The organism is Streptomyces sp. NPDC028314 (assembly GCF_055565795.1).
Genome location: NZ_JBVHTP010000015.1, coordinates 1 through 54,885 on the forward strand (window position 1 = coordinate 1; position 54,885 = coordinate 54,885).

The window sequence follows — 54,885 nt, forward strand, 5'->3', positions numbered from 1 at the left end:
GGAACCTCATCCACCGGAGTGGACGGGGTATCAACTTCTGGCGTTGATTTTTGGCACGCTGTTGAGTTCTCAAGGAACGGACGCTTCCTTTGTACCGACCCTCTCGGGCTTTCCTCCGGGCTTCGTTCTTCGTTTCCAACTCTACCAGATCATTTCCGCGCCCTGCTTCTCGAAAGTCGCAGTCGGCTTGGATTTGAATTCAGTGACCGTTGGGGGTCTGTGCCTTTCGGCGCTCCACCACGTTAGCGCTTTTCCCTTGGGGCTCATAATCGGGCCGTCGGATTCGAATTCGGGCACGCCGAATTCGACCCCGCCAGGGGTAAATCGTAGGTGATGGTTTGGCCGCTCTGGGGGTCTGCTAAGGCAGCGCCCCGTTCAAGCGGCTCGGGCTACGTTAGGCGTCCGCCAGGGGCGAGTCAAGTTGAGCGGCGGCGTGGCGCGTGGGCCCGGTACGGGCTGACCGTCGGGTCGTCGGTGATCCAGTAGCGGTACGGGTGGGCCGCGCCGGCGCCGCCCACTCCCGTGCGGGGGCCGTTGCCCACCAGGTCGGGCGAGGTGGGGGTGCCCGTGAGGAGGGACAGGGGGGTATCGGGGCCTCCGCACAGGTCGGTGCCGTCAAGGGAGCGGTCCACCGCCATGGCCGTGGCCAGGCGGGCCGGGCCTTTGGCCAGTTCTCGGTCGCTTCTGGCCGAAAGCCGACGTTTGCGGGCCAGCTCGGCGCCCACCGTCACCTCGCCGGCGCGCAGCAGGACCCCGCTCGCGTGGCCGGGCGGGCCGCACACCACGTTGAGGCTGAACCACATCCCGTAGATGAAGTAGACGTACGCGTGTCCGGGCGGCCCGAACATCGACGCGTTGCGCGCGGTGCGGCCGCGGTAGGCGTGAGAGCCCGGGTCCGCCTCCCCCTCGTACGCCTCCACCTCGGTGATGCGCAGCTCCAGGGGGCCGTCCGGTGTACTGCGGACCAGGGTGCGGCCCAGCAGGTCGGGGGCCACGGTGAGGACCGGGCGGTCGAAGAAGGACCGGGCCAGGGGCGTACGGTCGGGGCGCGCGCTCATCCGGTTGAGCGTAGTGGAACACGTACACCTGCAACCGGGGCCTAAGGTTCCGCGTTTGTAGAGGTAATCGCTAGAGCCTTCAAGGGGAGTCAGAGCATGGGGTTCAGGAAGCTGTTCGCGAGCCTGGGTGCAGGTGGCGCTTCGGTCGACACGGTCATCACGGAGCCGAACGTCGTTCCGGGCGGCATCGTCCAGGGTGAGGTCCGGATCCAGGGCGGGTCCGTGGAGCAGCAGATCGAGGGGCTGTCCGTCGGTCTCCAGGCGCGGGTGGAGGTGGAGGGCGGCGACCAGGAGTACAAGCAGGACGTCGTCTTCACCAAGCAGCGCCTGGGCGGTGCCTTCCAGGTGGCGGCCGGCGCGCTGCACGTGGTGCCGTTCGGGCTGGAGATCCCGGCGGAGACGCCGATCACCCACTTCGGGGGCCAGCACCTGCACGGGATGAACATCGGGGTCAGCACGGAGCTGGAGATCGCGCGCGCGGTGGACGCGGGCGATCTGGACCCGATCAACGTGCACCCGGTGCCGGCGCAGCAGGCGATTCTGGATGCCTTCCGGCAGCTCGGCTTCACGTTCCGCTCGGCGGACATGGAGCGCGGGCACATCCGGGGGACGCGGCAGACGCTGCCCTTCTACCAGGAGATCGAGTTCCTGCCGCCGTCGCAGTACCGGGGGCTGAACCAGGTCGAGCTGACCTTCGTCTCGGACGGCCGTGAGATGGACGTCGTCCTGGAGATGGACAAGAAGCCGGGCCTGTTCTCCGAGGGCAGCGACACCTACCGCTGCTTCCAGGTGGGGCTCCAGTCGTACCAGGGGACCGACTGGGCGGCGTACCTGAACCAGTGGATCGCCTCCGTCGGTTCGCAGCGCAACTGGTTCTAGGGTCCGCCTAGGCTCGGGACCGGTACTCGTTTCGCGATCAGGAGGTTCAGCAGTGGCCGAGCAGAGCAGGGCACCTCTTCCGCACGATTTCCACCCGGAGGTGCGTTCCTTCTCCGTGGTGAGTGCGGATCTGGCGCCCGGGGCGGATCTGGGTGACGCGCAGGTCCTGTCGGGCGGAAACGTCTCCCCGCAGCTGCGGTGGGAGGGGTTCCCCGAGGGGACGAAGAGCTTCGCCGTGACGTGCTTCGACCCGGACGCGCCGACGGGCAGCGGGTTCTGGCACTGGGTGCTGTTCGATCTGCCGGTATCGGTCACCGAGCTGCCGGCGGGTGCGGGCAGCGGCGGGTTCGAGGGGCTGCCCGCCGGGGCCGTGCACGTACGGAACGACTACGGCACGCAGGACTTCGGCGGTGCGGCTCCGCCGGCCGGGGAGCGGCACCGGTACGTGTTCACCGTGTACGCGGTGGACCAGGAGAAGCTCGGACCGGGTGCGGACGCCTCGCCGGCGGCCGTCGGGTTCAACCTGCGTTTCCACACGCTGGGCCGCGCGCAGCTGATCGGTGAGTACGAGGCTCCTGTCGGCTGATCGTTATCCCGCTGTTTGCCCGGTCCTGGTCTAAAGACGGCCAGGACCGGGCATTTTTATTGCGTTGTCCCGCGTGGCGTGCGCGGCCAGAGTGGTTGCGGGCCTTGCCGCCGGTGTGGTCGCGGGCCTGCACACGGGAGGTGGGCGAGATGCGGGACACGCTGGTGCTGAATGCGAGCTTCGAGCCGCTGTCGACGGTGACGTTGAACCGGGCTGTGGTCCTGGTGCTCCAGGACAAGGCCGTCGTCGAACAGTCGCATCCCGAGCTGCGTGTGCGCGCGGCCACGATGGAGCTTCCGATGCCCCGGGTGATCAGGCTCTGCAGGTACGTACGGGTGCCCTTCCGAAGACATGCTCCCTGGTCGCGGAGGGGGGTGCTGGCCCGGGACCAGCACCGGTGCGCGTACTGCGGGAAGCGCGCGACGACCGTGGACCACGTCCTGCCGCGGGCTCAGGGGGGCGGGGACACCTGGCTGAACACGGTGGCCTCCTGCGCCGAGGACAACCACCGCAAGGCGGCCCGGACTCCGGAGGAGGCGGGGATGCCGCTCCTCCGGAAGCCCTTCGTGCCCTCGCCGGCGGACGCGATGCTGCTGGCGCTGGGGGCGGGCAGCCGGTCGGCGCTGCCCGAGTGGCTGGAGCGCTCGGCCTAGTACCTGTTGCTGTCCGGCCGCGCTGGGCGACGTATCTCCGGTACGTCGCTCAGCGGAGCAGCAGCTGGACGATCGCGAGGATGCCGACCACCACGATGAGCGCGCGCAGGACGGTCGGCGGCAGGCGGCGGCCGACCTTGGCGCCGATCTGGCCGCCGATGGTGGAGCCGACGGCGATGAGGACCACGGCCGTCCAGTCGAACTCGGCGACGAAGAGGAAGAACACGGCGGCGATGCCGTTGACGAGGGCGGCGATGACGTTCTTGACGGCGTTGATCCGTTGCAGGTCCTCGCGGAGCAGCAGGCCCATGAGGCCGAGGTAGAGCACGCCCTGGGCGGCGCCGAAGTAGCCTCCGTACGCGCTGGAGAGCAGCATTCCGCAGAGCAGGGCGGGGCCGCCGTCGGGGTGGGCGGTGTCGCCGCCGGCGGCCTCCTGGCGCTTGCGGAGGGCGGCGGCGAGCCGGGGCTGGAGGACGACGAGCACGAGGGCCAGTCCGATCAGGACGGGCACGATCGTGTCGAAGGAGTCGGACGGCAGGGTGAGGAGCAGGATCGCGCCCGCCAGCCCGCCGACGAGGGAGACGGCGCCGAGCCGCATGATGCGGGCGCGCTGGCCCTGGAGCTCCTTGCGGTAGCCGATGGCGCCGCTGATGGAACCGGGCACCAGGCCGAGGGTGTTGGACACGTTGGCGGTGACGGGCGGCAGGCCGGTGGCGAGCAGCACCGGGAAGGTGATGAGGGTGCCGGACCCGACGATGGTGTTGATGGTGCCGGCGCCGATACCGGCCGCGAAGACCGCGAGGGATTCCCAGGGGGACATCGAGAGCAGAGACATGGACTGAGCCATCCCCTTTACATGAGTGAGTCGCCTCCCCGCCGTGAAGGTCGAGGGGCCTCACTGATCATGCAGGAGGGGGCCGGAGGGTCAGTCGATGGGGGGCTGTTCGCGGCGGTCCGCGGCCGCCTTGTCGCCCGGGTTCCCGCCGTCCTTGCCGGAGTTCTGCGGGTTGAAGCCCGAACCGCCGCCCATGGGGCCGAAGTTGCCCATGGCTCCGGAGAGGCCCTTGAGGGCGTCGCCGATCTCGCTGGGCACGATCCAGAGCTTGTTGGCGTCGCCTTCGGCGATCTTCGGGAGCATCTGGAGGTACTGGTAGGCGAGGAGCTTCTGGTCGGCGTCGCCGGCGTGGATGGACTCGAAGACCGTACGGATGGCCTGTGCTTCACCCTCGGCGCGCAGGGCGGCGGCCTTGGCGTCACCTTCGGCGCGCAGGATCGAGGACTGCTTCTCGCCCTCGGCGCGCAGGATCTCTGACTGCCGGACACCTTCGGCCTGGAGGATCGCGGCGCGCTTGTCGCGGTCGGCGCGCATCTGCTTCTCCATCGAGTCCTGGATGGAGGTCGGCGGCTCGATGGCCTTGAGCTCGACGCGGTTGACGCGGATGCCCCACTTGCCGGTGGCCTCGTCGAGGACCCCGCGCAGCGCGGCGTTGATCTCCTCGCGGGAGGTGAGGGTCCGCTCCAGGTCCATGCCGCCGATGATGTTGCGGAGGGTGGTGACGGTGAGCTGCTCGATGGCCTGGATGTAGCTGGCCACTTCGTACGTCGCGGCCCGGGCGTCGGTCACCTGGTAGTAGATGACGGTGTCGATGTTGACGACCAGGTTGTCCTGGGTGATGACCGGCTGCGGCGGGAAGGGGACGACCTGTTCGCGGAGGTCGATCCGGTTGCGGATCGAGTCGATGAACGGGACGACGATGTTCAGACCCGCGTTGAGGGTGCGGGTGTAGCGGCCGAATCGCTCGACGATGGCTGCGCTGGCCTGCGGGATCACCTGGATCGTCTTGACCAGTGCGATGAAGACCAGAACCACCAGAATGATCAGAACGATGATGATCGGTTGCATGCGGCTCCCCGTGCCCTTCCGGCTGTCTGTGCTGCCCCGTTGATCGGAGTCTCGCAGACCCGGGGGCCGCGAGTCGGCTGCTTGCTCACATGACGACCGCGGTAGCCCCGTCGATGTCCACGACGTCGACGGACTGGCCGGGTTCGAAACTGCTGTCCGAGTCGAGGGTACGGGCGGACCAGATCTCGCCTGCGAGCTTGATGCGGCCGCCACTGCCGTCGACGCGTTCGAGAACGACGGCGGTTCTGCCCTTCAACGCCTCGATGCCGCTGCGGTGTTGGGGCCGCTGGTCGCGGTGCCGGTTGGCGATCGGCCGGACCACGGCGATGAGCGCGACGGACACGATCACGAAGACCAGGACCTGCGCCACCACTCCCCCGCCGATGGCCGCCGTGCCGGCGGCCGCGACCGCTCCGACGGCGAACATGCCGAACTCGGGCATCGCGGTCAGGACGAGGGGGATGCCCAGTCCGACCGCGCCGATGAGCCACCACACCCATGCGTCGATGTTGGTCACATGGTCATGGTAGGTCTGCGGGGCGCGGTCGGGACAGGGTGCGGGGGCCGCCCGCTAGCGCAGCGGCAGGCCCTGGGCGGTCCAGCGGTCGTTCTCGTTGCGCTCGACGACCAGCGGGAGGCCGAAGCAGAGCGAGAGGTTGCGCGAGGTGAGCTCCAGGTCGATGGGGCCCGCGGTGACGACCTTGCCCTGGCGGATCATCAGGACGTGCGTGAAGCCGGGGGCGATCTCCTCGACGTGGTGCGTGACCATGATCATGGAGGGTGCGAGCGGGTCGCGGGCGAGCCGGCCGAGGCGGCGTACGAGGTCCTCGCGGCCACCGAGGTCGAGACCGGCGGCGGGCTCGTCGAGCAGCAGCAGCTCGGGGTCGGTCATCAGGGCGCGGGCGATCAGGGTGCGCTTGCGCTCGCCCTCGGAGAGGGTGCCGAACTTCCGGTCGAGGTAGTCCGTCATGCCGAGGCGGTCGAGGAACGCGCGGGCGCGCTGCTCGTCGACGTCCTCGTACTCCTCCTGCCAGGTGGCGGTCATGCCGTAGGCGGCGGTGAGGACGGTCTCCAGGACGGTCTGCCGCTTGGGCAGCTTGTCGGCCATCGCGATGCCGGCGACGCCGATGCGGGGGCGCAGGTCGAAGACGTTCACCTTGCCGAGGGTGCTGCCGAGGATGGTGGCCTCGCCCTTGGTGGGGAAGAGGTAGCTGGAGGCGACATTGAGCAGGGTGGTCTTCCCGGCGCCGTTGGGGCCGAGGATCACCCAGCGCTCCCCCTCCTTCACCGACCAGGAGACCTGGTCCACCAGCGCCCGGCCCTCGCGGACCACGGATACGTCCACCAGCTCCAGAACATCGCTCATGAGCGTGTTGTCACCCCTTGCAGTCTTCGGATCGTCTGTGCACCGGTAGGCGCAGCCCCAAGGGGAAAACCTACGCCACTGGGGACGGGGTCCGGGCGCCAGGCCGGTCCCCCGGCCCGATCCGTAAAGTAGGGGGATGCTTTTCGAACCACGTTCAGGGCGGCTGGCCGCCTGGGGGAACGCACTGCTGGCCGGTCTGGTCTCGCCCGACGAGGCCGTGTTGTCGATCGTGGGCGAGGACGCCGTGCACCGGGTGGCGGGCCTGCCGGGGGAAGCGGGCCCGGTGGGGCTCACGCTCGCTCTCGGGCGGATGCGCGCGATGGGGGTGTCCGGGCTGCGGATCGCGCTGCCGGCGCCGGGGCATCCGCTGGGGCTGAGCGGGCCGCCGGAGTTCAACGCGCGGGCGCTGGAGGCGGAGGAGGCCGTCATCGCGGTCGGGGCCGCGCTGGGGCTGGTGCCGGAGGTGACCGAGGCCGGGCCCGCGGGGGACGTCCACGTGGAGGTGGTGTGGCACGTGCTGCCGGTACGGGAGGCCCCGCCGGCGGACGTGCCGTCGCTCGGCGAGGCGGAGCGGGAGCTGGCCGAGGCGCTGCGCGAGGCCACGACGGTGCTGACCCGGCTGGACGTGGCGGGGTCGGGGCCGGTGGCGGAGGCCGCGCTGTCGGCGTACCGGGCCCGGTCGGAGGCGGGGCGGGACGCGCTGGCTCCGGGGTATCCGGCGCGGGCGGTGCGGGTGCTGGCGCTGGCGCAGCGGGTGGACCTGATGGTGTCGCTGGCGTACGAGAACGGGCACGGGGGTGCGGTGGCCGCCTCGGAGATGGCGGCGCGGGGCGAGGCCCTGCGGCCGGTGGAGCGGGTGGCCCGCCGTGCGCTGGTCGCGGCGTACAACGCGGCCGTCGAGGAGCGGGAGCGGGACTGACCCGGGCCTCGGGTACCGGCGGGCGGGGCCGGGGCCGGGCGGGGAGTGCTCGCGGGCGGCTGTGACCCGCCCGGGCGGGCCGGGACGTGGAGCGGCCCCGCTTCCCGGGGAGAGGTGGGGAAGCGGGGCCGGGGCTCGGAGGCCGGGCGGGGTGCGTCAGGCGTTGACGCCCGTGTTGCCGAAGGCGCTGTTCAGCAGGCCGATCACGGAGACGGAGTTGCCGACCGCGTTCACCGGGACGTGCACGGGCACCTGGAGCAGGTTCCCCGAGGCCACGCCGGGCGAGTTCTGGGCCTCGCCCTCCGCGGACGCACCGCCGTGCGCCGAGGAGACACCCGCGCCGGCGGCGAGGAGGCCGCCCGCGATCATGGTGACGGCTGCGGCCTTCTTGATGTTCTTCACGTTCTTCGTCCTCCAGTACGTCTGCCGCGGCCAGCCGCCGCGGCACGTCATGGAGAACGGCCGCCGGGCGATCGGGATACGCCATGTGGGCTACATACACCCGACCGTATGAATCTCGGATCAGCTGCCGATGTCCACGATTCCGTGCCTGACCGCCCACAACGCCGCCTGGGTGCGGTCGGACAGGTCCAGTTTCATCAGGATGTTCGACACGTGCGTCTTGACGGTCTTCTCGGACAGGACCAGCGCGCGGGCGATCTCGCGGTTGGACCGGCCGTCCGCGATGTAGGAGAGGACCTCCCGTTCGCGGTCGGTCAGCGCGCCGGGCCGGCCCGCCGACGGGCCCTGGTCCTCCTGGGCGAGCAGGGCGCGGGCCACCTCCGGCTGGAGGAGGACGTGGCCCGCGTGGACGGAGCGGATGGCTCCGGCCAGGGCGTCGGGGTCGATGTCCTTGTAGACGTATCCGGCCGCGCCGGCCCGCAGCGCGGGGACCACGGTCCGCTGTTCGGTGAAGCTGGTGACGATCAGCACGCGCGCCGGGTTCGCCAGCTCGCGCAGCCGCCGCAGGGCCTCGATGCCGTCGGTGCCCGGCATCTTGACGTCCATCAGGATCACGTCGGGCCGCAGCTCCTCGGCGCGGGCGGTGCCCTCGTCGCCGTCCGAGGCCTCACCGACCACCTCGATGTCCTCCTGGACCTCGAGGAAGGTGCGCAGGCCGCGCCGGACCACCTGGTGGTCGTCGACCAGCAGTACGCGGATCCGGCCGGGTGTGTCAGCCACCTGGGACCTCCATCTCGATCGTGGTGCCCCTGCCCGGCCGCGAGCGCACTTCGAGCCGGCCTCCGACGCCGCTCGCCCGGTCCCGCATGGAGACCAGGCCGAGGTGGCGCCCCGCCAGGCGGACGGTGGGAGGGGAGAAGCCCTTGCCGTCGTCCCGTACGGACAGCAGCGCGCCGGTGCCGCGGCGGGCCAGGGTGACCTCGACCGTGTCCGCGCCCGAGTGGCGCAGGGCGTTGTGGAGGGCCTCCTGGGCGACCCGGAGGAGGGCTTCCTCCTGGGTCGCGGGGAGGGCCCGTACGCCGTCACAGGTGAAGGTGACCTGCGCGGTGTGGGCGCGGTCCAGTACGCGGACGTGGTTGCGCAGGGTCGCCACCAGGCCGTCCTCGTCCAGGGCGGCCGGGCGGAGCTCGGTCACGGCCGCGCGCAGCTCGTCGGCGGCTTCGGCGGCGAGGGCGGCGACCTGCTGGAGCTCGCCCTTGGCCCGGGCCGGGTCGCGGTCGACGAGCGCGGTGGCGGCCTGGGCGGTGAGGCGGAGCGAGAACAGCTTCTGGCTGACGGCGTCGTGCAGCTCGTGGGCCAGGCGGGAGCGCTCCTCGGCGATGGTCAGCTCGCGGCTGCGCTCGTAGAGGCGGGCGTTGGTCAGCGCGATCGCCGCGTGCTGGGCGAGGAGGGACAGGAGCTCCTCGTCCTCGTCGGTGAAGGCCTGCCGGCCGCCCGGGGTGCTGCGCTTGTTGGCGAGGAAGAGGGCGCCCAGGGTCTCCTCGCCGTCCCTGATGGGCATGCCGAGGAAGTCGGACATCTCGGGGTGGGCCGCGGGCCAGCCGCCGAAGCGCGGGTCCTGGCGTACGTCGGCCAGCCGCTCGGGGCCGTCCTGGTGGAGCATCGCGGCGAGGATGCCGTGCTGGCGGGGCAGGGGGCCGATGCGGCGCCACTGCTCCTCGGTGATGCCGTCGACGACGAACTGGGCGAAGCCCCCGTGGTCGTCCGGGACGCCCAGGGCCGCGTACTCGGCGTCCAGGAGCTCGCGGGCCGAGGCGACGATCGTGCGCAGGACGTCGTGGACCTCCAGGCGGCGGCTCATGGCCAGCAGCGCGGTGCTGACGGCGGCCAGTCCCGTACAGGGTCCGTTGTGCATGGCCTCACCGTACCGGCGGCTCTGACCTGCGGGATCGGTCCTTGGGCGTAGGACCGGGGGTCCGGGGCATACGGCTGAGGGAGGGGGCCGGCGGGCGGGGGCTCTGCCTTCTGGATGACGGCCGGGGAGGGGTTTGTGGTCCTCAAGGCGGAGAAACGTCACACATTGCATTGCTGATGCAACTCTGGGTGAGACTGTTACGTGGCCGATGTGAGCCCGCACATAGGACCCAGATCACTTACGAAGTTCCCTAGTGGACAGATAAAGACGCTGTCAGCGCTGCTGCGCGTAGAGCCGCGGCCCCAGATCGAGTCCGGGCCGGGGGTGCTGATCCACTAAGCAGCATCGTACGTCACACCTTTGCCAGGCGTTTTTGCCACCGCTAAGAATGACGACGTCGCACAGCGCCGCAGATCCCGGATCATCGCGGCGCTTTCCTGCGGCTCCCGCTATTCGAAGAGGTTGCACACGCATGACCGAGACCAGCACCCCCGGCCACAGTCGTCGTCTGACCAAGGCCCAGAAGCTCTCCTTCGCCGGCATCGCCAGCTTCGGCGCCGCCGCACTCGTCTTCTCTCTCGTCCCGGCCAACGCCGCCGAGCAGAGCGAGACGACCATCTCCGCCGCCCCCGTGGCGTGGACGAAGGTCGTGAACGGCGCCCAGACGAAGACGGTGCAGGCGCACCTCGGCACGCAGCAGGTCATCGCCGTCAAGAAGGCCAAGGACGCCGCGGCCGACGAGAAGGCCAAGGCCGCCAAGGCCAAGGCCGAGGCCGAGGCCAAGAAGGCGCGCGAGGCGAAGGCGGCGGCGAGCCGCTCCGCGACCCGCGCCCCGGTCTTCGCGAACAACCTCGACGGCTGGATCAAGGAAGCCCTCTTCATCATGAAGCGCGAGGGCATCCCCGGCACCTACGCCGGCATCCACCGCAACATCATGCGTGAGTCGAGCGGCAACCCGCTGGCGATCAACAACTGGGACATCAACGCCCAGAACGGCATCCCCAGCAAGGGCCTGCTCCAGGTCATCGCCCCGACCTTCAAGACGTACCACGTCAAGGGCACCAAGTTCGACCAGTACGACCCGGTCGCAAACATCGTCGCCGCCTGCAACTACGCGGCCGACCGCTACGGCTCGATGGACAACGTCAACAGCGCCTACTAGGCCACTGACGCACCAGACCCCCCATGCGCCTCAGGGCGGCCCCCGGACTTCCGGGTGCCGCCCTGAGGCGTTTCGTGCGTACGGCGGTCGGCCCGGCTACTTGCCGGCGCGCATGACCTCCGGCTCGTGGCGGCGCAGCAGGCGCTGTACCAGGAAGCCGCAGGCGATGCCGATCAGCAGCAGGATGGTGATGTCCAGGGTCCACTGGCCGACGGTCGACTCCCAGAGGGGGTCGGTGTTCGTCGGGTTGTCGCGGTCCCACGGCGGCATCAGCTTGCCGAGGTTCAGCGTGGTGCCGGCGGCGGCGATGGCCCAGCGGGACGGCATCAGCCAGGCGACCTGCTCCAGGCCGAGGGAGTCGTAGACCTTGAACAGGATGCCGGTGAAGACGACCTGGACGATCGCGAACATGACCAGCAGCGGCATGGTCTTCTCGGCGGTCTTCACCAGCGAGGAGATCACGAGGCCGAACATCATCGAGGTGAAGCCGAGCGCGATGACCGACAGGCAGAGCTCGACGGCCGGCGGCATCAGCAGGCCCTCGGCGGGCAGGTCGCGCGGGAAGAAGCCGATCGCGCAGATGACCACGCCCTGGATGGCCGTGATGACGCCGAGGACGATGATCTTGGACATGAGGTACGCCGACCGGGACAGGCCGGTGGCGCGCTCGCGCTCGTAGATGACGCGTTCCTTGATCAGCTCTCGGACCGAGTTCGCCGCGCCCGAGAAGCACATGCCGACCGCGAGGATCAGCATGATCGTGCCCGCGTCGCCGTTGAAGTTCGACGGGGGCTTCGGGGGCGCGAGGCCGAAGGTCGCGGGGATCACCGTGGAGACCACGCCCAGGACCGCCGGCAGGATGAGCATCAGACCGATGAAGCCCTTGTCGGACGCGATCACCGACACGTAGCGGCGGATGAGGGTCCACAGCTGCGAGCCCCAGCCCTGCGGCTTCGGCGGGTTCATCTGCTGCGGCGACGGCATCGCGACGGACTGCGGGGCGACCGCGTCGATGTCCGCGGCGTACAGCTGGTAGTGCTGCGAGCCCTTCCAGCGGCCGGCCCAGTCGTAGTCGCGGTAGTTCTCGAAGGCGGAGAACACGTCGGCCCAGGTGGTGTAGCCGAAGAAGTTCAGCGCCTCGTCCGGCGGGCCGAAGTAGGCGACCGAACCGCCCGGGGCCATGACCAGCAGCTTGTCGCAGATGGCCAGCTCGGCCACCGAGTGGGTGACGACGAGGACCGTGCGGCCGTCGTCGGCGAGGCCGCGCAGCAGCTGCATGACGTCGCGGTCCATGCCCGGGTCGAGGCCGGAGGTCGGCTCGTCCAGGAAGATCAGCGAGGGCTTGGTGAGCAGCTCCAGGGCCACGGACACGCGCTTGCGCTGACCACCCGAGAGCGAGGTGATCTTCTTGTCCTTGTGGATGTCGAGCTTGAGCTCGCGCAGCACCTCGTCGATGCGGGCAGCGCGCTCGGACTCGGCGGTGTCGCCCGGGAAGCGGAGCTTGGCCGCGTACTTGAGCGCGGTGCTGACCTTCAGCTCCTTGTGCAGGATGTCGTCCTGCGGGACCAGGCCGATGCGCTGGCGGAGCTCCGCGAACTGCTTGTACAGGTTGCGGTTGTCGTAGAGCACGTCGCCCTGGTCGGCGGGCCGGTAGCCGGTCAGCGCCTTGAGCAGGGTGGACTTGCCGGAGCCGGAGGGGCCGATGACACCGATCAGCGACTTCTCCGGGACGCCGAAGGTGACGTCCTTGAGGATCTGCTTGCCGCCGTCGACCGTGACCGTGAGGTGGCGGGCCGAGAAAGAGACGTCACCGGTGTCGACGAACTCCTCGAGGCGGTCGCCGACGATCCGGAACGTCGAGTGGCCGACGCCCACGATGTCGTTCGGGCCGAGCAGCGTGGTGCCGGACTTGGGCAGCGGCTGACCGTTGACGTAGGTGCCGTTGTGGCTGCCGAGGTCGTGGATCTCGAAGCGGCCGCCGGTGGAGCGGAACTCCGCGTGGTGCCGCGAGACCTGGAGGTCCGAGACGACGAGCTCGTTCTCCAGGGCACGGCCGATGCGCATGACGCGGCCGACCGCGATCTGGTGGAAGGTCGTCGGGCTGCGGTCGCCGTAGGCCGGGGCCGCGCCCTGCGCGGGGCCGCCGCCCACACCTCCGCCCTGCTGCTGCGGGAAGTGCGGCTGGGGCTGCTGGGCCTGCTGCGGCTGCTGAACCTGGTGAGGCTGCTGCTGCCAGGCCTGCTGCTGCGGCTGCTGATGCTGGACCGGAGCCTCGTACGCGGGCGCCTGGCCCTGGTACGCCGGAGCCTGGTGGGCCGCGGGCTGCGGTGCGGCGGCGGCACTCAGATTCAGCCGTGGGCCGTCGGTGCCGTTGCCGAGGTGGACCGGCGTGCCGGGCACGAGCTCGGTCTGCTGGACCCGAGCCCCGTGCACGTAGGTGCCGTTGGTGCTGCCGTGGTCCTCGATGCCCCAACCACGGCCGTTCCAGCTGATGGTGGCGTGCCGCCACGACACCCGCGCGTCATCGATCACCACATCTCCCTGGGGATCGCGCCCCAGCGAGTACGACCTGGACGGATCGAGCGTCCAGGTCCTTCCATTCAATTCCAGTACGAGTTCCGGCACTCCAGCCCCACTTAAGTCCCCCGAGAATCCCCCTGACGTCAGGGAGTCTAGGGATGGCGAACATCCGGGGGAACTATTTCAGGCCCACGGCCACATGTGGAATCGGGGCCTCGCCGGGGTGTCTACGACCGGCCGTTGACGGGGTCGAAAGTCACCCGGAGAGTGAGATACGGGACTTCTCGCCCAGCCGTCCGCACACCGACCGGGGGTCGCGCATGCGCCGCATTCGTTGGGGAGACGTGTTGTCGTCCGGGATCGCCGCCGTGGGCTGGTCCCTGATCGTGATGACGGCGGTGGCCGCGCTCGGACTGCACCTGCTCGGCGCCGACGCGGCCGGCGGGTCGCTGGGCGCGATGACCGCGGCCGTGGTGGTACTGGCGGTGGGCGGCTCGGTGACCCCCTCGGGTGACGTCTCGGTCTTCGGGGTGGGCGGCGCCGGGGCGCAAGCCTCGCTCGACGTCGCGCCCTTGGGGGTGGGGCTGGCCGGGGCGCTGGTCCTGGCGTACGTGTTCCTGCGCTCGGTCAGGGCCGGGGCGCCGGGCGGGGAGCTCCTCGCGCGGGTGGCGGTGGTGGTGGCGCTGTTCCTCGCCACGGCGGGCCTGCCGGCCTGGGCGGGGCACGACGTGGTCACCCTCGACGGGGCGCGGCTGCCGCTGCCGAAGGCCCCCGCGCGGGTGGTGGTGCCCGGCGTCGGGGACATCGGCGGGCTGCTCCCGGACGGGCTCGCCGACCGGCTCGGGGAGCGGATCGGTGACCTGGTCGAGACGCGGACCCGGGTGGGGTTCTCGGTGGACCTCGCCCCGACGCTGCTGGGCGCCGGGGTGTGGGTGCTCGGGGTGCTGGCGGTGGCGCTGCTGGCTTCGCGGCGCGGGCCGGCGGTGTGCGCGCGGTGGCGGCCCGCGGTGTCGGCGGTGGTGGCGATGCTGCTGGTGGCGGTGGCCGCGGGGGCGGCCGCGGCGGTGTGGGCGGCGTCGGGTGACGGGCATCCGCGCCGGGTGGCGGGGGCCGCGCTGCTCGGGGCGCCGAACGGGACCTGGACGGGGCTGCTGCTGGGGCTGTTCGTGCCGCTGCGCGGGCGGGCCACCGGCGAGCCGGCCCGGCTGCTGCCGGATCCGCTGGGCGAGCTGCTGCGGGTCCCGGGGCGGGAGCCGGTGAGCGTGTCCCGGCTCGCGGAGTACGACGGGCGGGTCTGGCTGCTGGTGGCGGGGGCCGGGCTGCTGCTGCTCTACGCGGGGATGCTGGCGGCCGTACGGACCCCCGGGCGCGGGATCGCGGGGTGCGCGGTGCGGCTGTCGGCGGTGACCGGGGTGGCGCTGGCGGTGCTGGTGTGGCTGACCGGGCTGTCGGCCGACGCCTCGCTGGCGGTGCTGGGGGTGGACGTGCTGGACGCGGGGGTGGAGCTGCGGGGCGACGCGGCGTACGGGCTGCTGCTCGGGGCCGGGTGGGGGGCGGTGGCGGGCGGGGCGGGCGCGCTGCTGGTCCGGCGGCGCCGGCCGCCGCTGCCCGCCGGGGCGGCCGGGTCCGCGGGGCGGGCGTGGCCCGAGCCGCAGCGGCCGGCGGAGCCGGACGGGCCGGTGCCCGGCCGGGCGCGGGCGCCGGGCCGGGAGGAGACGTACCGGTACCCGGACGTGGCGTGGGACGTGACGGTCACGGGCCTCCCGCCGCGGCCGCCGAAGCCTCCCGGGCGGCCGCGGCGGGAGCCCTTCACCCCTCCGCCACCGCCCGGACCGCCACCTTTCACCCCTCCGCCACCGCCCGGCCCCCCGGACTGAGCGGCAATCGCGACCGCTGGGTGGGACGGGGGTCCTGCGCGGGGAGCTGGGAAGATACGGTGAGGGCACCATGAGCGCTTCGCAGACCTCCGACGTCCCCACCCTCCTCGTCAAGATCTTCGGCAAGGACCGTCCCGGGATCACCGCCGGGCTGTTCGACACCCTCGCCGCCTACTCCGTCGACGTCGTCGACATCGAGCAGGTCGTCACCCGTGGCCGCATCGTCCTGTGCGCCCTCGTCACCCAGCCGGCCGACAGCACCGAGGGCGAGCTGCGGGCCACCGTCCACAGCTGGGCCGAGTCGCTGAAGATGCAGGCCGAGATCCTCTCCGGCACCGGCGACAACCGGCCGCGCGGCAGTGGCCGCTCCCACGTCACGGTGCTCGGGCACCCGCTCACCGCCGAGTCCACGGCGGCCATAGCGGCGCGGATCACCGCGACCGGCGGCAATATCGACCGCATCTTCCGCCTCGCCAAGTACCCGGTGACAGCGGTGGAGTTCGCCGTGTCGGGCGTCGAGACGGAGCCGCTGCGCACCGCGCTGGCCACGGCCTCCGCCCGGATCGGGGTCGACGTGGCCGTGGTCTCGGCCGGTCTGCACCGCCGGGCCCAGCGCCTGGTGATCATGGACGTGGACTCGACCCTGATCCAGGACGAGGTCATCGAGCTCTTCGCCGCCCATGCGGGCTGCGAGGCCGAGGTGGCCGCGGTGACCGAGCAGGCCATGCGCGGGGAGCTGGACTTCGAGCAGTCGCTGCACGCGCGGGTCGCGCTGCTGGCGGGGCTGGACGCCTCGGTGGTGGACAAGGTCCGCGCCGAGGTGCGGCTGACCTCCGGCGCCCGGACCCTGATCCGCACGCTGAAGCGGCTGGGCTACCAGGTCGGTGTGGTGTCGGGCGGGTTCACCCAGGTGACCGACGACCTTCAGGAGCGGCTGGGGCTGGACTTCGCCGCCGCCAACACCCTGGAGATCGTCGACGGGAAGCTGACCGGCCGGGTCGTCGGCGAGATCGTCGACCGGGCGGGCAAGGCCCGGCTGCTGCGCCGGTTCGCCGCGGAGGCCGGTGTGCCGCTGGCCCAGACGGTGGCGATCGGTGACGGGGCGAACGACCTGGACATGCTGAACGCGGCCGGCCTCGGGGTGGCCTTCAACGCCAAGCCGGTGGTCCGCGAGGCCGCGCACACGGCGGTGAACGTGCCCTTCCTGGACGCGGTGCTGTACCTGCTGGGCATCACCCGGGAAGAGGTCGAGGCCGCCGACCTGGCGTAGTTCCCGTACGCAGGGCGCTTCGTCCGCGGGACGACACGACGGGACCCGGCACCTGCACGGTGCCGGGTCCCGTTCGCACGTACGGAACGAGGCGTGCGGGGCCGGCTGTGCCGGTCAGCCGTGCGGGGTCCAGAAGTCCACCAGGGTGCCCACGCCGTGTTCCACGGACTTCCAGGAGCCGGTGAAGGAGACGACGGCCAGCGCCGAGGTGGGGAAGCCGCTGCGGTGCATGCGCGGGAGCAGGTCTTCCCGGGTGCTGCCGGAGAGGGCGTCCGCGAGGGCGTGCATGCCCGGGTTGTGGCCGACGACGAGGAGGTCGGCCACCTCGTCGGAGGTCTCGTTCAGCAGGGCGATGAGCTCGCCCAGCGAGGCCTCGTACAGGCGCTCCTCGTACGTGGTCTTCGGGCGGTGCGGCAGTTCCTGGACGGCGAGCTTCCAGGTCTCGCGGGTGCGGGCCGCGGTGGAGCAGAGGGCCAGGTCGAAGGTGATGCCCGTCTGGGCCAGTTTGCGCCCGGCGGCCGGGGCGTCGTGACGGCCGCGTTCAGCCAGCGGCCGTTCGTGGTCTGTCCCGTCCGACCATTCGGCCTTGGCGTGCCGGAGGAGGACGATCCTGCGGGGTGTGTCGGCGCTCATGGCTCCCAGCTTCGCATGAAACGAGCCACGGGGCGCAGGGGGTTGAGGGGTCCGCGCCCGGGGCGTGGAGCGCGCACGGGGGTCAGCCGACGGCGCGCAGCAGCTGCTCGGTGACCTGGATGAGCGAGGAGGCTTCGCCGGGGGCGGCGTGGGCCTGGCCGGAGCCGGCGAGGAGCAGCAGCAGGAGGCCGAAGGCGAGCGCGGGCAGGGCCAGCGCCCACCAGTGCAGCCGGGCGTCGGGGCCGGTGCCGGCGGTGGTGCGGCGGCCGGGCGGGGCGGCGAGGGGCGGGGTGTGCGTGGGGGCTGACACGGCGGCCTCCGGTGGTGTGCGGGTGGGACTGGCTCGCTGCTTCGAATCTATGGATCCGAAGCGGCGGTTCCCATCCGGGGCGCACCCCAGTCGACCCTGATCCTGGCCCCCTAGGGGTTGGTGGGGTTATCCCCACCAACGCCCGTCGGAGCTGCTTTCAGGGGGAGGCGATCGTCGCGATGACGGAAATGATCACGGAGATGACCAGCATCGCGCCGAGCACGAGGCCGAGCTTCCGGCGGCCGTGCTGGGGGTTCGGTTCGAGTACGGGCGACATGCCGTTCAGTCTCGCATGCCGCATTCGTCCTCGATCGTGTGGTCCCGGCCCGCGAGGAGGCCGAGCGCGATCTGCGGGATGAGCAGTCCGGCCATCAGGGCGAGGGGCAGGTCCCAGCCGCCGCTGTGCTGGTAGAGGGTGCCGATGAGGAGCGGCCCGGGGATGGAGATGAGGTAGCCGGTGCTCTGGGCGAAGGCGGAGAGCTTCGCGACGCCGGCCGGGGACTTGGCGCGCAGGCCGATCAGCGTGATGACGAGCGGGAAGGCGCAGTTGGAGACGCCGAGCAGGACGGCCCACGCCCAGGCTCCGGCGGCGGGGGCGAACCAGAGGCCGGCGTATCCCAGGAAGCCGAAGAGGCCGAGGGTGGCGGCGATGGCGCCCTGGTTCTTCATCCGGCCGGCGAGGCCGGGGATGACGAAGGCCAGCGGGACGCCCATGACCATGGTGACGGCGAGCAGTACGCCTGCGGTCCCGGCGGAGACCCCCGCGTCGCGGAAGATCTGCGGGAGCCAGCCCATGGTGACGTACGCGCCGGTGGCCTGGAGGCCGAAGTAGCTGGCCAGGGCCCAGGCGGTGCGGCTGCGGACGACCGAGGGGCCCCGGTCGGCGCGGCCGGTGGCGGCGGGCGCCGCGGCCTTCTCCCGGCGGGCCGCGAGGGTGACGGGCAGCCAGGGCAGTACGGCGGCCACCGCGAGGACGGCCCAGATCAGCAGGCCGGTGCGCCAGCTGCCGCCGAGGGCGGAGGTCAGCGGGACGGTCGCGGCGGCGGCGAGGGAGGTGCCGGCGGCCAGGGCCATGGAGTAGAGGCCGGTCATGGTGCCGACCCGGTCCGGGAACCAGCGCTTGACGATCACCGGGAGCAGCACGTTGGTCAGGGCTATGCCGGCCAGGGACAGGGCGCTGGCGGCGAGGAACCAGGCGGCGTTGGTCGCGAAGGGCCGGATCAGCAGGCCGGCGGCGACGGCGGCCATGCCCGCGCAGACGACGGCGGCGGGGCCGAAGCGGCGGGAGAGGCGGGGTGCGGTGATGCCGAAGACGGCGAAGCACAGGGCCGGGACGGAGGTGATGAGTCCGGCGACGGTGCCGCTCATGCCGAGGCCCGTACGGGTCTCCTCGAAGAGGGCGCCGAGGCTGGTGATGGCGGGCCGCAGGTTGAGGGCGGCCAGCACGATTCCGACGATGAGCACGGGGCCGAGCCAGACCGGCTGCGGGGTGACGGGGGCGGGGAGGGACTGCGGGGGTGCCGTGCGCGCGGCCTGGGGCCGGTTCATGGTCTGGATTTCGTCGTCGGACATTCAGCCATCATAGAATCATGGGATGATTGGTTGTCCAGCCCGCGTTCCATCTTCACGTCCGGAGAGGACACCGATCGCATGCCGCTGACATCGCCCCGGCGATCCGCGCTCGTCGACCAGGTGATCGCCCAGCTCAGGAACCAGATCACCTCCGGTGAGTGGCCTGTGGGCTCCCGCATCCCCACCGAACCCGAGCTGGTGGAGCTGCTGGGGGTCGCCCGCAACACGGTGCGGGAGGCCGTCCGGGCCCTCGCGCACAACGGCCTGCTCGACATCCGCCAGGGTTCGGGTACGTACGTCATCGCGACCAGCGAGCTGGCCGGCGTGATGCACCGGCGCTTCGCCGGGGCCGACCCGCGGCACATCGCGGAGCTGCGTTCGACGCTGGAGTCCTCGGCGGCCCGGCTGGCGGCGGAGCGGCGTACCGATCGGGACATGGCGCAGCTGGACGCGCTGCTGGCGCGGCGCGAGGAGGCCTGGGCGAGCGGGGACGCGGAGCTGTTCGTGGCGGCGGACGTGAGCCTGCACATGGCGGTGGTGACGGCCTCGCACAACGACGTGCTCATCGAGCTGTACGCCGACCTCGGGGACCTGGTGGCGGACTGGCTGCGCACGGACGTGGGGACGGAGCTGGATCCCGCCTCGCACCTGGACCACGCCCGGCTGATCGAGGCGATCCGCCGGGGGGACGCCGACGCGGCCGCGTCGGAGGCGGCCGGCTACCCCTTCGTCTGCCTGGGTGGCTAGGCCGCGCTCTTCTTCACCGGCAAGATCCGGAAGAGACGGACCTAGCGCCGGTCCGGCGCCTGGCGCGCTCGCTGCCCGGGGCGCTCGTGGCTCACCCAGGCCGTGCGGACCTCCTTCCAGCACCGGCTGGTGAGCTCGACCCGGCCGGCCGGGCCCACGGCCACGGCGGCGCCGTCCCCGTCCACGTCCCACCAGCGGTCGCACTCCACGTGCAGCCGGATCAGATCGGTCTCGGGATAGCCGTTGTGGCAGTACACCGTCACCTGCGAGCCCTCGATCGCGGTGTCGCAGTCGGCCCCGAAGAGCTCCTTGGGTGCGGGCCGGACGGGCTGTTCGGGCGGCTCGGCGGGGATCTCGGCCAGGTCGACCTCGGCCGGGGCGGCGATCTCCGGGCCGGGTGCCGGTTCGCTGCCGGGCTGGGCGACGGCTCCCGGGATCAGGAGACCGGCCAGGGCCATCGAGGTGACCAGCAGCGATACCGCTCGGCTCGACCTCGCTCTCACGCCCGCACCTCCTCCCCGAAGGAGCCGGGAAGATCCCGACGGGGTCAGTTTGCAGGCATCTGTCCGCCTTTACGACTCGGGAAGTTCCGGGCACGCGGCGAAAATCTGATCGAACGGACCCCCGGAACCCGCCCCCCACCAGGCGAGAACGGCGGTGGGCGCGCTCCCCGGAAGGGAAGCGCGGCCACCGCCGTACGGACGTAAGGCCCTCGACCCGGGGGTCAGGCACCCATCGCGTGCAGGCCGCCGTCCACGTGGACGATCTCGCCGGTGGTCTTCGGGAACCAGTCCGACAGCAGGGCGACGATGGCCCTGCCGGTCGGCTCCGGGTCGCTCATGTCCCACTCCAGCATCGAACGCGAGTTCCAGACGTCCGCCAGCTCCGAGAAGCCGGGGATGGACTTCGCGGCCATCGAGCCGATCGGACCGGCCGAGACCAGGTTGCAGCGGATGTTCTCCTTGCCCAGGTCACGGGCGAGGTAGCGGCTGGTGGCCTCCAGCGCGGCCTTGGCCGGGCCCATCCAGTCGTACTGCGGCCAGGCGAACTGCGCGTCGAAGGTGAGGCCGACGATGGCCGCGCCCTCCGCCGGGAACAGCGGCTTGCAGGCCATGGCCAGCGACTTCAGCGAGAACGCCGAGACGTGCATCGCGGTGGCGACCGACTCGAAGGGCGTGTTCAGGAAGTTGCCGCCGAGGGCGTCCTGCGGGGCGAAGCCGATCGAGTGGAGAACGCCGTCGAGGCCGCCGAGCTCGTCGCGGACGAGGCCCTCCAGGCGGTCCAGGTGCTCCTGGTTGGTGACGTCGAGTTCGAGCACCTTGACCGGCTTGGGCAGCTTCTTGGCGATGCGCTCGGTCAGGGTCGGGCGGGGGAACGCCGTCAGGATGACCTCGGCGCCCTGCTCCTGGGCCAGCTTGGCGGCGTGGAAGGCGATGGACGACTCCATCAGCACCCCGGTGATGAGGATGCGCTTGCCGTCGAGAATTCCGCTCATGTGATCAGTGACCCATGCCCAATCCGCCGTCAACGGGAATGACGGCTCCGGTGATGTACGAGGCGGCGTCGGACGCCAGGAAGCTCACGGCTGCCGCGATCTCCTCGGGCTGCGCGTAGCGGCCGAGCGGCACCTGGCCGACGATGCCCGCGCGCTGCTCGTCGGTGAGCACCTTCGTCATGTCGGTGTCCACGAAACCGGGCGCGACGACGTTGAAGGTGATGTTGCGGGAGCCCAGCTCGCGGGCGAGCGAGCGGGCGAAGCCCACCAGCGCGGCCTTCGAGGCGGCGTAGTTGGCCTGGCCGGCCGAACCCATCAGGCCCACGACCGAGGAGATCAGGACCACGCGGCCCTTCTTGGCGCGGAGCATGCCGCGGTTGGCGCGCTTGACCACCCGGAACGTGCCGGTGAGGTTGGTGTCGAGGACCGAGGCGAAGTCCTCCTCGGACATCCGCATCAGCAGGGTGTCCTTGGTGATGCCCGCGTTGGCCACCAGCACCTCGACGGCGCCGTGCTTGTCCTCGATCTCCTTGTAGGCCTGCTCCACCTGGTCGGAGTCGGTGATGTCGCAGCGGACGGCCAGCACACCCAGCGAGGTGAGCGCCTGCGGCGGCTCTCCCGACCGGTACGTGATCGCGACCTTGTCGCCGGCCTCCGCGAAGGCTCGGGCGATGGCGAGGCCGATGCCCCGGTTTCCTCCGGTGACGAGAACCGAGCGGCTCAACGGATCACCCTTTCGCTAGCAGTCTGAATAGCAAAAACCTATAGGTCCCATCGTCCTTACGGAGAATCGGAGCCCGACAGGGCCTTGCGGCGGGGTCTGTCGAGTCCCTACAGAAAGATGTAGGCACAAGAGCCCCGAGCGCGACATGATCGGGGTCACCGGCCCCGACCCCGGGAGGACTTCCGTGCCCCATACCATCGACGCGGCCTTCACCGCGCTGCCCTTGCGGGCGCTCGCCGACGCGGCGCTCGCCCGGGCCCGCGCGCTCGGCAGCGACCACGCCGACTTCCGGCTGGAGCGGATCCGCAGCGCCTCCTGGCGGCTGCGGGACGCCAAACCGTCCGGCGGGTCCGACACCACCGACCTCGGCTACGCGGTCCGGGTCGTGCACGGGGGCAGCTGGGGGTTCGCCTCCGGCGTCGACCTGACCATGGACGGCGCCGCCAAGGTGGCCTCGCAGGCCGTGGCCATGGCGAAGCTGTCGGCCCAGGTGATCAAGGCGGCCGGTTCGGACGAACGGGTCGAGCTCGCGGACGAGCCCGTGCACGCCGACAGGACGTGGATCTCCGCGTACGACGTGAACCCGTTCGAGGTGCCGGACACCGAGAAGGCCGCGCTGCTCGCCGACTGGAGCTCCCGGCTGCTGGCGGCCGACGGGGTGGCGCACGTGGACGCCTCGCTGCTCGCCGTCCACGAGAACAAGTTCTACGCGGACACCGCGGGCACCGTCACCACCCAGCAGCGGGTGCGGATCCACCCGCAGCTCACCGCGGTGGCCGTCGACGCCACGACCGGCGAGTTCGACTCCATGCGCACCATCGCCCCGCCCGCCGGGCGCGGCTGGGAGTACCTGACCGGCACCGGCTGGGACTGGAACGCGGAGCTGGAGCAGATCCCCGGCCTGCTCGCCGAGAAGATGCGGGCACCGAGCGTCGAGGCCGGGCGCTACGACCTGGTCGTGGACCCGTCCAACCTGTGGCTCACCATCCACGAGTCCATCGGCCACGCCACCGAGCTCGACCGGGCGCTGGGCTACGAGGCCGCGTACGCCGGGACCTCCTTCGCCACCTTCGACCAGCTGGGCAAGCTCAAGTACGGCTCCTCGATCATGAACGTGACCGGTGACCGCACGGCCGAGCACGGTCTGGCCACGATCGGGTACGACGACGAGGGCGTCGAGGCGCAGAGCTGGGACCTGGTCAAGGACGGCACCCTGACCGGCTACCAGCTGGACCGGCGGATCGCGAAGCTGACCGGCCTCGGGCGCTCCAACGGCTGCGCCTACGCCGACTCCCCCGGGCACGTGCCCGTGCAGCGGATGGCGAACGTCTCGCTCCAGCCGGATCCGGGCGGGCTGTCCACGGAGGACCTGATCGGCGGGGTGGAGCGCGGGATCTACGTGGTCGGCGACCGCTCCTGGTCGATCGACATGCAGCGCTACAACTTCCAGTTCACCGGACAACGGTTCTTCCGGATCGAGAACGGCCGGCTGACCGGGCAGCTGCGCGACGTCGCGTACCAGGCCACGACCACCGACTTCTGGGGCTCCATGGAGAAGGTGGGCGGCCCGCAGACGTACGTGCTGGGCGGCGCCTTCAACTGCGGCAAGGCGCAGCCGGGCCAGGTCGCTGCGGTCTCGCACGGCTGCCCGTCCGCGCTGTTCCGCGACGTGAACATCTTGAACACCACGCAGGAGGCCGGACGCTGATGTCGAATCGTACGAAGCCGCACGAGATCGTCGAGCGCGCCCTGGAGCTGTCCACCGCCGACGGCTGCGTCGTCATCGCGGACGAGGAGTCCAGCGCCAACCTGCGCTGGGCCGGCAACGCGCTCACCACGAACGGCGTCACCCGCGGCCGGACCCTGACGGTGATCGCGACGGTGGACGGCAAGGAGGGGGCGGCCTCGGGGGTCGTCTCGCGCTCGGCCGTGACCGCCGCCGACCTGGAACCGCTCGTACGGGCCGCCGAGGAGGCCGCGCGCAATGCCGGGCCCGCCGAGGACGCCCAGCCGCTGGTGACCGGCACCCCGGCCTCGCCGGACTTCACCGACGCCCCGGCCGAGACCTCCTCGGCCGTCTTCGCGGACTTCGCCCCGGCGCTGGGCGAGGCCTTCGCCCGGGCCCGGGCCGGCGGCCGGGAGCTGTACGGCTTCGCCCACCACGAGCTGGTCTCCACGTACGTCGGCACCTCGACGGGGCTGCGGCTGCGCCACGACCAGCCCAACGGCACCCTGGAGGTCAACGCCAAGTCCCCGGACCGCTCCCGCTCGGCCTGGGCCGGCCGCTCGACCCGGGACTTCAAGGACGTGGACCCGACGGCCCTGGACGCGGAGCTCGCCGTCCGCCTCGGCTGGGCGGAGCGGAAGATCGACCTGCCCGCCGGGCGGTACGAGACCCTGCTGCCGCCGACCGCGGTGGCCGACCTCATGATCTACCAGATGTGGTCGGCGGCGGCCCGGGACGCGGTGGAGGGCCGGACGGTCTTCTCCAAGCCCGGCGGCGGCACCCGGCTCGGCGAGAAGCTGTCCGAGCTGCCGCTGACCCTGCGCAGCGACCCGCACGCACCGGGCCTGGAGTCCGCGCCGTTCGTGATCGCGCACAGCTCGGGCGACGACGCCTCGGTCTTCGACAACGGCCTGCCCGTCCCGGCGACCGAGTGGATCAGCGGGGGCGAGCTGGCCCGGCTGACCACGACCCGGCACACCGCCGGGCTGACCGGGCTGCCGCTCTCCCCCGGCTTCGGGAACCTGATCCTGGACGCGGGGGGCGACAGCTCCCTGGAGGAGATGGTGGCCGCCACCGAGCGGGGTCTGCTGCTGACCTGCCTCTGGTACATCCGCGAGGTGGATCCGGCGACGCTGCTGCTCACGGGCCTGACCCGGGACGGGGTCTACCTGGTGGAGAACGGGCAGGTCGTCGGCGAGGTCAACAACTTCCGGTTCAACGAGTCCCCGGTGGACCTGCTGTCGCGGGCTTCGGAGGCCGGCCGGACCGAGAAGACCCTGCCGCGCGAGTGGAGCGACTGGTTCACCCGGGCCGCGATGCCCGCGCTGCGCATCCCGGACTTCAACATGAGCTCGGTCAGCAAGGGTGTCTGACCCACCTAGACTGAGCACGGCATTTTCAGACATCGAAGGAGTCGAGAGACCGTGACGGACATCGTCGACGAACTGAAGTGGCGTGGGCTCTTCGCCCAGTCCACCGACGAAGAAGCGCTGCGCAAGGCGTTCGCGGACGGTCCCGTCACCTTCTATTGCGGCTTCGACCCGACGGCGGCCTCGCTGCACGTGGGACACCTGGTCCAGGTGCTCACCGTGCGCCGGCTCCAGCAGGCCGGCCACCGGCCGCTGGCGCTGGTCGGCGGGGCCACCGGCCAGATCGGCGACCCGCGCCCGACGGCCGAGCGCACGCTGAACGACCCGCAGACCATCGCGGACTGGGTGACCCGGCTGCGCTCGCAGATCGAGCCGTTCCTGTCCTTCGAGGGCGAGAACGCGGCGCTCATGGTGAACAACCTGGACTGGACGGCGGGCATGTCCGCCATCGAGTTCCTGCGGGACATCGGCAAGCACTTCCGCGTCAACAAGATGCTGACGAAGGACTCCGTCGCCAAGCGGCTGGAGTCCGACCAGGGCATCAGCTACACCGAGTTCAGCTACCAGCTCCTCCAGGGCATGGACTTCCTGGAGCTGTACCGCCGCTACGGGTGCACCCTCCAGCAGGGCGGCTCTGACCAGTGGGGCAACCTGACGGCCGGGCTCGACCTGATCCACCGGGTGGAGCCGGACGCGCACGTCCACGCGATGGCGACCCCGCTGATGGTCAAGGCCGACGGCACGAAGTTCGGCAAGTCCGAGAGCGGGGCCGTCTGGCTGGACCCGGAGATGACCACCCCGTACGCGTTCTACCAGTTCTGGCTGAACGTGGACGACCGGGACATCTCCACCTACATGCGGATCCTGTCCTTCAAGTCCCGTGAGGAGCTGGAGGAGCTGGAGGCGCAGACCGCCGAGCGGCCGCAGGCGCGCGCCGCCCAGCGGGCGCTGGCGGAGGAGCTGACCACGCTGGTGCACGGCGCGGACCAGTGCGCCGCCGTGATCGCCGCTTCGAAGGCGCTGTTCGGCCAGGGCGAGCTGGCGGAGCTGGACGAGGCCACGCTGGCCGCGGCCCTCTCCGAGCTGCCGCACGTACGGGTCGCCGAGCTGGGACAGGTGGTGGACCTGCTCGCGGAAACCGGCCTGGTCGCCAGCAAGTCCGCCGGGCGCCGGACCGTGAAGGAGGGCGGTGCCTACGTGAACAACGTGAAGGTCACCGCCGAGGACGCGGTCCCCGCCGGGGAGGACCTCCTGCACGGGCGCTGGCTGGTGCTGCGCCGCGGCAAGAAGAACCTGGCCGCGGTCGAGGTCACGGGCTGAGACCCGGCGCGCCGCGGCGCGCGGGCATGACGCGGGGCCGGTACGGACGTTGGTCCGGCCGGCCCCTCCGTCGTACCCCGGCGGACCGGGGCGGCGGCCCTCAGGTCGTCTGGTGTTTGTTGCCCCGGACCGCCATGTAGAGCATGTCGCCGAGTCCGACGATGAGGACGGCTCCGGCAAGCTGCAGCAAGTGCCGGATCCAGTCGATGCCCTTGGTGTCCTCGACGCCGATCCACCGCGATACGGCGTTGCCGAGGAGCGCGCCGAGGATGCCGAAGATGGTGGTCAGCCAGAGGGGCTGGTGCTGCTTGCCCGGCAGGATGGCCCGGGCTATCAGGCCCAGCACGAATCCGACGATGATCGCCCACAACCATTGCATGTCGAGCCTCCTCGTGGCGCGTTGTGCGCATGTGGGCCCAGTCTCGACCCGGCCGGCGTACTGCGCATTTCGGACAGCTCCGTTCGGGGGACACCCCCCTGCTCCCCGCCGTCCGGCGGGCGGCGTACGGTGGAAGCCTCCGGGCCGGGGAGCGTCCGGCGGGTGGATCGGGTGGTGGAAACGTGCAGCGGACGAAGCGGAACGGGGCCGAGGTCTTCCGGATCACCGGAGCGCGGATGGGCCTCGCCGAGGACGTGCGGGGACGGCAGCGCCGGTACGTGATCTCGATGACGATCAGGACCCTGTCGGTCATCGCCACGGTGCTGTTGTGGAACGTGGAGCGCCATGTGGCGGTCGTGACGCTGATCGCCGGTGCTCTGCTGCCGTACGTGGCGGTGGTCATCGCCAACGCGGGGCGCGAGTCGACGCCCTCGCTGCCCTCGCACTTCATGCCGTCACCTGTGCTCCCGGCACTGGAGGCGGGAAACCTCAAGAAAAGCTCAGATCAATCATGAAGTTCCGGTGCACCGCACCGGGTCCTGCGTGACATACTGCCTACGCGCTCCGCATCCCCCGTCGGAGCGACGGACCGACGCCGGGCAGCTCCCCCCGTGGCTGCCCGGCGTCGCCCTTCCGTTTGTAGGGTTGAGGCTGTGAACTCCCCTGATACGGACACCAGCGCACCCGGCACCGCTCCCACCTGCTCCGCCAAGGGCTGCCGTGATGCGGCGGTCTGGGTCCTGGCCTGGAACAACCCGACCCTGCACACGCCCGAGCGGCGCAAGACCTGGCTGGCGTGCGAGGAGCACCGCGAGCACCTCTCCCAGTTCCTGGGGGTACGAGGCTTCCTCAAGGACGTCGTGAAGCTCGACGAGTGGGTACAGCCGGAAGGCTCGGAGCGGCAGTAGCCGGTCCGAGCCTTCGAAGGGTGCGGGCCTTCGCAGGGTGCGGGGCAGCCCCGGGGCCGCCTAGCCGCCGATGGCGGACATCGGGCGGTCGGGCTGCAGGAAGGTCGGGTCGTCCAGACCGGACCCGGCCTTCTTGCCCCACATCGCCACCTTCCACAGCCGGGCGATCTCCTCGTCCGGGGCGCCCGAGCGGAGCGCGGCCCGCAGGTCGGACTCCTCGGTAGCGAAGAGGCACGTACGGATCTGGCCGTCGGCCGTGAGGCGGGTGCGGTCGCAGGCGCCGCAGAACGGGCGGGTGACGGAGGCGATGACGCCGACGGTGGCGGGGCCGCCGTCCACCACCCAGCGCTCGGCCGGGGCGGAGCCGCGCTCGTCGGCGCCCTCCTCGGTGAGCGTGAAGCGGGTGCGCAGGGACTGCAGGATGTCGCCGGCGGTGATCATGCCGTCGCGCTTCCATCCGTGCTGGGCGTCGAGGGGCATCTGCTCGATGAACCGCAGCTCGTACTCGTTCTCCACGGCCCAGGCGAGCAGGTCGGGGGCCTCGTCGTCATTGAGTCCGGGCATCAGGACGGCGTTGACCTTGACGGGGGTCAGGCCGGCCTCGCGGGCGGCGGACATGCCGTCGATGACGTCCTTGTGCCGGTCGCGGCGGGTGAGGGTCCTGAAGACTTCGGGCCGCAGGGTGTCGAGGGAAACGTTCACCCTGTCCAGGCCGGCGGCCTTGAGCGCCTGTGCGGTGCGCTTGAGGCCGATGCCGTTGGTGGTGAGGGACATCTTGGGGCGGGGCTCCAGCGCGGCGCACCGCTCGACGATCCCGACCAGGCCGGGGCGGAGCAGCGGCTCGCCGCCGGTGAAGCGGACCTCGGTGATGCCGAGCTGGGTGACGGCGATGCGGATCAGCCGGACGATCTCGTCGTCGGTGAGCAGGTCCGTCTTCTGCAGCCACTGCAGGCCCTCCTCGGGCATGCAGTACGTACAGCGCAGATTGCACCGGTCGGTGAGCGAGACGCGCAGGTCAGTGGCCACGCGGCCGTAGGTGTCGAGAAGCACGTGGGCCCCCTCCCCTGTCCGGATCTGTAGAGGTTCACGCAGCTGTGGATGAACTGCGGGCGTTGTATTCGAGCCTACGCGACGCCTCTCGCGTATAGGGGTGCCCGAATGAACGAGAGGCGGCGAGGCCGCGTCGTACGGAAGTACGACGCGGCCACGCTGGGTGTTCGGACGATCTCAGTGCGCCCCTGTTCCGGTGAGGGAGCGGACCTCCAGCTCGGCGAACTTCCGGGGGTCGGCCTTCTCCTTGGACAGTACGGTTCCCAGCCAGCCGAGCAGGAAGCCGAGCGGGATGGAGATGATGCCGGGGTTCTCCAGCGGGAACCAGTAGAAGTCGGCGTCCTTGAACATCGAGGTGGGCTTCCCCGAGACCACCGGGGAGAACAGCACCAGGCCGACCGCCGAGATCAGGCCGCCGTAGATGGACCACAGCGCGCCCTGGGTGGTGAACCGCTTCCAGAAGAGGCTGTAGAGGATCGTCGGCAGGTTGGCGGAGGCGGCGACGGCGAAGGCCAGGGCGACCAGTCCGGCGACGTTCATGTCCCGGGCGAGCGCGCCGAGGCCGATGGCGACGGCGCCGATGACCACGGTGGACCAGCGGGCCGCGCGGACCTCCTCCTTCTCGGTGGCCTGCCCCTTGCGGATGACGTTGACGTACAGGTCGTGCGCGAAGGACGAGGAGGAGGCCAGGGTCAGGCCCGCGACCACCGCGAGGATGGTGGCGAAGGCGACCGCGGAGATCACGGCGAGCAGGATCGCGCCGCCGGTGGAGTCGGCGCCGCCGCCGATCTCCTGGGCGAGCAGCGGGGCGGCGGTGTTGCCGGCCTTGTTGGACTTCAGGATGTCGTCACGGCTCAGCAGGGCGGCGGCGCCGAATCCGAGGGCGATGGTCATCAGGTAGAAGGCGCCGATGATGCCGATGGCCCAGTTCACGGACTTGCGGGCGGCCTTGGCGGTGGGCACGGTGTAGAAGCGGATCAGGATGTGCGGCAGGCCGGCGGTGCCCAGGACGAGGGCGATGCCGAGGGAGATGAAGTCCAGCTTCGTGGTCGCGTCCTTGCCGTACTTCAGTCCGGGCTCCAGGAACTTGGCGCCCTGTCCGCTGTTCTCGGCGGCGGTGCCGAGCAGGTCGGAGATGTTGAAGTTGAACTTGAGCAGCACCAGGAAGGTGATCAGCAGCGCGCCCGCGATGAGCAGCACCGCCTTGATCATCTGGACCCAGGTGGTGCCCTTCATCCCGCCGATGGTCACGTAGACGATCATCAGAACGCCGACCAGGGCGACCACGGCCACCTTGCCGCCGTCGCTGGTGATGCCCAGGAGCAGGGAGACGAGTACGCCCGCTCCGGCCATCTGGGCCAGCAGGTAGAAGATCGAGACCACGATGGTGGAGGTGCCCGCGGCGGTCCGGACGGGCCGCTGGCGCATCCGGTACGCGAGCACGTCGCCCATCGTGTAGCGGCCGGAGTTGCGCAGCGGCTCGGCGACGAGCAGCAGGGCCACCAGCCAGGCGACGAGGAAGCCGATGGAGTAGAGGAAGCCGTCGTAGCCGAAGAGCGCGATGGCCCCGGCGATGCCGAGGAAGGACGCGGCGGACATGTAGTCGCCGGAGATGGCGAGGCCGTTCTGGAAGCCGGTGAACTGGCGTCCGCCCGCGTAGAAGTCCGCGGCGTCCTTGGTCTGGCGGCCGGCCCAGACCGTGATGATCAGCGTCGCGACGACGAACAGCCCGAAGAGGGTGATGATCAGCGGCTGGTGGTCACTGGCCCCCGCGGCCAGGCTCGGACCCGCCGCCGGGTGGAGGGCTCCGCTCATTCCCCGGCCTCCATCCGCGCCTTGATGGCCGATGCCTTCGGGTCGAGCTTGGCAGCGGCGTGCCGCGAGTACAGCCAGGCGATCAGGAAGGTCGTCGCGAACTGGGCGAGGCCGAGGACGAGGGCGACGTTGATGTTCCCGAAGAGCCTGGTCCCCATGAAGCCGCCGGCGTAGTTGGACAGCAGCACGTAGAGCAGGTACCAGGCGATGAAGGCCACGGTGAGCGGGAAGGCGAAGGAGCGGTAGGAGCTGCGCAGCTCCGCGAACTCCGGGCTCTGCTGGACGGTCGTGAACTCTTCGGCGCTCGGGGTCGCCGGGCGCGATCCCGTACCGCCCGGCGGCGGCGCTGCTGCTTCGGTGGTCACGGGGGGCTCTCCTTGTGACGCGGGTGCGGTGGGGACGACGGACAAAACAACCTCCGTGTGGGGGGATGGTGGTGCTGATCCCCCCTGTCAACGGCACGGCCGGCGTGTCGGGACGGTTCAACACCCGCTGTTTCTTTGGAAACTGATTCCTCGAACTGATGGCGCAAGGCCGAACAACAGCACTAGGTTCGCGTGTCATGACCCCGTCGGGCGCAACCGTGCCCGCGCGGCTTTCAGGATGATGTGGAGAACCCATGGCTCATCTGGGAACCGGTCACCGACGGCGCGCCCTCGCCGTTCCGGTCGGACTGGCACTGACCGCCTCGCTCGCCTTCCTCCCCTCGGTCGCGGCCTCCGCCGCCCCGCTGGGCAACACGGCGGGCCCGGCGGCCGCGGCCAAGCCCGACACCTCCGGCCCCAAGCTCTCGTACGTGGCGAACCTGACCGCCTACGGGACGGTGAAGCAGGCGAAGAAGGCCGTCGAGCGGGCCGGTGGAACGGTGGTGACGTCCTATGAGCAGATCGGGGTCGTCGTCGCACACTCCCAGAACCCGGAGTTCGCCAAGACGCTGCGGGCCCAGCGGAGCCTGTTCGTGTCGGTCGGCGCCACCCGTACGGCCCCGCTGACCACGGTGGCCACCACCGAGGAGGGCACCACGCAGCAGCTGAGCGCGGCGGACGCCGCGAAGGCGGCGGCCCGGGCCGCACAGGGTCAGGAGCCGCTGGAACCCAACCAGTGGGACCTGCGGGCGATCAAGGCCGACCAGGCTCACAAGATCAACGATGGCAGCCCGGACGTCACCGTGGGCGTCATCGACACGGGCGTGGACGACACCCACCCGGATCTCGCCGCGAACTTCTCCAAGGGCCAGTCCGCCAACTGCGTCGGCGGCGTCGCGGACACCACCGAGGGCGCGTGGCGTCCGTACGCGGACGGCAGCGACCACGGCACCCACGTGGCCGGCACCATCGCCGCGCCGCGCAACGGGGTGGGCGTCAGCGGTGTCGCGCCCGGCGTGAAGGTCGCCGCGATCAAGGTGAGCGAGCCGGGGACCAGCCTGTTCTTCACCGAGGCGGTCGTCTGCGGCTTCATGTTCGCCGCCGAGAAGGGGATCGAGGTGACCAACAACAGCTACTACGTCGACCCGTGGATGTTCAACTGCAAGACGGACGACGACCAGAAGGCGCTGGTGGAGTCCCTCACCCGGGCGAGCAAGTACGCCGAGCGCAAGGGCGTCCTCAACGTGGCCGCGGCCGGCAACGAAAACTTCGACCTGGCGGCCGACTCGATCGTCGACACCAGCAGCCCGGACGACGCCACCCCGGTGCCGCGCACCATCGACCCGAAGGTCTGCCTGGACCTGCCCACGCAGCTGCCGGGCGTGGTCACCGTCACCGCCACCGGTGACCAGGGCTTCCGCTCGTACTACTCCAGCTACGGGCTAGGGGTCGCGGACGTCGCCGCTCCCGGCGGGGACAAGTTCCAGGTCCCGGCCACGCCGGACGCCAACGGCCGGGTGCTGTCCACCCTCCCGGGCGGCGGCTACGGCTACAAGCAGGGCACCTCGATGGCCACCCCGCACGTGGCGGGCGTCGCGGCGCTGCTCAAGAGCAGCCACCCGTACGCCACGCCCTCGCAGATACAGGCGCTGCTGAAGGGCCAGGCCACGAAGACGGCCTGCCCCGACAAGATCTACGACGGCGCCGGCGCGCTCATCGACGCCGTCACCTGCCAGAGCAAGTGGGGCCAGACCGGCTACTACGGCTACGGCGTGGTGAACGCGCTCAGCGCCGTGAAGTGACCGGCGGGACCTAGCGCGGAAGGGGCCGGCCGGGGAGTCTCCCGGCCGGCCCCTTCCTCATGCGCGGGCGCTCATGGATGCCGGTGCCGGACGTCCGGCGCTCACGGCTTGATGAGCACCTTCAGCGCACTGCGGTCGTCCATCGCGCGGTAGCCGTCCGGTACCTCGTCCAGGGTGACGGCGCGGTCGAAGACGGGAGCCGGGTCGATCGCACCGCTGAGCACGTCGGCCAGCAGCTCCGGGATGTACGCGCGCACCGGGGCGACACCGCCGCGCAGGGTGATGTTGCGGTCGAACATCACCCCGAGGTCGAGGCCGGTGCCGCTGCCGTGCGGGACGCCGACGTAGCCGATGGCCCCGCCGTCGCGGGTGATGTTCACGGCGGTGCGCATGGACTGCTCGGTGCCGACGGCCTCGATGACGCAGTGCGCGCCCTGCCCGCCGGTGAGCTCGCGGACGGCCGCCTCCGCGGCCTCGCCGCGCTCGGCGACCACGTCGGTGGCCCCGAAGAGCTTGGCGATGTCCGTACGGACGGCGTGCCGGCCCAGCGCGATGATCCGCTCGGCGCCGAGGCGCTTCGCCGCGAGGACCCCGCACAGGCCGACCGCGCCGTCGCCGACGACGGCGACCGTGGAGCCCTCGCGGACGCCGGCGCCCACGGCGGCGTGGTGGCCGGTGCCCATGACGTCGGACAGCGCGAGCAGGCCGGTCAGCAGGTGCTCGTCGGAGACGGCCTCGGCGGGCAGCTTCACGAGGGTGCCGTCGGCGTGCGGGACGCGGACGGCCTCCCCCTGGCCGCCGTCGTGGCCGACCGAGCCCCAGAAGCCGCCGTGCACGCAGGAGGTGTAGAGGCCTTCGGAGCAGTAGTCGCAGGTGCCGTCCGACCACATGAAGGGGGCGACGACCAGGTCTCCGGCGCGCAGGCCGGAGACGGCCGGGCCGGTCTCCTCCACGACGCCGAGGAACTCGTGGCCGATGCGCTGGCCGGGCTGGCGCGCGGCCTCGCCTCGGTAGGCCCAGAGGTCGCTGCCGCAGATGCAGGCACGCAGGACGCGGACGACGGCGTCCTCGGGGCGCTGGATCGCAGCGTCGGGCACCTCCTCCACACGGATGTCGTGCGGGGCGTGGATGACGGTGGCGCGCATGGTGGTGCAGTCCTCCGGCTCGGGGATGGTTCAGTCTTGTACGACGTCCCCACGGTACGCCCGCGCCGGTGCGAGCGCGCCGCTGGCCAGCAGGTACTGGGCCGCCAGGTAGGTGGCCATGATCCAGAAGTCCGGCCGGGGCGGCTGCGGCCACTCGGCGACCCCGGTGGCGATGAGGGTGTCGGAGAGCAGGAACAGCGCCCCGCCGATCCCGGCGCGCAGGCCGAGGGCGCTGGAGCGGTAGGCCATGGCGGTGAGCAGCAGGCTGTAGCCGGCGACGGGGACGCGCAGATCGGCCGGCAGGTCGCCCCAGAGCAGGGAGACGGTGCCGATGAGCGCCAGGGCGTACGCGGCCCCCAGCAGCGGGCTCGTTGCGCGCCGGCCGAAGAGCACGAGGTAGCAGACGTGCCCGGCGGCGAAGGAGCCCATGCCGATCAGGAACGCGGGATCGGCCTCGAAGAGCAGGGCCAGGTCCCCGCCCCACCCGAAGAGCAGGGCCGCGACCAGCAGGCGGGGAGCCCGGCGCGTGATCACGTACGCGACGAGGAGCGGCATCAGCAACGGTTTGGCGATGACGTGCCCGGTGTGCCAGTCGGCCAGCAGCGACCCGAGGTCGAAGGCGGCGGCGACGGCGAACCCGCCGAGGGCGGCCCGGCCGAGCAGCGCCCGTCGGCCGCCGGCGGGGGTGCGGGCCCGGGACGGCGTGCGGGATTCGGTCACGCTCATACGGCGTGCTCGGTGGCCTGCGGGGCGGGGGCGGGCGCGGTCGGCGTGGCCTCGGCGGGCGTGGCCTCGGCGGGCGGGACCGGGTCCGCGACCGGGGCGGGCTGGGCGGCTGCGGGGACCGGGGCGGGCTGGGCGGCTGCGGGGACCGGGGCGGGCTGGGCGGCTGCGGTGGCCGGGGCGGGCTGCCAGCCCGGACCGCGGAAGACGCGTCCGGCGCGCTCGCGCCAGCTGGAGGCCGCACGGACGTCGCGGGCGATGGCGGCGTACTCGTGGGTGGCCACGCGCAGCGGGTTGTGGGTGGCGATGTTCTTGGTGAGCCCGTAGACGGGCCGCTCCGTCTCCCCCACCCAGGACCCGAACATCCGGTCCCAGATGATCAGGATCCCGCCGAAGTTGCGGTCCAGGTAGCCGCCCTGGGAGGCGTGGTGGACGCGGTGGTGGGAGGGGGTGTTGAAGACGTACTCGTAGGCGCGGGGCAGCTTGCCGATGCGCTCGGTGTGGACCCAGAACTGGTAGAGGAGGTTGATCCCGTAGCAGAACGGGATCACCGCCGGGTGCACCCCGAGGGCCACCATCGGCAGGTAGAACCACCAGGTCGTGGCACTGGTCCAGGGCTGGCGCAGGGCGGTCGTGAGGTTGAACCGCCGGCTGCTGTGGTGGACCACGTGGCAGGCCCACAGGATGCGGATGACGTGGTGGCCGCGGTGCTGCCAGTAGTAGAGGAAGTCCTGGGCGAGCAGCATCAGCAGGGCGGTCCACCACAGGAACGGCACCCGCAGCGGGGTCAGTTCGTAGACCGCCGTGAACACCGCGACGACCGGGATCTTCCACAGCAGATCGAACCCGATGCTGCCGATCCCCATGGTGACGCTCGTGACCGCGTCCTTGGTGTCGTACCCGGCCGCGTCCTCGTCGGGATGGAGCCGGTAGCTGACCACCTCGATGACGGTGAGCAGCACGAAGGCGGGTATGGACCACAGCACGACATCGGGCAGGTTCGGCATGACGGCACCATAGAGGCGCTCTCCGGGGCGCCGCTAGGGGTTGTTACCGATCGGTATCCGACTGGGTTACCGCAGGTACCCCTGATACTGGACGGTCGGGGTGGGGAGGCCTTGTGACGGGGTTCGAGACGGTTCTCTTACGGGTGGCGGGCACGGCGGCGGGGGCGCTGGCGAAGTCCCTCCTGGGACGGGCCCCGGGGGCGGGCCTGACGGCCGACCCCGCCGGCCCGGCACCGCGCTGGCGCAAGCCGCCGAAGGAGCTGGGCGACGCGGAGGTCCGCCGCCTGGCGCAGACCCTGGCGGCCCGCCTGGGCGAGGCCGCCGCCCGGCTGCCGGAGCACGAACGCCTGGCGGCGGTCGACGCGGTCGGCGACGCCTTCGCGGCACTGGGCCCCCTGGACGCGGACGCCCTGTTCGCGGCGGACCTCGACCCGGCCGCCCTGGCGGCGGCGCTGCCGGTCCCGCGGGGGGCGGGCCTGACCGCAGCCGGCGAGGCCGCGTACCGGGACCTGCTGCGACTGTGCTGCGCGCACGCGGTGGAGTACGCGACGACCCTGCCGGGCTTCGGGGCCCGGGCGGATGTGGAACTGGTCCGGCGCACGGGGGAGTTGGCGCGCGCGGTGGACCGCCTCCAGGAGAGCGGGGAGGGGGCGGCGTACGCCTTCGAGGCGCGGTACGCCCGGTACGTCGCCGAGACCCACGGCCGCCTCCAGCTCTTCGGCCTCACGCTCAGCCGCTCCCGCCGGGAATGGCCGCTGGACGTGGCCTACATCAGCCTCTCGGTCAGCGGCGAGCAGCTCGTCCCGGGGGAACCGGAGCCCCAACGGACCTCCCAGCGGGCGGAACACGCCCTCGCCTCGGCGGACCGGGTCCTGCTGCGCGGCCCCGCCGGATCGGGCAAGACCACGCTGATCCAATGGCTGGCCGTCAGCGCCGCCCGGCGGACCTTCGGTACGGCACTGGATGCGTGGAACACGTGCGTGCCGTTCGTGGTGCGGCTGCGGTCGTTCGCCTCCGAGGCCCTGCCGCTGCCGGAGCAGTTCCTGCCCGCCTCCGGTGTACCGCTTTCCCCGCCGACGGGTTGGACCGAGGAGCTGATGGCCAGCGGCCGGGCGCTGGTCCTGATCGACGGCGTCGACGAGGTTCCGCAGCGTCTTCGCACCCGCACGGAGACGTGGCTGCGCTCCCTCGTCTCCGCCTTTCCGAAAGCCCGGTACGTCGTGACGACCAGGCCGTCCGCGGTGCCGGAGGACTGGCTGACCCGGCAGGGCTTCACCACGCACGCCCTCCTGCCCATGGGGCGAGAGGACATCCGCTCGTTCATCGGGCATTGGCACGACGCGGCCCGCGCGGAGGGCGAGGAGGTCGACGCCTACGAGACTTCCCTGCTGCAAGCCGTGGCCGCCCGCCGGGACCTCGGCCGGCTGGCGACCAACCCCCTGATGTGCGCCTTGCTCTGCGCGCTGCACCAGGACCGCCGGATGCAGCTGCCGCGGGCCCGCAAGGAGCTGTACGACGCGGCGCTGGACATGCTGCTGGTCCGGCGCGACACGGAACGGGAGATCAGCGGGGTCGAGGGCGTCTACCTCACCCGGGACGAACAGATCCTGCTGCTGCAACGGCTGGCGTACTGGCTGATCCGCAACGGGCAAACGGAGACCGGCCGGGACGAGGCCGTCGAGATGGTGGACGAATGGCTGGCGGCCATGCCGCAGGTGCGCGCGCAGGGCGACGCCGCACAGGTCTTCAGTCACTTGCTGATCCGCAGCGGGCTGCTGCGCGAACCGGTCCCGGGCTCGGTGGACTTCGTGCACCGCACCTTCCAGGACCACTTGGGCGCGAAAGCGGCGGTGGAGGCGCGGGACCTCGGCGTCCTGGTGCGCAACGCGCACGACGACACCTGGGACGACGTCGTACGGATGTCCATGGGCCACGCGCGCTCCGACGAGCGCTCGAGCCTGCTCCGCAGGCTCCTGGCCCGGGCCGACAAGTCGAAGCGCTACCGCAGCCGCCTGATCCTGCTCGCGGCGGCCTGCCTGGAACACGCCCCGGAGCTGGACCCGGCCGTCCGGTCCGAGATCGAGTCCCGGACATCGGACCTGCTGCCTCCCGCCCGGTTCTCCCAGGCGGAGGAGCTGGCCGATGCCGGCGAGCTGGTCCTGGACCTGCTGCCCGGCCCGACCGGCTTGACCGAGCGGGAAGCCGCAGCCACCGTCCGAACCGCTGCTCTGGTGGGCGGACCGCAGGCGCTCGACGTCGTCGCCCGGTTCAGGTCGGATGCCCGTCTCATGGTGAGAGCCGAACTCGTCGAAAACTGGCGGAAGTTCGACACCGGCGACTACATCAGTGGCGTACTGGCGGAAGCCGACCTGAAGGACACCTACCTGAGCGTGTACACGTCCGAGCAGCTGGCGCACCTACCGAGACTGCCGCAGGCCAGGTTCATCAGCCTCAGAGACGGGCACGGGCTTCCCAGGACCGTCACCGAGCGCCTCGATCTCGAAGGGCTCACCATCTACCGGGACGGGGCACTCAGCGACCTTTCCCCGCTGACCGCACTCCCGCGCCTGGCGGGCCTGGGCCTCACCGAATGCCCTCGGATCGAGAGCCTCGCCCCGCTGTCCGGACTACCGCTGCGCCGGTTGAACCTGTCTCGGATCCCTGCCGGGTTGCCCCTGGGGGTACTGGCCACCCTCGACCAGCTCAGCCACTTCACGCTCGATTTCCACGCCGACATCGCCAGTGTCGCCGAGCTGCCACTGTCTGACGCACTGAAGTCGCTCGGACTGTTCAAGGGGGCCCGCCACGTCGATCTCGACGGGCTCGAGCGGTGGCCGGACCTGGATGCGCTGACCATCTCCGGTGAGCGCCAGGCCCGGCAGCTGGCAACCCGGCAGTCGGTGCCGGCATTCGAGCTGCTCCAGCTGAACGGCACCGAGGTCACCCCATCGGCACTCGTCCGGCACCAGGACATGGCTCAGCTCATCCTGGTGAAATGCAGTCTGTCTTCAGGGCTGGACCCCCTGCTCGCGCTGCCGAAGCTGCGCCACCTCACGGTGAGCCATTGCGTCGGCCCCGTCGACCTGACTCCGTTGGCGCCCCAGGAGGACCTCCACATCGACGTATACGGCCCGAACACCCTGCTCGGTACGGAGCTGATCCCGCCGGGGCGGCTCGTCCACAGGAGCTGAGCCGCACCGGCGGAAGGCGCCCGGTTTCACCAGACCCGGACCGAGCCCCCTCGGGCGAAGGCCGGGCTCGTGGCTGCGGGGGGGATCTCGGTCAGGGGCTGCGCGATCTCCGCGACCAGCGGGCCGTGCTTGGCGGCGACCGCGTCCAGCAGGGGCAGGTCGAAGCCGTAGACGCGGGCCGCGTTGCCGCCGACCATGGCCGCGACCTCCTCGGGCGGGAGGCCCGCGTAGGCGATGCGGAGGCCTTCGCGGGAGTACGGGGTGGTGCCCTCGTCGTGGGGGTAGTCGCTGCCCCACATGATCTTGTCGAGGCCGATCCGCCCCCGCAGCGGGACCTCGTGGGGGCGCATGAAGCTGGCCCCCACGAAGCAGTTGTCCCGCCACACCTCGCTCGGGCCCTTGCCCATGGACTCCGCCAGGCCCGCGCCGAACTTGGCCTCGGCCGTCGCGGAGGCCGCCACCAGCCGGCCGTGGTAGTAGTCCAGCATGTCCAGCACGCCCGGGATCCAGCCCGAGCCCTGCTCGGTCAGGACCAGCTTGAGGCCCGGGTGGCGGCGGAAGGCCCCGCCGAAGACGAGGTGCCACAGCGCGCGGTGCGAGAACCAGGTCGTCTCCACCATGAAGACGGCCCGCGCCGCCGGTTCGTCGCCCAGCGGCGGGGACGCCGACCCGCCGTGGTGGTTGACCGGCACGTCCAGCTCGTCGCACACCGCCCAGATCGGGTCGTACGCCGCCGAGTGCAGCTCCGGGATCCCGGAGCCGGGCGGGACGCCGGGCAGGAGGATGCCGCCCGTGAGGCCCGCCTCCTTCGTGCGGCGGATCTCCTTCACCGCCTCGTCCACGTCGTTCAGCAGGATCTGGACCACGCCCGCGCGCCGCCCCGGCGCGTCGGCACAGAAGTCCGCCAGCCAGCGGTTGTGGGCCTGCAGGCCCGCCCAGCGCAGGGCGAACTCCCCGGCGGTCGGGGGCTGGGCCATCAGCGAGCTCTTCGGGAAGAACGGCGGGATCGTGTTGGGGAAGAGGACCTCCGCGACGATGCCGTCCGCCTCCAGCTCGGCCAGACGGCGCTGCGAGTTCCAGTTGCGGTCCGCCGTGTCCGCCAGGAGGTCCTCGTACGGGTTGACGTACGAGGCGGCCCAGGCGTCGAACTCCTCGTGGTGGCGCTTCTCCAGGTACGGCTTGTAGTCCAGCAGGTCCGCGCCCGCGTGGCAGTCCGCCGAGATCACCGTGTAGCGGTCGTGGCCGTGGTCGCCCGTCACTGCGAGACCCCCAGTACCGGGAAGTCGTTCTCCGTCAGCCAGTGCCGGCCCACCTCGCGCGAGCGCGCCCAGGAGGCCTCCACCGCCGCCTGGTCGGCGGGCTGGCCCAGCTCGGCCGGTGTGGGCCCGATGCGGCGCGCGATCGGGGCCAGCTTCCCGGTGTCGAAGCCGAAGACCTCGGCCGCCGCCAGGCCGAGCATCCGGCGGGTCTCGGCGACGGGAATGTCGTGGAAGGTCTTCCTCAGCCAGTTCCGGGTGTCGGGCCAGGTCCCCTCGGGGTGGGGGAAGTCGGAGCCCCACAGGATGTTGTCCACGCCGATCTCGTAGCGCTGGGCCAGCTCGCGCCGCTTGGTGTTCGTCGCGCAGACGAACACCTGGCGGTCCAGGTACTCGCTGGGCGGACGCTTCAGCTCCGCGAAGGGCGAGAGCTTCTTGCCGCCGTGCGCCCCGAGGTAGAGCCGGTCCATGAACCACAGCTGGTTCGGCAGCCACCAGCAGCCGGACTCCGCGACGCCGAACTTCAGCCCCGGGTGCCGCTCGAAGACCCCGGACCAGAGCAGGAACCACAGCGGGCGCGCGGGCCACCAGGTGACCTCGGAGACGTAGATCCCGAGGTGGTCCCCGTACTCGTGGCGGGGCGCGGCCCCCGAGTGGGTGACGATCGGCATCGCGGTCTCGGCCGCCGCCGCCCAGACCGGGTCGTAGCGGCGGTCGTGGTAGGGCGCCTTGTCCACCCACATCGAGGGGATCATCAGCGCGCCCAGCCCGGACTCCTTGGCCCGGTGGATCTCGGCCACGACCTTGTCCGGCTCCCCGGTGACGGGCAGCAGGGCGACACCGCAGTGCCGTTCGGGATTCTGCGAGACGAACTCCGCCAGCCAGCGGTTGTGCGCCTGCGCGCCGGCCATGCCGAGCTCGGGGTCCTGGTCGCCGGACAGGCCCAGGCCGACCCCGAAGGGGGCGGCGGTCTGGCTGTCGACGGCGTCCGCGTCGGGGAAGACGACCTCGGCTGCGACGCCGTCGCCGTCGAGCTCCTTGAGCCGCTGGGTGGAGTCCCAGCCGCCCTTGAGGCCTTCCTCGTGGTCGTGGAACCACTTCTCGGCGAAGGCCTCGTTGCGCACGCCGAGCCGGGTGGCCTCCTCGCGGCGGGCGTCGCGCTGGCCGAGGAACTCGTCGAACTGGGGGTGGAAGCGGGAGTCGAGGTAGGGGCGGTACCGCTCGGTGGGCAAGCCCGCGTGGCAGTCGGAGGAGATGATCAGATACGGGTCTTCGTACGTCTCGTCAGGCACGGCGGGCCCCTCAGTCGAGGATGAAGCTTTCCAGGTAGGCGGGGTTGGCTCGGTCGAGCATCGACTGCGACCGGGCGCGGATCTGCCGGTCGCTGTGCTCGCTGGCCGGGAGCATCCAGAAGCGGCCGGCGCGGATGCCGTCGACGACGTGGCCGGCGACCTCCTCGACGGGGGTGAACCGCACCTCGTGGCCGGCCTGTCTCATCGCGGCCTCGTACTGGTCGAGGCTGCGGTACGGGGACTTGCGCGGCCGCTGCTTCGCGTACCGGTCGGGCCGGTTGCGGTGCGACTCCCACAGCCCGGTGCGCAGCATGTGCGGGCCGGGGAAGAGCACGGAGGCGCCGATGTTCGCGCCCTCCGCCTTGAGGTGGGCGTAGAGCGACTCGGTCATGGTGACCACGGCCGCCTTGGTGACGGCGTAGACGGAGGCGGTGGGCAGCGGGGCGATGCCGCCGTCACCGGAGGAGGTGTTGACGACGTGGCCGGGGCCGCCGTCCGCGATCATGCGGGGGACGAAGGCCTGGATGCCGTGGAAGACGCCCCAGATGTTGACGGAGAAGGCCCACTTCCAGTCGTTGGGCTCGTGCTCCCACATCCGGCCCTCTGCGCCGGAGCCGACTCCCGCGTTGTTGCAGAGCACGTGCACGGCGCCGAAGGCCTCGTACGCGGCGTCCGCGAGGGAGACCACGGAGTCGCGGTCGCTGACGTCGACGACCTTCGCGAGCACCTCGGCGCCTTCCGCCGCCAGTTCCCCGGCGGCCTTGCCGAGGGCCCCTTCCTCCACGTCCGCGAGGACGACCTTCAGCCCCTCGGCGGCGAAGCGGCGGGCCATGGCCAGGCCGATGCCGCCGGCGGCGCCGGTGACGACGGCCACCTGTCCTGGTTCGAGCCGCATCTCAGACGCTCCCCTCGGGCGGACCGTCGAGGATCTGGAGCGGGTCGTCGTAGCGCTGGTGGATGTACGGCAGCAGGGCCTGGGCGCTGACCCGTTCGACGACCTTGCCCTTCTGGTCGGTGGTCTTCTCGCCGATGGTGATCTCCACGAGGCGGCGTACGGGGAGGTCCGCGACGGGGTCGAACATCGACTCGCGGAGCACCACGTCACCGGTGACGTGCTCCAGCTTGCGGACCTTCTCGTTGCGCGTGCAGTGCACGAGCACCGGGTCGGCGTCGAAGCCCGAACCATCGACCGCGGGGAGGAACTTGAAGTAGAAGTCGGTCTTGGTGGTGGGTTCCGGCAGCGGCAGCGCGCGGTCCACCGCCCCGCGGACCTCGACGAAGGCGATGCCGTGCCGGGCGAGGACGGCCCGTACGACGAGCCCCTCGCGCTCGACGGTGACCTCGCCCAGCTTCTTCGGCTCCCCGAACACCTCGCGGCCGCCGACCAGGGCCCGCTCGTGGGTCATCGGCATGACCAGCGGGTACCAGCCCTCGACCTCCCCGTGCCGGGCGGCGACGGCCACCGAGCCGGCCCCGAGCGGGTAGCCGGGCAGGTCCACCTTGCTGATGTTGGCCCGTACGAGGGGCCGCTCGGCGGGCTTGAGCGGCGGCGGAAGGACCGCCGCGACCACGTCCGGATCGCTCTCCCAGACCGCCACCACGCCGGTGGACCAGATGTCGGGGAGTTTGGAACTCTTCTCGCGCGATGCCGCGATCTCCGCCTCGGTGCGCGCTCCGTACCGTACGCGTGCCATGGGTGTACCACCCTTCGCTGAGGTCTTCGCTGAGGTCTTCGCTGAAGTCTTCCCGGAAGCTCTGTAACACAGTTACACCGCTGTCGATGAAGGGTAAAGACCCCTGCACGCACGAGAACTGACGAGTCGACAGATTGGCGGCCCACCCCATGGCGAGAAGCTCGCTGACCCGCGAGGAGGTGCTGGAGGCCGCCGCGTCCCTGGTCAAGCAGCACGGCCCGGCGGCGCTCACGATGCGCAAGCTCGCCGCCGAGCTGGGCACGGCGGTCACCTCCATCTACTGGCACGTCGGCAACCGCGAATCGCTGCTCGACGCGCTGGTGGAGCGGACCGTCCAGGAGATGGGCGCGATCCGCCCCGCCGGCCGCACCCCGGACGCACGGATCCTGTCCGTGGCCCGGACACTGCGCCGCGAACTGCGCGAGCGCCCCCACCTGATCGCGATGGTCCACGAACGCGGCCTCACCGAGCGGATGTTCCTGCCCGCCCAGCAGGCGCTGGTCCACGAGGTGCACGCCGCAGGACTGCGCGGGACCCGCGCCGCCGACGCGGTACGCGCGGTCCAGTTCCAGATCGTCGGCTTCCTCCTCGTCGAGCGCAACCGCGAACGCTCCCCCGCCCAGTCCCCCGCCGAAGGCGAGCTCTGGGACCCGGCCGCCGCCCCCGACGACCCCGCGCTCGCCCGGGCCCTGGCGCGCCCGGCGGATCCCGAGCGGCTCTTCCTGCTGTCCGTACGGGCACTCGTACGGGCGCTGCTGACGCCCGGCGGATAATCGCTTGGCCCGCCTCCCCGCCCCGTGCTTGGATCACTCACGCGGGGGCGGCTCCCCGGCGCGCATCCTTCTCACCTCTTCCACCGAATCCCGCGCGCCCACTCTCCGCCCCCGCTTTGTCGTTCGCGGAGGGGGAAACACACACATGTCTGCCATCGAGTCCGTGCTGCTGCGCCGGCTCACGACGGTCTACGTCGACCAGGGCGCCAGCACCGCCGCCACCTCGGGGACCGCCCTGCGCAGACTCGAAACGGAGCTGCTGGACCGCGGTTTCACCCTGTCCGCGGAGCTCCACGCGGCCCTGGCCCCGCTCGCCCCCGGGGAACTCGCCGCCGCCCACACCCGCCTGCTCGCCCTGGCCGACGAACTGCTCGGCTCGGACCGCACCCACACCCCGCTCCTGCGCGGCTTCCCGGACGGCGTGCCGCACGACACCGACCGGCTGTACACGGACCGGGTCTTCGCCCACCTGCTCCAGCAGCCCGACCACCCCTGCGTGCTCTGCGGCGAGCAGCGCACCGTCTTCCCCGTCTCCCCCTGCGCCCACCTCGTGTGCCGGCTGTGCTGGGACGGCTCCGACTACTGCGGCTGCCCGATCTGCCACCGGCGGATCGACGCCGCCGACCCGTTCCTGCGCCCGCACCGGCCCGCCGGTGTCGACAAGCTCCGCGACCTGGGTCCCCTCCGGCTGCTGCGGCACGGAACCGACCCGGCCGCCGACGCGGCCCCGGTCGTCACGGCCCTGCTCGCCCGGCGCACCCCGCTCTCCCCGCAGGACCGCGAGGACCTGCTCACCCTGCTGCCGCTGACCCCGGCCGCCCGCGGCGAACTCCCCGAGGACATCCCGGTACGGGAGACCAAGGCGCTGGTCCTGGCCACCCTGCTCGCGGACCCCGCCGCGCGGGACCGCGTACGGCCGCTGCTCGCGGAGCGGCTGACCACCGCCACCGACGTGCTGCGGCTGCTCGCCGTGCTGTCCGGCGGGGACGCGGGGCTGCTGCCGCTGCCGGCCCGGTTCGACTCGCCCGCCCGGCCGCTGCGCCGCGAACTGCTGCGGATCCTGGACGCGTTGCCCACCCCGTACCTCGTCGAGGACCTGCTGCGGCACCCGACCGCCTGGAAGCGGGCCGCCGAGACCCTGCACCCCTTCGAGCGGCACGCCCGGCACCCGCGGGCCGCCCTGGCTTTCGCCGTGCTGCGGGGCACCGCGCTGTCCGGGACCCTCGGCGCGGCCCTGCGGGAGACCGCCGCCGCCCACCCGGACGCGGTGCGCGTGGACGGCGACCGGCTCCGGCCCGCGACCTGGGCCGGGCGGCTGGAACAGGCCCTGGCCGAGCGGGACGCGGGAGCCGCCGCCGCGCTCGCCGGCGAGCGCCCGGGGGAACTCGTACGCCGCCTCGACCACCTGCTGCGGCTGCACCCGGGCGCGGAACCGGCCCCCGAGCTGGAGAAGGCCCTGCGGCGCGGGCTGCCCAGGGCGGGCGCGGGCCCGCTGCTGTCCGCGCTCGGCGCCCTGCGCGGGCGCGCCGAGGACCGCGCGGGCAGCCGCCGGGTGTTCTTCCCGCGCGGCCGGGTCACCATGGCGCAGAGCGTGACGGAGACCCGCCCGCCGCTGCCCGCGCCGCTCGCCGGTGCGGTGGTGGCCCTGCTGGAGGGCGAGGTGCTGCGCCGGTTCGCCGCCGCCGACGGGGAGCCGTACGAGCTGTCCGTCCTCGACTCGGGGCTCTCGGACCTGACCGTGCCCTTCACCGAGCGCAGCTCCGCCAAGTCCCTGGTGGCCGTACCGCGCGGCAGCACGCAGAACCTGCCCGAGGGCGAGGTGCTGCGGCTGTTCCTGCACTGGACGGAGCCCGAGGGCAACCGCACCGACCTGGACCTGTCCGTCGCGTTCTTCGACGCCGACTGGAACTTCACCGGCCTGTGCGACTACACCCGCCTGCGGCACCGGGACGGGGCCGCGGTCCACTCGGGCGACCTCACCTCCGCCCCGGCGCCCCGCGGCGCCACCGAGTACGTCGACCTCGACCTGGCCCGGCTCGCACGGCACGGGGACGCCTTCGCGGCGCCCGTGGTCTTCAGCTACAACAACGTGCCGTTCGACGAGCTGCCCGACGCCTTCGCCGGCTTCATGTCCCTTCCGGCCGCAAGCCCGCGGGGCTCCTCGTACGACCCCCGTACGGTGCGCCAGCGCTTCGACCTGGCCGGGGAGTCGCGGGTGTGCATGCCGATGGTCGTGGACCTGTCCGCCCGCCGGGCCCTGTGGACGGACGTCCACCTGCCGCCGTCGCAGGGCTTCCAGAGCATCGCCTCGCACGCGGACGAGCTGGCCGTCGTAGCGTCCGACGTCTGGGAGCACTTCGGCTCGGGCACCCGGACGACCCTGTGGGACCTGGCCGTGTGGCGGGCGGCGGCACGCTCGCGCGAGGTGGCCGTCGTACGCCGGGCACCGCTGCCCGGACTGCCCGACGAGCTGTGGCTGTACCGGGCGGAAGCGGACGAGCCGGCGGCCTCCTTCGCCGCCCGGATCGCCGCGCTGAAGCCGCCGCAGGAAGGGCGCGTGCCACGGGACGCGGAAGCGGGCGCCGATGCGGAGGCGGCCGAAGTCGCCGCGGGCAGGCGGGTGTTCCTCGCACTGACGTACGCGAGTGTGGCGCCCGAAGGAGCCTCCGGGACGGCGTACCGGCTCTTCCCGGGACCCGCGGAAACCTCCGTGTCCTTCGTCCGGGTCACGGCCTCGGACCTGGTGGCCGAGCTGGGTCCCTGAGCCATCGGGGCCACGGGTGTCGGTGCGGGCCGATATCCTCTGTGACCATGCTCGACGACCGTACGACCGCAGAGACGATGTGGCCGACCGCGTACCCACAGGGGTACGCGGTCGTCGACGTGGAGACCACCGGGCTCGCTCGCGACGACCGGATAGTGTCCGCGGCCGTCTACCGGCTCGACGCGCAGGGCAACGTGGAGGACCACTGGTACACCCTGGTCAACCCGCGCCGGGACCCGGGACCGGTCTGGATCCACGGCCTGACCAGCGACATGCTCCAGGACGCGCCGCTCTTCGAGGACATCGCCGAGGAGTTCGCCGGCCGCCTCGAGGACCGCGTGCTCGTCGCGCACAACGCCATCTTCGACTGGCAGATGATCGCCCGGGAGTACGCGCGCGCCTCGACGACCGCGCCGGTCCGTCAGCGGCTGTGCACCATCGCCCTGTCGAAGGAACTGAACCTCCCGCTGCCCAACCACAAGCTGGAGTCCCTCGCGGCGCACTTCGGCGTGGTCCAGCAGCGCGCCCACCACGCGCTCGACGACGCCCGGGTGCTGGCGGAGGCCTTCCGCCCCTCGCTGCACGCGGCCGCCCGGGACAACGTACGGCTGCCCCTGCTGGAGTGCCGCCCGCTGACGGAGTGGTCCGATTCCCCCGCCGCCCCCCGGATCGGCTACCAGGGGCCGTTCGGCGCGACCAGCTGGCGGGCCTCGCGCAAGCGGCCGCCGTGCCCGTACCCGAACCCGGGTCGGTTCGAGGACGGCAAGCCGCTGAAGCAGGGCATGCGGATCGCCTTCTCCGGCGACACCTCGGTGGACCGGGAGCTGCTGGAGGACCGCGCGATCGAGGCCGGCCTGCACGTCGCGACGAGTGTGTCGCGGCTCACCAGCCTGCTCGTCACCAACGACCCCGACTCCTCGACCTCGAAGACCGTCAAAGCGAAGTCCTTCGGCACCCCGGTCGTCGACGAGGCCGCCTTCACCCAGCTCCTGCGGGACGTGGCTGCGGCAGACGGGTGAGCGTCGGGCGACTCGCCCGGCATCCTCTTTCCCGGCCCGGCCGTCCGGTCCCACCCTGTGGCGCATGGCACGTTGTGAGGTCTGCGGAAACGATTACGGCATGTCCTTCGAGGTGCACGCGCAGGGCGCGGTGCACGTCTTCGACTGCTTCTCCTGCGCCATCCACCGCATGGCGCCCATCTGCGAGCACTGCCGGGTCCAGATCATCGGGCAGGGCGTCGACGTCGACGGGCAGTGGTACTGCGGGGCGCACTGCGCCCGCGCGGACGGGAAGGCGGGCATCGTCGACCGAGTCTGACCCTCCCCCCGTCCCTCGACCCTCCTTCCCTCCGGCCCCGGACGGCCACCCGGCCGCCGGGGTCCTCGCGGCTGGGGGTACCGTCGAGGGCGTGTACCGCTTTGTGCTGACCCGGCAGTGGGTGTGCCTCACCCTCATCGCCCTCGCCCTCATCCCCGCGATGATCAAGCTTGGGTTCTGGCAGTTCCACCGCCACGAGCACCGGGTGGCACAGAACGAGCTGATCGCCGGGAACCTGTACGGGAAGCCGGTGCCCGTCACCGAGCTGACCTCGCCCGGCCACACCGTCCCCCGGAGCGACTACTGGCGTGCGGTGTCCGCCACCGGTACCTACGACTCCGCGCACGAGGTCGTCGTACGCATGCGGACCTCCAACGACGACAAGGTCGGCTTCCAGGTCCTCACCCCGCTGGTGATGGGCGACGGCCGGGCCGTCCTGGTCAACCGCGGCTGGGTGCCGAGCGGCGACGACGCCCGCGCGTACCCGCCGGTGCCGGCCGCGCCCACGGGCGAGGTCACCGTCACCGGGCGGCTCAAGGCCGACGAGACCAGCGGCGGCAGCGGGATCAAGGACCGTCGGGGGCTGCCGGACCGCCAGGTGATGCTGATCAACAGCACGCAGCAGGCGGAGTACGTGGGCAGGACCCTCCTCGGCGGCTACCTGGAACTCACCGCCCCGGTACCGGCGGACGGCGGCCCCGAGCCGGTGGCCGAGCCGGACCACGACTCGATCGGCGCGCACATGGCGTACGCCGTGCAGTGGTGGCTGTTCGCCTCGGCGGTTCCGGTGGGGTGGGTGATCCTGGTGCGGCGTGAGAAGCGCGACCGCGAGGAGGACGCGGCGAAGGCCGCCTCGGAACCGGTGCCCGCCTCGGCGTAGCGTGTCGGGCATGGATCTTGGACTGAAGGACCGTGTCTACGTCGTCACCGGAGCCACCCGCGGGCTCGGCTTCGCCTCCGCGCGCGAGCTGACGGCTGACGGAGCGAAGGTTGTACTCACCGGCCGGGACGCGGCACGCGCCGCCGAGGCCGCCGCCGCCCTGGGCCCGAACGCGGTGGGAGTGGCCGCGGACAACGCCGACCCGGCGTCCGCCGCACTGGTCGTCGCCGAGGCCCGGGAACGCTTCGGCCGCCTCGACGGCGTCCTCATCAGCGTCGGCGGCCCCCCGCCGGGGATGGCCGCGGACAACACCGACGAGCAGTGGACCGCGGCCTTCGAGTCGGTCTTCCTGGGCGCGACCCGACTGGCGCGGGCGGCTGCCGCCGAGCTGGGCGAGGGCGGGGTCATCGGCTTCGTGCTGTCGGGCTCCGTGCACGAGCCGATCCCCGGGCTGACCATCTCGAACGGCCTGCGGCCGGGGCTGGCGGGCTTCGCGAAGTCCCTCTCGGTGGACCTGGGTCCGCGGGGCATCCGGGTGGTGGGCCTGCTGCCGGCGCGCATCGACACCGACCGGGTCCGCGAGCTGGACGCCCTGTCCGGCGACGCCGCCGCCGCGCGGACGGCGAACGAGTCCCGCATCCCGCTGCGGCGCTACGGCACCCCGGAGGAGTTCGGCCGCGCGGCGGCGTTCCTCCTGTCCCCGGCGGCGTCGTACCTGACGGGCGTCATGCTCCCGATCGACGGGGGCGCGCGGCACGGCTTCTAACCGATGCCCTGGCCGGGCGTTTGACGGGGTTCGGGGTGTCCCCCTGGCCCCGGGCCATTGCCCTGGCCGGGACTCTGGCGGGGGTTCTGGGTGTCCCCGGTACCCCGGGCCTGTTTGCAGCTCGGCTGCCGTTGCCCTGGCCGGGCGGTTTCCGGGGTTCGGGCTGCCCCGTGCCGGGCCGGGCCTGTTTGCGGCTCGGCTGCTGCGGGTCGCCTCAAGCGCCGGCGGGGCTGGGGTGGTGGGTCGGATAACTGTCCCCCACCGCGGGGGTTGGGCTTCGTGGCCGGGGGCGGTGTCGGGGTGGGGTGTCGTCCGGGGCTAAAACGTGATTTGTTGGCGCCCCGCACCGCCCGGCAAAAGGGACCCGGATCAGGCGCCATAAATCATGCCCGCCCCGGACCACACCCCACCCCGGCGGCGTCCCCGGCACCCCGCCCAACCCGCAGCCAAAACCAGCCCCGCCGGCGCTTGAGGCGCCCCGCAGCAGCCGAGCTGCAAACAGGCCCGGCCCGACAGGGGCAGCCCGAGCCCCGACCAACGCCCGGCCAGGGCAGGGGCAGCCCGGACCCCGACCAACGCCCGGCCAGGGCAGGGGCAGCCCGTTCCCCGCCCGGCCAGGGCAGGGGCAACGGCCCGGGGGCATGGGGCCACCCCGAACCCCGTCAACCGCCCGGCCAGGGCACGGGCAGCGGCTAAGTGACCCGCGCCGCCCCATGCGCCGATACCTGCAGGCGCGCCTCCGTGGGGAGTTCGGGGAGGCCCGCCGAGGCGCGGGCGTGCGTGAGGACCGGTCCCGCGAGCGCGGCCAGCGCATCGGCCGGGACGGCGTGCGGCTCCAGTTCCAGCGCGACCCGCAGCGTCGGCGCCCCCCGCCGCCCCCGCAGCGCGACCCGGCAGCGGGCGACCCCGTCCACCGCCTCCGCCTCCTGGGCGACCGCCGCTTCCAGGGCGCTCCCCCGCAGCAGTGCGTACGCCCCGTCCCCGGTGTCGACCTCCACCGCCGCCAGCCGCGACCGCCGCAGCTGCGCCAGCAGCCACCACAGCGCGAGCAGCACGCACAGCGCCAGCCCGGCGAGCACCGCCCACCACCACCAGCCGTCCGCGTGCCAGTACCGCCGCCGGGTCTCGGCCGTCAGCAGCGGCGCGTGCCGGCCGCCGAGCGGCCAGGACGCCGTCAGCAGCGAGACCCCGGCCGCCAGCAGAACGGCTCCGACGACCGCCAGCAGGACCCGGTTGACCGAGCCGAGCATCCCGTCACCCCTTCCGGTCGACCCGTACGCGCGGACCCGGCGCGTGCGCGAGTCCCAGTTCCTCGATGCCGACGGCGAGCACCGCGTCCAGGTCGGCCCGTACCTCGTCCAGTTCCCGGAAGTGCGAGGTGGCCCGTACCCCGATGCGGGAGCGGCCCACCTTGACCCGGACCGACCGCACCCCGGACACCTCCATGGCCCGGTCGCGCAGCACCAGCCCGGCAGCCTTCCGCCCGAGCCCGGCCCGCACCTGCGGGTCCGGCGGGGTCCGCATCGTCAGGATCCGGCGCAGCCCGGGGGTGAGCGCCAGGGTCAGCAGTACCGCCCCGGCGACCGCGAGGATCCCGCCGCCGATGAGCACGCCCGGGTCGGACGGGGTGTGCCGCTCCAGCTGAAGGGCGAGTTCGTGCCGCCACCGCATGCCGGGCCGGTGGGCCCGTACCGCCGCCAGGTCGTACAGGAGCGCTCCCGCCACCGCGAGCCCGCCCAGGGCGGTCAGGGCGGCCGGGATCCGCCGTGTGGAGCGGAACCGGGCGGGGCGTGTCCTCACCGCAGCCGCCGGTCCCGCCCGGCGGGGGCCGGCCTGGTCTGCGTGGGGTGCAGGTGCTCGATGTCGATGTCGACCTCGGGTACGGCCATCTGCGCGCACTCCTCGATGCGCCGGGCCACCTGGCCGCGTACGGCGGCGCACTGGGCGGCCAGGTCCGACGGGTAGGGCAGCTCCAGGCTGACCCGTACCCGGGCGATGTCGTGGTGCACGGTGACGGTCGCGTGCGGGGGCGCGGCCTTCGCCACGACGGTGGTGAGCGCCTCCCGCGCGGCCTGCGCCGCGATCTTGGCGACGACCCGGTCCGCGATCCGGGTGGCTCCGCGTTCGGCGGCGGGAACCCGCGCGGGAGTGGCCCGTGGTGTGGTCATCGGGGCTCACCTCCGCCGGTCGTCGCGGTGCGGCCGGAACAGGTCGCCGAGGTCCAGGTCCCCGTCCAGGACCCGGCCGACGACGAACCCGATGGCGCCGAGCGCCGCCACCAGCAGGAACGCCCCGAAGCCGCCGAAGTATCCGGCGAACCCCAGTGCCATGCCGGCCACCAGGCCGACGACCGCCATGCTCATACGGGCTCCTCTGGGCTACTGGAGCCGGGATTCCGGCTCCTCGTCGTCCTCGTCGGGCAGCTTCACGTCGCTGACCGCGATGTTGACCTCGACGACCTCCAGACTCGTCATCCGCTCGACCGCCGAGATGACGTTCTCACGTACGGCCCGGGCCACCTCGCGGATCGACACGCCGTAGTCGACGACGATCTCCAGGTCGAGCGCCGTCTGGACTTCGCCGACCTCGGCCTTGACGCCTCGGGAGGCGGCGGATTTGGCGCCGCCGGGGACGCGGTCGCGGACGGCTCCGAACGTGCGGGAGAGGCCGCTGCCGCTGCCCATCGCGTGGACTCCGACCACCTCGCGGGCGGCCAGTCCGGCGATCTTCTCGACCACTCCGTCGGCGATGCTGGTGCGGCCCCGGTCCGCCGGGTCCTTGGCGGGGCCCCCTGCTGCGGTTTCGGTCATCGCGTGTCCCTTCGTGCGTGTGGACTCCAGACCACGGTAAGCGCGACGCCGCTCCGGCGCGCCGAGGACTGGGCCGATTGTTCTTGACCTCGACCACGGTCGAGGTCCGAGAGTGGGTTCGTGATCGAGGCCGAGGGGCCCGACACGGACGTGGGGGTAGCCATGCGTGCGATACGAGTGGACGTGTACGGAGGCCCGGAGGTACTGGTCCCGGTCGAGGCGGCGGACCCGGTGCCGGCTGCGGGCGAGGTGCTGATCAGGGCCGAGGCGGTGGACATCCTCTACGTGGAGACCCAGATCCGCGGGGGCTGGGGCGAGGCCTTCGGTTTCGTCCCGCCGTTCGTCCCGGGCGGGGCGGCCTCGGGCACGGTCGTCGCGGTGGGTGAGGACGTGGACCCGGGCTGGCTGGGGCGCCGGGTGGTCGCCGGTGCGGGCACGAAGGGAACGTACGCGGAACTCGTACGGGTTCCCCTGGACCGGCTGGTCCCGGTCCCGGAGGGCCTCGGGATGCGGGAGGCGGCGGCTCTGGCGCACGACGGGGTGACCGGCACGGGCATCGTCGAGGGCGTCGGGATCCGGCCGGGCGAGCGGGTGCTGATCCTGGGCGCGGCGGGCGGGATGGGCACGCTGCTGGTCCAGATGGCGGTGGCGGCGGGAGCCGTGGTGGTGGGTGCGGCCCGGGGTGAGCGGAAGCTGGCGCTGGTCCGGGAGCTGGGGGCGGCGGCGGTCGTCGACTACTCGGAGCCGGGCTGGACCGGGCGGGTCGGGGGCCCGGTGGACGTGCTGCTGGACGGGGTGGGCGGTGAGCTGGGCCTGGCGGGCTTCGGTCTGGTCCGCGACGGGGGCCGGGTGTCGGCGCACGGTGCGCCGAGCGGGGGCTTCACCGAGCTGGACCCGGCTGAGGTGGCCCGGCGGGGGATCACCGTGCGGGGCATCGCGGAGGTGCAGTTCCCGCCGGAGGAGATCGTCCGGCTGACCGGCGTGGCGCTGGCGGAGGGCGCTGCGGGGCGGCTGAGGCCGGTGATCGCGCGGGAGTTCCCGCTGGCCGAGGCGGAGGCGGCCCACCGCGCGGTCGAGTCCCGATCGGTGGCGGGCAAGGCCCTGCTGATCCCGTAGGAGGGCACGGGTGGGGCCGACACGAGGGCCGGCCCACGTGTCGGCCTCCGGTGTGCCGGCGGGGTCGGTGTCAGTCCGACAGGCCGGCCAGGTCCCGCAAGCGCCGGGCCTGGGCCGCCCGCTCCGCGGTGCGCTGTGCGTCGTAGGGCCGGCTCACGGCATCGCGCAGCAGCGCCTTGGTCTCGATCACGGCGTCCCGCGGGGGTGCCAGCAGGGCCGTCGTCAGGTCCTGGACGGCCGCGTCGAGCTCGCCGGCGGGGACGACCAGGTTCGCGAGGCCCACCCGCTCGGCCTCTTCGGCGTGCACGAAGCGGCCGGTGGCGCAGATCTCCAGGGCGCGGGCGTAGCCCACGAGCGAGGTCAGCGGCTGGGTGCCGGCCAGGTCGGGCACCAGGCCCAGGCTGGTCTCGCGCATGGCGAACTGCACGTCGTCGGCGACCACGCGCAGGTCGCACGCGAGCGCGAGCTGGAAGCCGGCGCCGATCGCGTGCCCCTGCACGGCGGCGACGGAGATGATGTCGTTGCGCCGCCACCAGGTGAATGCCTCCTGGTACTCGGCGATGGTGCTGTCGAGCAGTTCGTCGGAACCGCGTGCCAGATCGAGGAAGGACGGCTCACCCTCGAAACCCTCGGGGGTGAACGCCTGCCGGTCGAGCCCCGCGGAGAAGGACTGGCCCTCACCGCGCAGTACGACGACCCGGACAGTGCCCGGCAACGACCGTCCGGCCTCCGCCAACGCCCGCCAGAGCGCGGGGGATTGAGCGTTTCGCTTGGCCGGATTGGTCAGTGTCACCGTGGCGACCGCGTCGTCGACGGTGAGCCGTACGCCGTCCTTGTCGAGCAGAGCCATGTCTGTGCCTCCGGTGTGCAGTCGGCCGCAAGCCGGCCTAAGTGACTGCACAGTAACCACCCAGCCGACCGCTTGACCGACCGGGGGTCACCGAAGAAACCGTCAAAGCCCTTGAAACTGTCACGCATGGAGCTGTGGAACGGCTCCGGCCAGGGTCAGGCCGTAGCCGCCTTCTTGCCGCGCGTCGCGCCTCCGCGACCACGCAGAATAACTCCGGACTCACTGAGCATCCGGTGTACGAATCCATAGGACCGGCCGGTCTCTTCGGCCAGTGCCCGGATACTCGCACCGGAGTCGTACTTCTTCTTCAGGTCTGCCGCGAGCTTGTCGCGCGCGGCGCCGGTTACCCGGCTGCCCTTCTTCAGAGTCTCGGCCACCCGTGCCTCCTCATGGGAAGTGCGCTCTGGACTTCTCATGATCACCCCTCCCACGCTTCCTGGCCACCCATTCAGCAAGGTCGGTACGGCCGCATTTCCCGGGGAGTGGACACACGAGCAGAACGGAATCTTCTCTTCCGCGGCATGACCTCCGTCACACTTCTTCACCTTCGGCGGGAATCACCAGGTCAGGGGCCG

Annotated in this window: 56 protein-coding genes; 22 read left to right on the forward strand and 34 right to left on the reverse strand. The window is 71.9% G+C overall.

Annotation, left to right across the window (positions count from 1 at the left end):
* Positions 1-416 precede the first annotated feature (416 nt).
* A complete protein-coding gene (locus ACZ4TG_RS29715) occupies positions 417-1,058 on the reverse strand; it encodes a DNA-3-methyladenine glycosylase (RefSeq protein WP_468168326.1) in 642 nt (213 codons plus the stop codon).
* Positions 1,059-1,154: 96 nt separating this feature from the next.
* Between ACZ4TG_RS29715 and ACZ4TG_RS29720 the strand changes: the two genes are divergently transcribed.
* The 3 genes from ACZ4TG_RS29720 to ACZ4TG_RS29730 all read left to right on the forward strand — a co-directional run bounded on the left by ACZ4TG_RS29720 (position 1,155) and on the right by ACZ4TG_RS29730 (position 3,176).
* A complete protein-coding gene (locus ACZ4TG_RS29720; protein WP_468168329.1) occupies positions 1,155-1,937 on the forward strand; it encodes a sporulation protein in 783 nt (260 codons plus the stop codon).
* Between the two features lie 52 nt (positions 1,938-1,989).
* Positions 1,990-2,523 (forward strand): YbhB/YbcL family Raf kinase inhibitor-like protein, encoded by a 534-nt coding sequence (locus ACZ4TG_RS29725; protein WP_468168332.1) that lies wholly within the window; start codon positions 1,990-1,992, stop codon positions 2,521-2,523.
* Positions 2,524-2,672: 149 nt separating this feature from the next.
* Positions 2,673-3,176, forward strand: coding sequence for an HNH endonuclease (locus tag ACZ4TG_RS29730; RefSeq protein ID WP_468168335.1), 504 nt, complete (start codon positions 2,673-2,675; stop codon positions 3,174-3,176).
* Between the two features lie 49 nt (positions 3,177-3,225).
* Here the strand turns inward: ACZ4TG_RS29730 and ACZ4TG_RS29735 are convergent, their stop codons facing one another.
* The 4 genes from ACZ4TG_RS29735 to ACZ4TG_RS29750 form a co-directional block, all read right to left on the reverse strand.
* Positions 3,226-3,996 (reverse strand): sulfite exporter TauE/SafE family protein, encoded by a 771-nt coding sequence (locus tag ACZ4TG_RS29735; RefSeq protein ID WP_468168876.1) that lies wholly within the window; start codon positions 3,994-3,996, stop codon positions 3,226-3,228.
* Positions 3,997-4,101: 105 nt separating this feature from the next.
* Positions 4,102-5,079, reverse strand: coding sequence for an SPFH domain-containing protein (locus ACZ4TG_RS29740; RefSeq protein ID WP_468168338.1), 978 nt, complete (start codon positions 5,077-5,079; stop codon positions 4,102-4,104).
* A gap of 85 nt (positions 5,080-5,164) precedes the next feature.
* Positions 5,165-5,596 carry an NfeD family protein gene (locus ACZ4TG_RS29745; RefSeq protein WP_468168341.1) on the reverse strand — a complete coding sequence of 144 codons (432 nt, stop codon included), beginning with the start codon at positions 5,594-5,596 and terminating at the stop codon, positions 5,165-5,167.
* A gap of 54 nt (positions 5,597-5,650) precedes the next feature.
* Positions 5,651-6,445, reverse strand: a complete 795-nt coding sequence (locus ACZ4TG_RS29750) for an ABC transporter ATP-binding protein (protein ID WP_468168344.1) — start codon at positions 6,443-6,445, stop codon at positions 5,651-5,653.
* Between the two features lie 136 nt (positions 6,446-6,581).
* Between ACZ4TG_RS29750 and ACZ4TG_RS29755 the strand changes: the two genes are divergently transcribed.
* Positions 6,582-7,364, forward strand: coding sequence for a hypothetical protein (locus ACZ4TG_RS29755; RefSeq protein WP_468168347.1), 783 nt, complete (start codon positions 6,582-6,584; stop codon positions 7,362-7,364).
* Between the two features lie 156 nt (positions 7,365-7,520).
* Here the strand turns inward: ACZ4TG_RS29755 and ACZ4TG_RS29760 are convergent, their stop codons facing one another.
* From ACZ4TG_RS29760 to ACZ4TG_RS29770, 3 genes are all read right to left on the reverse strand, one after another.
* Entirely contained in the window at positions 7,521-7,766 is a 246-nt protein-coding gene (locus tag ACZ4TG_RS29760; protein ID WP_468168350.1) for a chaplin, read from the reverse strand.
* 120 nt (positions 7,767-7,886) lie between these two features.
* Positions 7,887-8,546 carry a response regulator gene (locus tag ACZ4TG_RS29765; RefSeq protein WP_468168353.1) on the reverse strand — a complete coding sequence of 220 codons (660 nt, stop codon included), beginning with the start codon at positions 8,544-8,546 and terminating at the stop codon, positions 7,887-7,889.
* Positions 8,539-9,681: a GAF domain-containing sensor histidine kinase gene (locus tag ACZ4TG_RS29770; protein WP_468168356.1), complete on the reverse strand. Its 1,143-nt coding sequence runs from the start codon at positions 9,679-9,681 to the stop codon at positions 8,539-8,541. The genes ACZ4TG_RS29765 and ACZ4TG_RS29770 overlap by 8 nt, the downstream gene beginning before the upstream one ends.
* 472 nt (positions 9,682-10,153) lie before the next feature.
* On the opposite strand from ACZ4TG_RS29770, the gene ACZ4TG_RS29775 reads away from it, so the two are divergent.
* Positions 10,154-10,843 carry a transglycosylase SLT domain-containing protein gene (locus tag ACZ4TG_RS29775; protein ID WP_468168359.1) on the forward strand — a complete coding sequence of 230 codons (690 nt, stop codon included), beginning with the start codon at positions 10,154-10,156 and terminating at the stop codon, positions 10,841-10,843.
* A gap of 96 nt (positions 10,844-10,939) precedes the next feature.
* On the opposite strand, the gene ACZ4TG_RS29780 is transcribed toward ACZ4TG_RS29775, so the two are convergent.
* Positions 10,940-13,468: an ABC transporter ATP-binding protein/permease gene (locus ACZ4TG_RS29780; protein ID WP_468168362.1), complete on the reverse strand. Its 2,529-nt coding sequence runs from the start codon at positions 13,466-13,468 to the stop codon at positions 10,940-10,942.
* 215 nt (positions 13,469-13,683) lie between these two features.
* Between ACZ4TG_RS29780 and ACZ4TG_RS29785 the strand changes: the two genes are divergently transcribed.
* Positions 13,684-15,240, forward strand: a complete 1,557-nt coding sequence (locus ACZ4TG_RS29785) for a streptophobe family protein (protein WP_468168365.1) — start codon at positions 13,684-13,686, stop codon at positions 15,238-15,240.
* Positions 15,241-15,310: 70 nt separating this feature from the next.
* Positions 15,311-16,510, forward strand: a complete 1,200-nt coding sequence (gene serB, locus ACZ4TG_RS29790; RefSeq protein ID WP_468168368.1) for a phosphoserine phosphatase SerB — start codon at positions 15,311-15,313, stop codon at positions 16,508-16,510.
* A gap of 114 nt (positions 16,511-16,624) precedes the next feature.
* On the opposite strand, the gene ACZ4TG_RS29795 is transcribed toward serB, so the two are convergent.
* The 4 genes from ACZ4TG_RS29795 to ACZ4TG_RS29810 all read right to left on the reverse strand — a co-directional run bounded on the left by ACZ4TG_RS29795 (position 16,625) and on the right by ACZ4TG_RS29810 (position 19,025).
* A complete protein-coding gene (locus ACZ4TG_RS29795) occupies positions 16,625-17,143 on the reverse strand; it encodes a SixA phosphatase family protein (RefSeq protein WP_468168371.1) in 519 nt (172 codons plus the stop codon).
* An 82-nt stretch (positions 17,144-17,225) separates the two neighbouring features.
* Positions 17,226-17,453 (reverse strand): hypothetical protein, encoded by a 228-nt coding sequence (locus tag ACZ4TG_RS29800; RefSeq protein WP_468168374.1) that lies wholly within the window; start codon positions 17,451-17,453, stop codon positions 17,226-17,228.
* A gap of 157 nt (positions 17,454-17,610) precedes the next feature.
* The gene (locus ACZ4TG_RS29805) at positions 17,611-17,730 is read right to left on the reverse strand and encodes an SGM_5486 family transporter-associated protein (protein WP_468168377.1); all 120 of its coding nucleotides are present in this window, start codon (positions 17,728-17,730) and stop codon (positions 17,611-17,613) included.
* A gap of 5 nt (positions 17,731-17,735) precedes the next feature.
* Entirely contained in the window at positions 17,736-19,025 is a 1,290-nt protein-coding gene (locus ACZ4TG_RS29810) for a CynX/NimT family MFS transporter (protein ID WP_468168380.1), read from the reverse strand.
* A gap of 78 nt (positions 19,026-19,103) precedes the next feature.
* Here ACZ4TG_RS29810 and ACZ4TG_RS29815 point away from each other — a divergent pair, with 78 nt between their 5' ends.
* Positions 19,104-19,772 carry a FadR/GntR family transcriptional regulator gene (locus ACZ4TG_RS29815; RefSeq protein WP_468168383.1) on the forward strand — a complete coding sequence of 223 codons (669 nt, stop codon included), beginning with the start codon at positions 19,104-19,106 and terminating at the stop codon, positions 19,770-19,772.
* A 41-nt stretch (positions 19,773-19,813) separates the two neighbouring features.
* On the opposite strand, the gene ACZ4TG_RS29820 is transcribed toward ACZ4TG_RS29815, so the two are convergent.
* From ACZ4TG_RS29820 to fabG, 3 genes are all read right to left on the reverse strand, one after another.
* Positions 19,814-20,275 (reverse strand): hypothetical protein, encoded by a 462-nt coding sequence (locus ACZ4TG_RS29820; protein WP_468168386.1) that lies wholly within the window; start codon positions 20,273-20,275, stop codon positions 19,814-19,816.
* A gap of 221 nt (positions 20,276-20,496) precedes the next feature.
* The gene (gene fabI, locus ACZ4TG_RS29825) at positions 20,497-21,267 is read right to left on the reverse strand and encodes an enoyl-ACP reductase FabI (RefSeq protein ID WP_468168389.1); all 771 of its coding nucleotides are present in this window, start codon (positions 21,265-21,267) and stop codon (positions 20,497-20,499) included.
* A gap of 4 nt (positions 21,268-21,271) precedes the next feature.
* Positions 21,272-21,991 (reverse strand): 3-oxoacyl-[acyl-carrier-protein] reductase, encoded by a 720-nt coding sequence (gene fabG / locus ACZ4TG_RS29830; RefSeq protein WP_468168392.1) that lies wholly within the window; start codon positions 21,989-21,991, stop codon positions 21,272-21,274.
* 145 nt (positions 21,992-22,136) lie between these two features.
* Between fabG and ACZ4TG_RS29835 the strand changes: the two genes are divergently transcribed.
* From ACZ4TG_RS29835 to tyrS, 3 genes are read left to right on the forward strand one after another with little or no spacing between them, the layout of a single operon-like run.
* Positions 22,137-23,699 (forward strand): TldD/PmbA family protein, encoded by a 1,563-nt coding sequence (locus ACZ4TG_RS29835; protein WP_468168395.1) that lies wholly within the window; start codon positions 22,137-22,139, stop codon positions 23,697-23,699.
* Positions 23,699-25,090, forward strand: a complete 1,392-nt coding sequence (locus ACZ4TG_RS29840; RefSeq protein ID WP_468168398.1) for a metallopeptidase TldD-related protein — start codon at positions 23,699-23,701, stop codon at positions 25,088-25,090. Before ACZ4TG_RS29835 ends, ACZ4TG_RS29840 begins: the two co-directional genes overlap by 1 nt.
* 51 nt (positions 25,091-25,141) lie before the next feature.
* A complete protein-coding gene (gene tyrS, locus ACZ4TG_RS29845) occupies positions 25,142-26,407 on the forward strand; it encodes a tyrosine--tRNA ligase (RefSeq protein ID WP_468168400.1) in 1,266 nt (421 codons plus the stop codon).
* A gap of 100 nt (positions 26,408-26,507) precedes the next feature.
* Here tyrS and ACZ4TG_RS29850 read toward each other — a convergent pair whose 3' ends face one another.
* Complete coding sequence (locus tag ACZ4TG_RS29850) at positions 26,508-26,786, reverse strand: GlsB/YeaQ/YmgE family stress response membrane protein (protein ID WP_468168403.1); 279 nt, start codon at positions 26,784-26,786, stop codon at positions 26,508-26,510.
* A 236-nt stretch (positions 26,787-27,022) separates the two neighbouring features.
* Between ACZ4TG_RS29850 and ACZ4TG_RS29855 the strand changes: the two genes are divergently transcribed.
* The gene (locus ACZ4TG_RS29855) at positions 27,023-27,301 is read left to right on the forward strand and encodes a DUF3099 domain-containing protein (RefSeq protein WP_468168879.1); all 279 of its coding nucleotides are present in this window, start codon (positions 27,023-27,025) and stop codon (positions 27,299-27,301) included.
* 138 nt (positions 27,302-27,439) lie between these two features.
* Positions 27,440-27,694 carry a hypothetical protein gene (locus ACZ4TG_RS29860; protein WP_468168406.1) on the forward strand — a complete coding sequence of 85 codons (255 nt, stop codon included), beginning with the start codon at positions 27,440-27,442 and terminating at the stop codon, positions 27,692-27,694.
* A 60-nt stretch (positions 27,695-27,754) separates the two neighbouring features.
* On the opposite strand, the gene moaA is transcribed toward ACZ4TG_RS29860, so the two are convergent.
* From moaA to ACZ4TG_RS29875, 3 genes are all read right to left on the reverse strand, one after another.
* Complete coding sequence (gene moaA, locus ACZ4TG_RS29865; protein WP_468168409.1) at positions 27,755-28,744, reverse strand: GTP 3',8-cyclase MoaA; 990 nt, start codon at positions 28,742-28,744, stop codon at positions 27,755-27,757.
* A 177-nt stretch (positions 28,745-28,921) separates the two neighbouring features.
* Positions 28,922-30,559 carry a solute symporter family protein gene (locus tag ACZ4TG_RS29870; RefSeq protein WP_468168412.1) on the reverse strand — a complete coding sequence of 546 codons (1,638 nt, stop codon included), beginning with the start codon at positions 30,557-30,559 and terminating at the stop codon, positions 28,922-28,924.
* Positions 30,556-30,924 (reverse strand): DUF485 domain-containing protein, encoded by a 369-nt coding sequence (locus ACZ4TG_RS29875; protein WP_468168415.1) that lies wholly within the window; start codon positions 30,922-30,924, stop codon positions 30,556-30,558. The genes ACZ4TG_RS29870 and ACZ4TG_RS29875 overlap by 4 nt, the downstream gene beginning before the upstream one ends.
* Before the next feature lie 254 nt (positions 30,925-31,178).
* Between ACZ4TG_RS29875 and ACZ4TG_RS29880 the strand changes: the two genes are divergently transcribed.
* A complete protein-coding gene (locus ACZ4TG_RS29880) occupies positions 31,179-32,726 on the forward strand; it encodes a S8 family serine peptidase (RefSeq protein ID WP_468168418.1) in 1,548 nt (515 codons plus the stop codon).
* A 101-nt stretch (positions 32,727-32,827) separates the two neighbouring features.
* Here ACZ4TG_RS29880 and ACZ4TG_RS29885 read toward each other — a convergent pair whose 3' ends face one another.
* The 3 genes from ACZ4TG_RS29885 to ACZ4TG_RS29895 are packed head-to-tail and all read right to left on the reverse strand — an operon-like array spanning position 32,828 to position 35,601.
* Complete coding sequence (locus tag ACZ4TG_RS29885; RefSeq protein WP_468168421.1) at positions 32,828-33,871, reverse strand: zinc-dependent alcohol dehydrogenase family protein; 1,044 nt, start codon at positions 33,869-33,871, stop codon at positions 32,828-32,830.
* Between the two features lie 30 nt (positions 33,872-33,901).
* The gene (locus ACZ4TG_RS29890) at positions 33,902-34,597 is read right to left on the reverse strand and encodes a lysoplasmalogenase (RefSeq protein WP_468168424.1); all 696 of its coding nucleotides are present in this window, start codon (positions 34,595-34,597) and stop codon (positions 33,902-33,904) included.
* Entirely contained in the window at positions 34,594-35,601 is a 1,008-nt protein-coding gene (locus tag ACZ4TG_RS29895; protein WP_468168427.1) for a sterol desaturase family protein, read from the reverse strand. Before ACZ4TG_RS29895 ends, ACZ4TG_RS29890 begins: the two co-directional genes overlap by 4 nt.
* 113 nt (positions 35,602-35,714) lie before the next feature.
* Between ACZ4TG_RS29895 and ACZ4TG_RS29900 the strand changes: the two genes are divergently transcribed.
* Positions 35,715-38,792: an NACHT domain-containing protein gene (locus ACZ4TG_RS29900; RefSeq protein ID WP_468168430.1), complete on the forward strand. Its 3,078-nt coding sequence runs from the start codon at positions 35,715-35,717 to the stop codon at positions 38,790-38,792.
* A 26-nt stretch (positions 38,793-38,818) separates the two neighbouring features.
* Here the strand turns inward: ACZ4TG_RS29900 and ACZ4TG_RS29905 are convergent, their stop codons facing one another.
* From ACZ4TG_RS29905 to ACZ4TG_RS29920, 4 genes are read right to left on the reverse strand one after another with little or no spacing between them, the layout of a single operon-like run.
* Complete coding sequence (locus ACZ4TG_RS29905; RefSeq protein ID WP_468168433.1) at positions 38,819-40,051, reverse strand: amidohydrolase family protein; 1,233 nt, start codon at positions 40,049-40,051, stop codon at positions 38,819-38,821.
* Entirely contained in the window at positions 40,048-41,340 is a 1,293-nt protein-coding gene (locus ACZ4TG_RS29910; RefSeq protein ID WP_468168436.1) for an amidohydrolase family protein, read from the reverse strand. The genes ACZ4TG_RS29905 and ACZ4TG_RS29910 overlap by 4 nt, the downstream gene beginning before the upstream one ends.
* 10 nt (positions 41,341-41,350) lie before the next feature.
* Positions 41,351-42,235, reverse strand: coding sequence for an SDR family NAD(P)-dependent oxidoreductase (locus tag ACZ4TG_RS29915; RefSeq protein WP_468168439.1), 885 nt, complete (start codon positions 42,233-42,235; stop codon positions 41,351-41,353).
* Between the two features lies 1 nt (position 42,236).
* Complete coding sequence (locus ACZ4TG_RS29920) at positions 42,237-43,034, reverse strand: acetoacetate decarboxylase family protein (RefSeq protein ID WP_468168442.1); 798 nt, start codon at positions 43,032-43,034, stop codon at positions 42,237-42,239.
* Positions 43,035-43,183: 149 nt separating this feature from the next.
* Here ACZ4TG_RS29920 and ACZ4TG_RS29925 point away from each other — a divergent pair, with 149 nt between their 5' ends.
* The 6 genes from ACZ4TG_RS29925 (at position 43,184) to ACZ4TG_RS29950 (ending at position 49,534) form a co-directional block, all read left to right on the forward strand.
* Positions 43,184-43,807, forward strand: a complete 624-nt coding sequence (locus ACZ4TG_RS29925) for a TetR/AcrR family transcriptional regulator (protein ID WP_468168445.1) — start codon at positions 43,184-43,186, stop codon at positions 43,805-43,807.
* A gap of 145 nt (positions 43,808-43,952) precedes the next feature.
* Positions 43,953-46,571: an MXAN_6230/SCO0854 family RING domain-containing protein gene (locus ACZ4TG_RS29930; RefSeq protein WP_468168448.1), complete on the forward strand. Its 2,619-nt coding sequence runs from the start codon at positions 43,953-43,955 to the stop codon at positions 46,569-46,571.
* 41 nt (positions 46,572-46,612) lie between these two features.
* On the forward strand, positions 46,613-47,590 hold the full coding sequence (locus ACZ4TG_RS29935) for a DEDDh family exonuclease (RefSeq protein ID WP_468168451.1): 978 nt from the start codon (positions 46,613-46,615) through the stop codon (positions 47,588-47,590).
* 64 nt (positions 47,591-47,654) lie between these two features.
* Positions 47,655-47,888, forward strand: coding sequence for a hypothetical protein (locus ACZ4TG_RS29940; RefSeq protein ID WP_468168454.1), 234 nt, complete (start codon positions 47,655-47,657; stop codon positions 47,886-47,888).
* Positions 47,889-47,979: 91 nt separating this feature from the next.
* Positions 47,980-48,768, forward strand: a complete 789-nt coding sequence (locus ACZ4TG_RS29945) for an SURF1 family cytochrome oxidase biogenesis protein (RefSeq protein ID WP_468168457.1) — start codon at positions 47,980-47,982, stop codon at positions 48,766-48,768.
* A 10-nt stretch (positions 48,769-48,778) separates the two neighbouring features.
* Positions 48,779-49,534, forward strand: coding sequence for an SDR family oxidoreductase (locus ACZ4TG_RS29950; RefSeq protein ID WP_468168460.1), 756 nt, complete (start codon positions 48,779-48,781; stop codon positions 49,532-49,534).
* 692 nt (positions 49,535-50,226) lie between these two features.
* Here ACZ4TG_RS29950 and amaP read toward each other — a convergent pair.
* Genes amaP through ACZ4TG_RS29975 form a run of 5 tightly spaced genes read right to left on the reverse strand, consistent with a single transcriptional unit; the run spans position 50,227 to position 52,344 of the window.
* Positions 50,227-50,784 (reverse strand): alkaline shock response membrane anchor protein AmaP, encoded by a 558-nt coding sequence (gene amaP, locus ACZ4TG_RS29955; RefSeq protein ID WP_468168463.1) that lies wholly within the window; start codon positions 50,782-50,784, stop codon positions 50,227-50,229.
* A gap of 4 nt (positions 50,785-50,788) precedes the next feature.
* Positions 50,789-51,334: a DUF6286 domain-containing protein gene (locus ACZ4TG_RS29960; protein WP_468168466.1), complete on the reverse strand. Its 546-nt coding sequence runs from the start codon at positions 51,332-51,334 to the stop codon at positions 50,789-50,791.
* The gene (locus tag ACZ4TG_RS29965; protein ID WP_468168469.1) at positions 51,331-51,702 is read right to left on the reverse strand and encodes an Asp23/Gls24 family envelope stress response protein; all 372 of its coding nucleotides are present in this window, start codon (positions 51,700-51,702) and stop codon (positions 51,331-51,333) included. Before ACZ4TG_RS29965 ends, ACZ4TG_RS29960 begins: the two co-directional genes overlap by 4 nt.
* Positions 51,703-51,708: 6 nt before the next feature.
* Positions 51,709-51,897 (reverse strand): hypothetical protein, encoded by a 189-nt coding sequence (locus tag ACZ4TG_RS29970; protein ID WP_468168472.1) that lies wholly within the window; start codon positions 51,895-51,897, stop codon positions 51,709-51,711.
* A gap of 15 nt (positions 51,898-51,912) precedes the next feature.
* Positions 51,913-52,344, reverse strand: coding sequence for an Asp23/Gls24 family envelope stress response protein (locus ACZ4TG_RS29975; RefSeq protein WP_468168475.1), 432 nt, complete (start codon positions 52,342-52,344; stop codon positions 51,913-51,915).
* 162 nt (positions 52,345-52,506) lie between these two features.
* On the opposite strand from ACZ4TG_RS29975, the gene ACZ4TG_RS29980 reads away from it, so the two are divergent.
* Positions 52,507-53,460, forward strand: coding sequence for a zinc-binding dehydrogenase (locus ACZ4TG_RS29980; RefSeq protein ID WP_468168478.1), 954 nt, complete (start codon positions 52,507-52,509; stop codon positions 53,458-53,460).
* Between the two features lie 70 nt (positions 53,461-53,530).
* On the opposite strand, the gene ACZ4TG_RS29985 is transcribed toward ACZ4TG_RS29980, so the two are convergent.
* A complete protein-coding gene (locus ACZ4TG_RS29985; RefSeq protein WP_468168481.1) occupies positions 53,531-54,310 on the reverse strand; it encodes an enoyl-CoA hydratase/isomerase family protein in 780 nt (259 codons plus the stop codon).
* A 155-nt stretch (positions 54,311-54,465) separates the two neighbouring features.
* The gene (locus ACZ4TG_RS29990) at positions 54,466-54,687 is read right to left on the reverse strand and encodes a helix-turn-helix domain-containing protein (RefSeq protein WP_048476734.1); all 222 of its coding nucleotides are present in this window, start codon (positions 54,685-54,687) and stop codon (positions 54,466-54,468) included.
* Between the last annotated feature and the right edge of the window lie 198 nt (positions 54,688-54,885).

Excerpts from the sequence above, each read along its gene's own strand:
- ACZ4TG_RS29980 (WP_468168478.1), top strand. The coding sequence starts at position 52,507 with ATGCGTGCGATACGAGTGGACGTGTACGGAGGCCCGGAGGTACTGGTC.
- ACZ4TG_RS29850 (WP_468168403.1), bottom strand. The coding sequence starts at position 26,786 with ATGCAATGGTTGTGGGCGATCATCGTCGGATTCGTGCTGGGCCTGATA.
- ACZ4TG_RS29810 (WP_468168380.1), bottom strand. The coding sequence starts at position 19,025 with ATGTCCGACGACGAAATCCAGACCATGAACCGGCCCCAGGCCGCGCGC.
- ACZ4TG_RS29835 (WP_468168395.1), top strand. The coding sequence starts at position 22,137 with ATGATCGGGGTCACCGGCCCCGACCCCGGGAGGACTTCCGTGCCCCAT.
- ACZ4TG_RS29885 (WP_468168421.1), bottom strand. The coding sequence starts at position 33,871 with ATGCGCGCCACCGTCATCCACGCCCCGCACGACATCCGTGTGGAGGAG.
- ACZ4TG_RS29975 (WP_468168475.1), bottom strand. The coding sequence starts at position 52,344 with ATGACCGAAACCGCAGCAGGGGGCCCCGCCAAGGACCCGGCGGACCGG.
- ACZ4TG_RS29740 (WP_468168338.1), bottom strand. The coding sequence starts at position 5,079 with ATGCAACCGATCATCATCGTTCTGATCATTCTGGTGGTTCTGGTCTTC.
- ACZ4TG_RS29750 (WP_468168344.1), bottom strand. The coding sequence starts at position 6,445 with ATGAGCGATGTTCTGGAGCTGGTGGACGTATCCGTGGTCCGCGAGGGC.
- ACZ4TG_RS29985 (WP_468168481.1), bottom strand. The coding sequence starts at position 54,310 with ATGGCTCTGCTCGACAAGGACGGCGTACGGCTCACCGTCGACGACGCG.
- ACZ4TG_RS29795 (WP_468168371.1), bottom strand. The coding sequence starts at position 17,143 with ATGAGCGCCGACACACCCCGCAGGATCGTCCTCCTCCGGCACGCCAAG.
- ACZ4TG_RS29735 (WP_468168876.1), bottom strand. The coding sequence starts at position 3,996 with ATGTCCCCCTGGGAATCCCTCGCGGTCTTCGCGGCCGGTATCGGCGCC.
- ACZ4TG_RS29965 (WP_468168469.1), bottom strand. The coding sequence starts at position 51,702 with ATGACCACACCACGGGCCACTCCCGCGCGGGTTCCCGCCGCCGAACGC.
- ACZ4TG_RS29775 (WP_468168359.1), top strand. The coding sequence starts at position 10,154 with ATGACCGAGACCAGCACCCCCGGCCACAGTCGTCGTCTGACCAAGGCC.
- ACZ4TG_RS29785 (WP_468168365.1), top strand. The coding sequence starts at position 13,684 with ATGCGCCGCATTCGTTGGGGAGACGTGTTGTCGTCCGGGATCGCCGCC.
- ACZ4TG_RS29855 (WP_468168879.1), top strand. The coding sequence starts at position 27,023 with ATGGGCCTCGCCGAGGACGTGCGGGGACGGCAGCGCCGGTACGTGATC.
- ACZ4TG_RS29895 (WP_468168427.1), bottom strand. The coding sequence starts at position 35,601 with ATGCCGAACCTGCCCGATGTCGTGCTGTGGTCCATACCCGCCTTCGTG.
- ACZ4TG_RS29770 (WP_468168356.1), bottom strand. The coding sequence starts at position 9,681 with ATGCACAACGGACCCTGTACGGGACTGGCCGCCGTCAGCACCGCGCTG.
- ACZ4TG_RS29920 (WP_468168442.1), bottom strand. The coding sequence starts at position 43,034 with ATGGCACGCGTACGGTACGGAGCGCGCACCGAGGCGGAGATCGCGGCA.
- ACZ4TG_RS29925 (WP_468168445.1), top strand. The coding sequence starts at position 43,184 with ATGGCGAGAAGCTCGCTGACCCGCGAGGAGGTGCTGGAGGCCGCCGCG.
- ACZ4TG_RS29720 (WP_468168329.1), top strand. The coding sequence starts at position 1,155 with ATGGGGTTCAGGAAGCTGTTCGCGAGCCTGGGTGCAGGTGGCGCTTCG.
- serB (WP_468168368.1), top strand. The coding sequence starts at position 15,311 with ATGAGCGCTTCGCAGACCTCCGACGTCCCCACCCTCCTCGTCAAGATC.
- fabI (WP_468168389.1), bottom strand. The coding sequence starts at position 21,267 with ATGAGCGGAATTCTCGACGGCAAGCGCATCCTCATCACCGGGGTGCTG.
- ACZ4TG_RS29730 (WP_468168335.1), top strand. The coding sequence starts at position 2,673 with ATGCGGGACACGCTGGTGCTGAATGCGAGCTTCGAGCCGCTGTCGACG.
- ACZ4TG_RS29880 (WP_468168418.1), top strand. The coding sequence starts at position 31,179 with ATGGCTCATCTGGGAACCGGTCACCGACGGCGCGCCCTCGCCGTTCCG.
- ACZ4TG_RS29805 (WP_468168377.1), bottom strand. The coding sequence starts at position 17,730 with ATGTCGCCCGTACTCGAACCGAACCCCCAGCACGGCCGCCGGAAGCTC.
- ACZ4TG_RS29970 (WP_468168472.1), bottom strand. The coding sequence starts at position 51,897 with ATGAGCATGGCGGTCGTCGGCCTGGTGGCCGGCATGGCACTGGGGTTC.
- amaP (WP_468168463.1), bottom strand. The coding sequence starts at position 50,784 with ATGCTCGGCTCGGTCAACCGGGTCCTGCTGGCGGTCGTCGGAGCCGTT.
- ACZ4TG_RS29755 (WP_468168347.1), top strand. The coding sequence starts at position 6,582 with ATGCTTTTCGAACCACGTTCAGGGCGGCTGGCCGCCTGGGGGAACGCA.
- ACZ4TG_RS29915 (WP_468168439.1), bottom strand. The coding sequence starts at position 42,235 with ATGCGGCTCGAACCAGGACAGGTGGCCGTCGTCACCGGCGCCGCCGGC.
- ACZ4TG_RS29890 (WP_468168424.1), bottom strand. The coding sequence starts at position 34,597 with ATGAGCGTGACCGAATCCCGCACGCCGTCCCGGGCCCGCACCCCCGCC.
- ACZ4TG_RS29840 (WP_468168398.1), top strand. The coding sequence starts at position 23,699 with ATGTCGAATCGTACGAAGCCGCACGAGATCGTCGAGCGCGCCCTGGAG.
- ACZ4TG_RS29940 (WP_468168454.1), top strand. The coding sequence starts at position 47,655 with ATGGCACGTTGTGAGGTCTGCGGAAACGATTACGGCATGTCCTTCGAG.
- ACZ4TG_RS29930 (WP_468168448.1), top strand. The coding sequence starts at position 43,953 with ATGTCTGCCATCGAGTCCGTGCTGCTGCGCCGGCTCACGACGGTCTAC.
- ACZ4TG_RS29815 (WP_468168383.1), top strand. The coding sequence starts at position 19,104 with ATGCCGCTGACATCGCCCCGGCGATCCGCGCTCGTCGACCAGGTGATC.
- ACZ4TG_RS29950 (WP_468168460.1), top strand. The coding sequence starts at position 48,779 with ATGGATCTTGGACTGAAGGACCGTGTCTACGTCGTCACCGGAGCCACC.
- ACZ4TG_RS29870 (WP_468168412.1), bottom strand. The coding sequence starts at position 30,559 with ATGAGCGGAGCCCTCCACCCGGCGGCGGGTCCGAGCCTGGCCGCGGGG.
- ACZ4TG_RS29715 (WP_468168326.1), bottom strand. The coding sequence starts at position 1,058 with ATGAGCGCGCGCCCCGACCGTACGCCCCTGGCCCGGTCCTTCTTCGAC.